The organism is Pseudoalteromonas sp. 5Ae-yellow, from assembly GCF_014077565.1.
Lineage (GTDB): Bacteria > Pseudomonadota > Gammaproteobacteria > Enterobacterales > Alteromonadaceae > Pseudoalteromonas.
The window spans coordinates 57,672-115,342 of sequence record NZ_JACGWD010000002.1; the positions used below are offsets into that span (position 1 = coordinate 57,672).

At 38.5% G+C, this 57,671-nt stretch carries 52 protein-coding genes (1 of these 52 only partly in view); 26 read left to right on the plus strand and 26 right to left on the minus strand.

Annotated features, from left to right (window positions below; translation table 11 throughout):
* Positions 1-55 precede the first annotated feature (55 nt).
* Complete coding sequence (locus H4J63_RS00820; protein ID WP_182193835.1) at positions 56-1,747, minus strand: alkaline phosphatase; 1,692 nt, start codon at positions 1,745-1,747, stop codon at positions 56-58.
* A gap of 298 nt (positions 1,748-2,045) precedes the next feature.
* On the opposite strand from H4J63_RS00820, the gene H4J63_RS00825 reads away from it, so the two are divergent.
* The 15 genes from H4J63_RS00825 (at position 2,046) to H4J63_RS00895 (ending at position 13,326) form a co-directional block, all read left to right on the plus strand.
* Positions 2,046-2,318 (plus strand): hypothetical protein, encoded by a 273-nt coding sequence (locus H4J63_RS00825; RefSeq protein WP_002962453.1) that lies wholly within the window; start codon positions 2,046-2,048, stop codon positions 2,316-2,318.
* Positions 2,319-2,553: 235 nt separating this feature from the next.
* Positions 2,554-3,132, plus strand: a complete 579-nt coding sequence (locus H4J63_RS00830; RefSeq protein ID WP_024596915.1) for an LON peptidase substrate-binding domain-containing protein — start codon at positions 2,554-2,556, stop codon at positions 3,130-3,132.
* 68 nt (positions 3,133-3,200) lie between these two features.
* Positions 3,201-3,824 (plus strand): sigma-70 family RNA polymerase sigma factor, encoded by a 624-nt coding sequence (locus tag H4J63_RS00835; protein WP_002962457.1) that lies wholly within the window; start codon positions 3,201-3,203, stop codon positions 3,822-3,824.
* Positions 3,817-4,497, plus strand: a complete 681-nt coding sequence (locus tag H4J63_RS00840; RefSeq protein ID WP_002962459.1) for a ChrR family anti-sigma-E factor — start codon at positions 3,817-3,819, stop codon at positions 4,495-4,497. Before H4J63_RS00835 ends, H4J63_RS00840 begins: the two co-directional genes overlap by 8 nt.
* An 8-nt stretch (positions 4,498-4,505) precedes the next feature.
* Positions 4,506-5,459 carry a DUF523 and DUF1722 domain-containing protein gene (locus H4J63_RS00845; protein ID WP_138490055.1) on the plus strand — a complete coding sequence of 318 codons (954 nt, stop codon included), beginning with the start codon at positions 4,506-4,508 and terminating at the stop codon, positions 5,457-5,459.
* Positions 5,459-6,853 (plus strand): deoxyribodipyrimidine photo-lyase, encoded by a 1,395-nt coding sequence (gene phrB / locus H4J63_RS00850; protein ID WP_002962463.1) that lies wholly within the window; start codon positions 5,459-5,461, stop codon positions 6,851-6,853. The genes H4J63_RS00845 and phrB overlap by 1 nt, the downstream gene beginning before the upstream one ends.
* A gap of 1 nt (position 6,854) precedes the next feature.
* Complete coding sequence (locus H4J63_RS00855) at positions 6,855-7,283, plus strand: nuclear transport factor 2 family protein (protein WP_002962464.1); 429 nt, start codon at positions 6,855-6,857, stop codon at positions 7,281-7,283.
* Positions 7,284-7,285: 2 nt separating this feature from the next.
* Positions 7,286-7,996 carry an SDR family NAD(P)-dependent oxidoreductase gene (locus H4J63_RS00860; protein WP_002962466.1) on the plus strand — a complete coding sequence of 237 codons (711 nt, stop codon included), beginning with the start codon at positions 7,286-7,288 and terminating at the stop codon, positions 7,994-7,996.
* Positions 7,993-9,249, plus strand: a complete 1,257-nt coding sequence (locus H4J63_RS00865; protein ID WP_002962467.1) for an NAD(P)/FAD-dependent oxidoreductase — start codon at positions 7,993-7,995, stop codon at positions 9,247-9,249. The genes H4J63_RS00860 and H4J63_RS00865 overlap by 4 nt, the downstream gene beginning before the upstream one ends.
* A complete protein-coding gene (locus H4J63_RS00870) occupies positions 9,242-9,979 on the plus strand; it encodes a DUF1365 domain-containing protein (RefSeq protein WP_149603676.1) in 738 nt (245 codons plus the stop codon). Before H4J63_RS00865 ends, H4J63_RS00870 begins: the two co-directional genes overlap by 8 nt.
* 37 nt (positions 9,980-10,016) lie before the next feature.
* Entirely contained in the window at positions 10,017-11,279 is a 1,263-nt protein-coding gene (locus H4J63_RS00875) for a cyclopropane-fatty-acyl-phospholipid synthase family protein (RefSeq protein ID WP_002962469.1), read from the plus strand.
* Positions 11,257-11,757, plus strand: coding sequence for a DUF2878 domain-containing protein (locus tag H4J63_RS00880; protein ID WP_149603678.1), 501 nt, complete (start codon positions 11,257-11,259; stop codon positions 11,755-11,757). Before H4J63_RS00875 ends, H4J63_RS00880 begins: the two co-directional genes overlap by 23 nt.
* Before the next feature lie 53 nt (positions 11,758-11,810).
* Positions 11,811-12,299, plus strand: a complete 489-nt coding sequence (locus H4J63_RS00885; RefSeq protein ID WP_182193837.1) for a chalcone isomerase family protein — start codon at positions 11,811-11,813, stop codon at positions 12,297-12,299.
* 1 nt (position 12,300) lies between these two features.
* Positions 12,301-12,840, plus strand: a complete 540-nt coding sequence (locus tag H4J63_RS00890) for a DUF3833 domain-containing protein (protein WP_182193839.1) — start codon at positions 12,301-12,303, stop codon at positions 12,838-12,840.
* A gap of 210 nt (positions 12,841-13,050) precedes the next feature.
* Positions 13,051-13,326, plus strand: coding sequence for an HU family DNA-binding protein (locus H4J63_RS00895; RefSeq protein WP_002962474.1), 276 nt, complete (start codon positions 13,051-13,053; stop codon positions 13,324-13,326).
* 92 nt (positions 13,327-13,418) lie between these two features.
* On the opposite strand, the gene ilvN is transcribed toward H4J63_RS00895, so the two are convergent.
* Positions 13,419-13,916, minus strand: a complete 498-nt coding sequence (ilvN, locus tag H4J63_RS00900) for an acetolactate synthase small subunit (RefSeq protein ID WP_002960314.1) — start codon at positions 13,914-13,916, stop codon at positions 13,419-13,421.
* On the minus strand, positions 13,916-15,640 hold the full coding sequence (locus tag H4J63_RS00905; RefSeq protein WP_024596926.1) for an acetolactate synthase 3 large subunit: 1,725 nt from the start codon (positions 15,638-15,640) through the stop codon (positions 13,916-13,918). Before H4J63_RS00905 ends, ilvN begins: the two co-directional genes overlap by 1 nt.
* A 489-nt stretch (positions 15,641-16,129) precedes the next feature.
* On the opposite strand from H4J63_RS00905, the gene H4J63_RS00910 reads away from it, so the two are divergent.
* On the plus strand, positions 16,130-19,144 hold the full coding sequence (locus H4J63_RS00910) for an immune inhibitor A domain-containing protein (RefSeq protein ID WP_182193841.1): 3,015 nt from the start codon (positions 16,130-16,132) through the stop codon (positions 19,142-19,144).
* Positions 19,145-19,214: 70 nt separating this feature from the next.
* Here H4J63_RS00910 and H4J63_RS00915 read toward each other — a convergent pair whose 3' ends face one another.
* The 6 genes from H4J63_RS00915 to H4J63_RS00940 form a co-directional block, all read right to left on the minus strand.
* A complete protein-coding gene (locus H4J63_RS00915; protein WP_002960311.1) occupies positions 19,215-20,222 on the minus strand; it encodes an isocitrate dehydrogenase in 1,008 nt (335 codons plus the stop codon).
* Positions 20,223-20,425: 203 nt separating this feature from the next.
* Complete coding sequence (locus H4J63_RS00920) at positions 20,426-22,114, minus strand: hypothetical protein (protein WP_182193843.1); 1,689 nt, start codon at positions 22,112-22,114, stop codon at positions 20,426-20,428.
* Positions 22,115-22,125: 11 nt separating this feature from the next.
* A complete protein-coding gene (locus H4J63_RS00925) occupies positions 22,126-22,509 on the minus strand; it encodes a DUF3192 domain-containing protein (protein ID WP_024596929.1) in 384 nt (127 codons plus the stop codon).
* 69 nt (positions 22,510-22,578) lie between these two features.
* Positions 22,579-23,352, minus strand: coding sequence for a flap endonuclease Xni (gene xni / locus H4J63_RS00930; RefSeq protein WP_182193845.1), 774 nt, complete (start codon positions 23,350-23,352; stop codon positions 22,579-22,581).
* Between the two features lie 10 nt (positions 23,353-23,362).
* Positions 23,363-24,706: a nucleotide 5'-monophosphate nucleosidase PpnN gene (ppnN, locus tag H4J63_RS00935; RefSeq protein ID WP_182193847.1), complete on the minus strand. Its 1,344-nt coding sequence runs from the start codon at positions 24,704-24,706 to the stop codon at positions 23,363-23,365.
* Between the two features lie 62 nt (positions 24,707-24,768).
* Positions 24,769-26,304, minus strand: a complete 1,536-nt coding sequence (locus tag H4J63_RS00940; protein WP_182193849.1) for a GGDEF domain-containing protein — start codon at positions 26,302-26,304, stop codon at positions 24,769-24,771.
* 204 nt (positions 26,305-26,508) lie between these two features.
* Here H4J63_RS00940 and H4J63_RS00945 point away from each other — a divergent pair, with 204 nt between their 5' ends.
* The 3 genes from H4J63_RS00945 (at position 26,509) to H4J63_RS00955 (ending at position 32,836) form a co-directional block, all read left to right on the plus strand.
* The gene (locus tag H4J63_RS00945; protein WP_182193851.1) at positions 26,509-28,296 is read left to right on the plus strand and encodes a M61 family metallopeptidase; all 1,788 of its coding nucleotides are present in this window, start codon (positions 26,509-26,511) and stop codon (positions 28,294-28,296) included.
* Between the two features lie 179 nt (positions 28,297-28,475).
* Positions 28,476-30,566, plus strand: a complete 2,091-nt coding sequence (locus H4J63_RS00950) for a bifunctional diguanylate cyclase/phosphodiesterase (RefSeq protein ID WP_182193853.1) — start codon at positions 28,476-28,478, stop codon at positions 30,564-30,566.
* 98 nt (positions 30,567-30,664) lie between these two features.
* The gene (locus tag H4J63_RS00955) at positions 30,665-32,836 is read left to right on the plus strand and encodes a S46 family peptidase (protein WP_182193855.1); all 2,172 of its coding nucleotides are present in this window, start codon (positions 30,665-30,667) and stop codon (positions 32,834-32,836) included.
* Positions 32,837-32,960: 124 nt separating this feature from the next.
* Here H4J63_RS00955 and H4J63_RS00960 read toward each other — a convergent pair whose 3' ends face one another.
* From H4J63_RS00960 to H4J63_RS00975, 4 genes are all read right to left on the minus strand, one after another.
* Complete coding sequence (locus H4J63_RS00960) at positions 32,961-33,137, minus strand: hypothetical protein (RefSeq protein ID WP_165722958.1); 177 nt, start codon at positions 33,135-33,137, stop codon at positions 32,961-32,963.
* A gap of 361 nt (positions 33,138-33,498) precedes the next feature.
* Positions 33,499-34,080 (minus strand): hypothetical protein, encoded by a 582-nt coding sequence (locus H4J63_RS00965; RefSeq protein WP_182193857.1) that lies wholly within the window; start codon positions 34,078-34,080, stop codon positions 33,499-33,501.
* Between the two features lie 36 nt (positions 34,081-34,116).
* Positions 34,117-36,393 carry an AAA family ATPase gene (locus H4J63_RS00970; protein WP_182193859.1) on the minus strand — a complete coding sequence of 759 codons (2,277 nt, stop codon included), beginning with the start codon at positions 36,391-36,393 and terminating at the stop codon, positions 34,117-34,119.
* Between the two features lie 161 nt (positions 36,394-36,554).
* Positions 36,555-37,568: a restriction endonuclease gene (locus tag H4J63_RS00975; protein WP_182193861.1), complete on the minus strand. Its 1,014-nt coding sequence runs from the start codon at positions 37,566-37,568 to the stop codon at positions 36,555-36,557.
* Positions 37,569-37,949: 381 nt separating this feature from the next.
* On the opposite strand from H4J63_RS00975, the gene H4J63_RS00980 reads away from it, so the two are divergent.
* From H4J63_RS00980 to gntR, 4 genes are all read left to right on the plus strand, one after another.
* Complete coding sequence (locus H4J63_RS00980; protein WP_182193863.1) at positions 37,950-39,221, plus strand: O-acetylhomoserine aminocarboxypropyltransferase/cysteine synthase family protein; 1,272 nt, start codon at positions 37,950-37,952, stop codon at positions 39,219-39,221.
* 256 nt (positions 39,222-39,477) lie between these two features.
* Positions 39,478-39,858, plus strand: coding sequence for a BlaI/MecI/CopY family transcriptional regulator (locus H4J63_RS00985; RefSeq protein ID WP_004586391.1), 381 nt, complete (start codon positions 39,478-39,480; stop codon positions 39,856-39,858).
* Positions 39,859-39,869: 11 nt separating this feature from the next.
* On the plus strand, positions 39,870-41,486 hold the full coding sequence (locus H4J63_RS00990) for a M56 family metallopeptidase (protein WP_182193865.1): 1,617 nt from the start codon (positions 39,870-39,872) through the stop codon (positions 41,484-41,486).
* Positions 41,487-41,678: 192 nt separating this feature from the next.
* Positions 41,679-42,689, plus strand: coding sequence for a gluconate operon transcriptional repressor GntR (gene gntR, locus H4J63_RS00995; protein ID WP_182193867.1), 1,011 nt, complete (start codon positions 41,679-41,681; stop codon positions 42,687-42,689).
* Between the two features lie 95 nt (positions 42,690-42,784).
* Here gntR and gntU read toward each other — a convergent pair whose 3' ends face one another.
* On the minus strand, positions 42,785-44,128 hold the full coding sequence (gene gntU, locus H4J63_RS01000; RefSeq protein WP_182193869.1) for a gluconate transporter: 1,344 nt from the start codon (positions 44,126-44,128) through the stop codon (positions 42,785-42,787).
* A 150-nt stretch (positions 44,129-44,278) separates the two neighbouring features.
* Between gntU and H4J63_RS01005 the strand changes: the two genes are divergently transcribed.
* Positions 44,279-44,824 (plus strand): gluconokinase, encoded by a 546-nt coding sequence (locus H4J63_RS01005; RefSeq protein WP_182193871.1) that lies wholly within the window; start codon positions 44,279-44,281, stop codon positions 44,822-44,824.
* Between the two features lie 40 nt (positions 44,825-44,864).
* On the opposite strand, the gene H4J63_RS01010 is transcribed toward H4J63_RS01005, so the two are convergent.
* From H4J63_RS01010 to hisG, 10 genes are all read right to left on the minus strand, one after another.
* The gene (locus tag H4J63_RS01010; RefSeq protein WP_165723885.1) at positions 44,865-45,053 is read right to left on the minus strand and encodes a DUF1289 domain-containing protein; all 189 of its coding nucleotides are present in this window, start codon (positions 45,051-45,053) and stop codon (positions 44,865-44,867) included.
* Position 45,054: 1 nt separating this feature from the next.
* Complete coding sequence (locus H4J63_RS01015; RefSeq protein WP_182193873.1) at positions 45,055-45,591, minus strand: hypothetical protein; 537 nt, start codon at positions 45,589-45,591, stop codon at positions 45,055-45,057.
* A gap of 108 nt (positions 45,592-45,699) precedes the next feature.
* Positions 45,700-46,314, minus strand: a complete 615-nt coding sequence (hisIE, locus tag H4J63_RS01020; RefSeq protein WP_002960271.1) for a bifunctional phosphoribosyl-AMP cyclohydrolase/phosphoribosyl-ATP diphosphatase HisIE — start codon at positions 46,312-46,314, stop codon at positions 45,700-45,702.
* On the minus strand, positions 46,305-47,084 hold the full coding sequence (hisF, locus tag H4J63_RS01025; RefSeq protein ID WP_002960269.1) for an imidazole glycerol phosphate synthase subunit HisF: 780 nt from the start codon (positions 47,082-47,084) through the stop codon (positions 46,305-46,307). Before hisF ends, hisIE begins: the two co-directional genes overlap by 10 nt.
* The gene (locus H4J63_RS01030) at positions 47,066-47,800 is read right to left on the minus strand and encodes a 1-(5-phosphoribosyl)-5-[(5-phosphoribosylamino)methylideneamino] imidazole-4-carboxamide isomerase (RefSeq protein WP_002960267.1); all 735 of its coding nucleotides are present in this window, start codon (positions 47,798-47,800) and stop codon (positions 47,066-47,068) included. Before H4J63_RS01030 ends, hisF begins: the two co-directional genes overlap by 19 nt.
* Positions 47,801-47,834: 34 nt before the next feature.
* Positions 47,835-48,425, minus strand: a complete 591-nt coding sequence (gene hisH / locus H4J63_RS01035; protein WP_002960265.1) for an imidazole glycerol phosphate synthase subunit HisH — start codon at positions 48,423-48,425, stop codon at positions 47,835-47,837.
* Positions 48,422-49,483 (minus strand): bifunctional histidinol-phosphatase/imidazoleglycerol-phosphate dehydratase HisB, encoded by a 1,062-nt coding sequence (gene hisB / locus H4J63_RS01040; RefSeq protein WP_008138596.1) that lies wholly within the window; start codon positions 49,481-49,483, stop codon positions 48,422-48,424. The genes hisH and hisB overlap by 4 nt, the downstream gene beginning before the upstream one ends.
* Entirely contained in the window at positions 49,480-50,589 is a 1,110-nt protein-coding gene (gene hisC, locus H4J63_RS01045; protein ID WP_182193875.1) for a histidinol-phosphate transaminase, read from the minus strand. The genes hisB and hisC overlap by 4 nt, the downstream gene beginning before the upstream one ends.
* A complete protein-coding gene (gene hisD / locus H4J63_RS01050) occupies positions 50,579-51,880 on the minus strand; it encodes a histidinol dehydrogenase (protein ID WP_024597350.1) in 1,302 nt (433 codons plus the stop codon). The genes hisC and hisD overlap by 11 nt, the downstream gene beginning before the upstream one ends.
* Before the next feature lie 5 nt (positions 51,881-51,885).
* On the minus strand, positions 51,886-52,785 hold the full coding sequence (hisG, locus tag H4J63_RS01055; RefSeq protein WP_002960257.1) for an ATP phosphoribosyltransferase: 900 nt from the start codon (positions 52,783-52,785) through the stop codon (positions 51,886-51,888).
* Between the two features lie 419 nt (positions 52,786-53,204).
* Here hisG and H4J63_RS01060 point away from each other — a divergent pair, with 419 nt between their 5' ends.
* Entirely contained in the window at positions 53,205-53,441 is a 237-nt protein-coding gene (locus tag H4J63_RS01060; protein WP_002960256.1) for a hypothetical protein, read from the plus strand.
* Positions 53,442-53,553: 112 nt separating this feature from the next.
* Here the strand turns inward: H4J63_RS01060 and H4J63_RS01065 are convergent, their stop codons facing one another.
* On the minus strand, positions 53,554-55,410 hold the full coding sequence (locus tag H4J63_RS01065) for a cytochrome c/FTR1 family iron permease (protein WP_182193894.1): 1,857 nt from the start codon (positions 55,408-55,410) through the stop codon (positions 53,554-53,556).
* Between the two features lie 283 nt (positions 55,411-55,693).
* Positions 55,694-56,977 carry a sodium:proton antiporter gene (locus H4J63_RS01070; RefSeq protein WP_024597348.1) on the minus strand — a complete coding sequence of 428 codons (1,284 nt, stop codon included), beginning with the start codon at positions 56,975-56,977 and terminating at the stop codon, positions 55,694-55,696.
* Positions 56,978-57,308: 331 nt separating this feature from the next.
* Between H4J63_RS01070 and H4J63_RS01075 the strand changes: the two genes are divergently transcribed.
* A protein-coding gene (locus H4J63_RS01075; RefSeq protein WP_002960248.1) for an ATP-dependent DNA helicase crosses the window boundary here: on the plus strand, positions 57,309-57,671 show its 5' end (the start). Its footprint extends 1,554 nt past the window's final position; only the first 363 of its 1,917 coding nucleotides appear in the window; it begins with the start codon at positions 57,309-57,311; its stop codon lies off the right edge, out of view.

Consider the following 57,671-nt stretch of genomic DNA (forward strand, 5'->3'; position numbering starts at 1 on the left):
TTAAATAAAATATGTGAAGAAGGTAAATAATACATTTACCTTCTTTTTAAAAGTATTAGCCTTTATAAACACTTTGGTGTTGATCAGTGATGTTGTAGCTAGGGGAGTTTATGTTATCTATATAGCGCCAATCGGTTGTGATTTGCTCTTTAGTAATAGTCAGTAACATATATCCACGGTGTGATAAGTCACAATAGTTTAAGTCGTTTATTAACAATGAAAGCGAGTCAGCCATTTGCTTTGCTTGTGCTGTATTAAGCGCTAAATAATGCTCCATACCCGGGGATGTAACACCAGGCGTTGCAAATTCTACTCCTACGCTTTCGCCTTTTGCATTTTTTAATGTGCCATGCCACGCATTGTGCGTATCACCTGCAACCACGACTAACTTTTTATTTAATGCGGTAACGCTTTTGTATAATGCTTCGCGCTCGCTTGGGTAACCATCCCACGCATCTAAATTATAAGGCATTAAAGTATTTACGCGTGCGAGTTGCTCAGCTGTTACCGCTTTATTTGCTAACACGGCTTTTTTAATGGCAACAAGCTCTTTTAACACCTGAGGTATTTTAGTGCGATCGGATTGCGAGAATATTTCAGTAGGTAGCCACATTTTAGTCATCAATACTTGCTGGCCCAATACTTGCCATTTTGCATTTGATTTAGTTATTGCACTGGTGAGCCAGTTTAGTTGTGTGTTACCTAGTAACTGCCTATTTGGATTATTTAAATCACTGGCAAAGCGCGCAACATCCATTTGTTTGGTCTCTAGGTTTTTATAGTCGCTGTAAGCGAGTTGTTTATCGCGTGCTATTACGCGAGTATCTAGCATGTGTAAGCTTATTAAATTACCAAAATCAAAGGTGCGGTATATTTGCGGGCTTTGTTCGCCCATAGGCGGTCTAATTGGTAGCCATTCGTAATAGGCTTGAATAGCTGCTGCACGGCGCTTAAAAAAGTCACCTTCATCAGGAGTATGATTTTCAGCACCACTTTTATAGGTATCGTTGGTAACTTCGTGATCATCCCATATTGCGATAAATGGCGCTGCAGCGTGAAGTGCTTGTAAGCCTTGGTCTGTTCTGTAAATGGCATAGCGCTTACGATAGTCGCTAAGGGTAATAATTTCACCGCTGTTATCGGCTGCTAATTGGCGGCCAATGTTTTCAGCATTTTCGGTAGCGTATCCTCCCATTGGGTATTCGTAAATGTAATCACCCAAATGCAGTACTACATCTAAATCTTTTTGTTTAGCGGCATCGGTGTAGGCATTAAAGTACCCAGCAGGGTAGTTTGAGCACGACACAACAGCCATTTTTATTTGTTCAACATTGTTTATTGGTAGTGTTTTAGCACGGCCAATTGGGCTTTGTGTATTTAAACCCACAAATCGATAAAAGTACTCTGTGTTTGGAGCAAGTTCTTGCACATCTATTTTTATTGTAAAGTCTCTGCTTTTATCTGTTTGTTCGCGCCCGCTGCGGATGATGTTTTTAAATTGAGAGTCACTTGCCAGTTCCCAAGCAACAGTAACTTCAAAATTTGATTGAGCAGTGGTTGCACGTGTCCAAATTATTAAAGCATTACTGAGCGGATCGCCACTGGCTACACCGTGTTTAAATTCAATAGCCGATAGAGGTTTGTTTATTAATGTTTGAGCACAACCTGTAATGGCACTCGATACTGCGACGGTAAATATACTTGCTGCTGAGGTTTTTAAAAAATTTCGACGTGATGAAAGGGTCATACTGCACTTTTTGAATTATTTATAGTGGTGTGCACTTTAGCGGGTAGATATGACGTTTTTATAAACGCTAAATGTATTTAGTGTGACGGTATTAATACATTTAAACCCTTTTATTTATTAACTAAAAAGTAGTCAAAAAATTAAATTAAATGGTTAAATTAACAAGGTATGAATTTTTTAAATTAAAGCGATGCATGTAAAACTGTTTAATTACAGTTGCTTATGATTTATTTTTATGTTGGCACAACCCTTGAGTATGTAACTACGTCTAAACAATACACAAACAAGGAATACCATTATGAAACATTCAATTAAAATCGCTATGGCAAGTTTATTAGTATTAGGTTCTGCGCAAGTACACGCAACAGAAGTGGACCTAGATGTAACTGATATATTAACTCAAAGTGTAGCAAGCTACGTAAAGCAAACTACAATCGAGCTTGAAAAATCACTAAAGGAAACGCTTTATTTTGATGCTAAAACTGTTTTAGAGGGTTTATTAGATGAGCCCGTTTTAACACATAGCACAACGCCTAAAAATACTGACACTAGTATTAAAAACGCAAAATAAATTATTTAAAGGATTAAAACGATGAGCAGTGAACTTGGATTATTTGCATTAATGTTAGCACCCGTAGTCAGTATGATTAGCGCTTATTACTCGGTTCAAGTGTTTAAAGCTATGGGAGGTTGGTTTAATCTTTAGCCAATTATATAGCTGGTAATTAATTCGATTCATACAAAGCTGATCGACTTAGCAAAAGCGCACGTAAATAAAGGCAGAGTGTTTGAAAGAAGTAGACTTTATGAAACGTGCGATTTTTCCATTACCCATTTTTATGTTACCAGAAGGCTATACGCGATTACGCATATTTGAGCCTCGCTATTTAAATATGGTTAAAACCGCATTGAAAAACAATACAGGGTTTGTGCTTTGTACATTTGAGCACGACACGCCATTTAATATAAGCGCGCAAGGTTGCCTTGTTGATATTATTGATTTTGACCAAGACGACAACGATGTATTATTAATCGATGTGTTTGCCTCTCAAAGCGTTCAAATAAATGATGTTTATCAAGACGAGGACGAACTGCGACATGGTTTGGTATCTTCTTGTAATACGCCATATTGGTATAAGGATTCTAACAACTCAGTTGGCGAACATGACTTATTGCATGATGCGCTTTTAAACGTGTTTAAAAGTAATCCGGAACTTAATTTACTGTACAAAAAAACTCACTTTGACAAACTTCCTTGGATTGCAGCTCGTTGGCTTGAGCTCCTACCTATTTCTATTGAGAAAAAACAGCAACTTGCGTTTGAAACGAACTTTGATAACTTACTGAATTTCCTCCATACTGTGATTAATAACGAATTTGCCTAAATTTTATGATCCTAAATTAATTATTGCCCGTATTACTTAATACAAAAGCAATAACGGGATAAATTATTATGGTAAGTCAACAACAATCACCACGTTGTGAACCTAATACAGGTAAGTACACTGCCATGCCAGAAACGCCGAGTAAAGAACTCATGCAAGCGCTTATAGATGTTGCACAGTCACGCGATAAAAAAGCATTTTCCTATTTATTTGAATACTTTGCGCCAAAAATTAAACGCTTTGGAATTAAGCAATTTGGTGTTGAAGCTCAAGCAATGGAGCTTGTGCAAGAGACGTTAACATCTGTTTGGCGTAAAGCACATTTGTATCACAGTGATAAAGGTGCGGCTACTACGTGGGTTTATACCGTTATGCGTAACGCTTCATTCGATATGCTTCGTAAAATGAAAAGCAATAAAGAAGAAAATATAAGCGAAGATATTTGGCCGTTATTAAACGAATCACAAGATACACATCACGAATACAGTGATCATTTAGAAGATAAACAAATTAAACGTTATTTAGATAAATTACCTATTGCTCAACGCGAAGTGGTAAGGGGCGTTTATTTTCAAGACATGTCGCAAGAGCAACTTGCACATCAACTTAATATTCCAGTAGGCACGGTAAAATCACGATTACGTTTGGCCTTGCAAAAATTACGTAATGAAATGGGAGATCAGCATGATTAAACATCACCCGAGTGAAACTTTACTGACACAGTATTGCGATGCATCACTTGCTACATCATTGAGTTTAGCCGTTTCTATACATGTAGATATGTGCCCTGTGTGCCAAGCGAAAGTAGCTAAAATTGAGGCAAGCAATGCAAACGCATTATTTAGCGAAGAGCCAGCGCAATATGAGAAACCTCAAGCTGAGCAACCTGAGTTACTTGAAGAATTTGAATTGAATGTGCTTGATATGATCACGTCTGATGATTCTATTGACGAAGTTTATGAAGTAGAGCCTGTTTCTATTAAAGTTAATGAGCATAACTATCAGCTTCCACGTGCGCTAACGCGTATTTCTCACAGTAAATTTACCCAAGTGGGTAAGCTTGCGAGATCGCGTATTGCACTTGATGATGGCCCATTACGCTCTAGCTTGTTACATATTGATGCTGGTGGTGAAATACCAGAACACACGCACACTGGCTTTGAAGTTACTTTACTCCTAGATGGCGAGTTTAGTGATGAAGAAGGAAAATATGTACCAGGTGACTTTATATGGCAAGATGGTAGCCACCAACATACTCCTTTAACAAAAGATGGTTGTTTGTGCTTTACAGTTGTCAGTAGTGCGCTACATTTTAATAAGGGCTTCAGCAAGTTACTAAATCCAATAGGTAATTTGATTTACTAAGAGAATTTATGCACACAGATATAATAAAAATAGGTATAAGCGCCTGCTTAGCAGGCGAAAAAGTTAGATTTGACACAGGTCATAAAAAGTCAAACTTCTGTATGGATGAGTTAGGTAAACACGTTGAATATACACGGTTTTGTCCGGAGGTAGCGGTAGGTTTACCAATACCTCGTCCAACTATTCGCCAAGTTAAAGTTGGCGATACTATTAAAGTATGTCGCCCAGATGGCACTGGAGATGTAGGTCAACAACTTACCGAGTATGGTAAAAAAGTTGCAACAGAACAAGCTAAAGAGTTGAGCGGGTTTGTATTTTGCGCAAAAAGTCCAAGCTGCGGCATGGAGCGCATTAAAATATACAACGAAGCAGGCACGGGTAATACCTCTGAAGGCGTTGGTTTTTTTGCTGAGCAAATAATGAAGCACAACCCATTATTGCCATGTGAAGAAAACGGTCGCTTAAACGACATGCATTTACGTGAAAACTTTGTAATGAGAATTTACGTATTTAAAAATTGGCAAAAGTTAGTACAAGAACCACTAACGGTTCATAAGCTTACTCAATTTCATTCTCAGTATAAGTACTTGTTAATGGCTCATAATTACCAAGCTTATAGAGATTTGGGTAATCTGCTTGGAACGTTCGTAGGTGACGATATAAATGCAGTTGCGGATGAATATATTTTAGGTTTGATGACGGGTCTGAAAAAGCCAGCTTCTCGCAGAAATAATTGCAACACCCTAATGCATTTACAAGGCTACTTTAAAAATGATTTATCGAAGGTTGAAAAACAAGAACTTCGTGATGCGATAGACGAATACCGCGAAGGATTGGTGCCATTGTATGTACCACTTACCTTGTTAAAACATCATTTGAAAGTTCATCCGAATGAGTACCTTGAAAAACAAGTGTTTTTTAACCCATACCCTCACGATTTAAAATTACGATTTGGTATTTAATGGATACATTATTTTGGTTTAGGCGCGATTTGCGCCTTTTTTCTAATGAAGCGTTAATTCAAGCGCTAAATAATGGCGCTAAACACGCCATTTTTTTTGTGTCTGAAAAGCAGTGGCAACAACACCAAGCTGCGCCTATTCAGATTGACTTACTCAAGCGCCGAGTTGCTTATCTTCAATCACAACTTGCTGATTACGGTATTACTTTACATATTATTGAAGCGCCTAGCTTTTGTGATTGTACGCGCGAGCTTATTAACTTTTGTAAAGCAAACGATGTAAAACACGTAATTGCTAATACAGAATATGAGCTTAATGAAGTAAACCGCGATAAAGCAATTTTGCATGAATGCGATGAGCTTTCTATTACTTTCACTTTGTACGAAGGTGATTTAATTGCACCTGTTGGAACGGTTAAAAATCAAAGTAATGAAATGTATAAAGTGTTTACTCCATTTAAACGTGCATGGTTAAAGCAGTATCAAGATACACACTTTAGTTTGCCACAATGGCCTTTAACATCTGACCCTATTGAGTTTGACGAGAGTGATTTACTAAAAAGTGATGGGTGCTCAGATAAGTGGCCGGTTGACGACGAAACACTCTCTACCGTAGTTGATAATTTTATATGCGACAAACTTACAAGTTACGACGACCAGCGTGATATTCCCAGTGTAAAAGGCACATCGGGTTTAAGCCCGTATTTAGCACTAGGTATTGTAAGCACAAAGCAACTGCTTATTAATATTCAGCAGCGTTATCCTGATATTTTAACTACATCAAAAAGTAAAACGTTTACGTGGATTAACGAGCTTGTTTGGCGCGAATTTTACAGACATTTAATTGCAGAATTTCCGAAGCTTTCGCGCGGCGATAACTTTAACGAAAAGTATAATGCTGTAGTGTGGCGTAAAAGCGAAAGCGATTTTAAAGCATGGTGCGAAGGGCGTACAGGTTACCCATTAGTGGATGCAGCAATGCTACAACTTAAGCAAACCGGTTGGATGCATAATCGTTTACGAATGGTTGTTGCAAGCTTTTTAACTAAGCATTTATTAATAGACTGGCGTGAAGGTGAACGCTTTTTTATGCAGCACTTAATTGATGGCGATTTAGCCTCAAATAATGGTGGTTGGCAGTGGGCTGCAAGTACGGGCTGTGATGCTCAGCCTTATTTTAGAGTTTTTAATCCAATCAGACAAAGCGAGCGCTTTGATCCAACGGGCAAGTTTATCCGTAAGTATTTGCCAGAGCTTGAAAACGTGCCAGATAAACACATTCATTTTCCACACACTTATTTAGCCGCAACAGGCAAAGATAAGGAATGTTACTGGCCAGCAATAGTTGATCATAAAGCGGCACGAGAACGTGCACTTGCTGCATTTAAGGTGTGATATGGATAACCAGTTACCAGTAGATAAATTTGTTGAAATATACCAACAGCTTGATAGTACTAATCTTGATTTATTGAGTGATATTTACTGTGACAACATACAGTTTATAGACCCGATGCATGAAATTAACGGCATTGTAGAATTGCGCAGGTACTTTGCTAACTTATACAGCAATGTTAAGCATTGCCAGTTTGATATTAGTGATTCGTTTAATAGCGGTAACAATGCTTTTATTTATTGGACTATGCATTATGCACATCCAAAGCTCTCATCAGGTAAAACTATCTCGGTAGACGGTCATAGCAAGCTTATTTTTAAAGATGGCAAAATTATTAAGCACAGAGACTACTTTAATGTGGGTGAGTTGTTATACAAACACATTCCTTTACTTGGTAGCGTTATAAAGCTAATTGATAAAAGGGCAGGTTAATTATGATCACACTTATAACGGGTGCTACATCAGGTATTGGCGAGCAGCTAGCAATTAAATATGCACAGCTAGGAGACACTGTTATAGCTTGCGGCCGTAATAGTGATAAGCTCGCCGAGCTTGCTAAATACGACAATATCCAAGCATGTAAGTTTGATGCAACTAACCTGCAAGATATAAAAGAGTCTACTATTGGCTTTCCTCATTTTGACCGTGTTATTTTAAACGCTGGTAATTGTGAATATATAGATGATGCGCGCAACTTTGATAGCGCGTTGTTTGAGCGTGTAATAAACGTTAACCTACTTTCTATGGGGTATTGCCTTGAGGCATTACTTCCTAAAATAAATCCAGGCGGCCAACTTGTTTTGGTCAGCTCAAGTGTTACTTACCTTGCGCTACCTCGTTCAGAAGCTTATGGCGCATCAAAAGCGGGTGTAAGTTACTTAGCAAAAAGCTTAGCGGTTGATTTAAATGATGTTGATGTGACTTTAGTTCATCCTGGGTTTGTAAAAACGCCACTTACTAATAAAAATGATTTCCCGATGCCTATGGCCGTTACGGCTGAAAAAGCAGCTGACTACATGATTAAGGGTATTCAAAAACGCCGCAAAGACGTTCATTTCCCTTATCGTTTTACACTTATATTAAAAGCTTTACGCATTTTACCACTGCCTATTTGGCTTAAAATCGCAAAAGGATTAGCCCGTTGAAAAAAATAGCAATAATAGGAACTGGTGTATCTGGTTTAACATGTGGGCATTTGCTTCACAAACATTACGATGTAACCGTATTTGAAAAAAATGATTACATAGGTGGCCACACAGCAACGGTTGATGTTGATGTGTGTGGCATCAAATACGCAATAGATACAGGCTTTATTGTATTTAATGACCGAACTTACCCATATTTTGAAAAGCTACTTTCGCGCATTGGTATTGATAAACAAACAACCCAGATGAGCTTTAGTGTGCACAACGAAGCCACTGGTTTTGAATACAATGGACATACGTTTACAAGCTTATTTGCACAGCGTCGTAATATTTTTAGACCTAAGTTTTGGCGATTACTGTACGACATTGTTAGGTTTAACAAACTGTGCAAAGCAATGCATGAAAAAGGTGATTACCAGTCTGACCAATCATTAGGGCAATTGCTTAACGATAACCAGTTTAATGACTTTTTTAAATACCATTATATTCTTCCTATGGGCGCGGCTATTTGGTCTACCAGTATTAAAGAAATGGAAAACGTAGGCGTTGAGTTTTTTGTTAAGTTTTTCTTTAATCATGGGCTTTTAGATGTAACCAATAGACCACAGTGGTATGTAGTACCAGGGGGGTCTCGTCAGTATATTAAGCCGCTGATCAGAGGTTTTGCCGACAAAATTAACCTCAATACAAATATTAAATCAGTTACGCGTCAAAATGATGAAGTAACAATAGAGTTTGCCAATGGTGAGCAAAGTAAATTTGATAAAGTAATATTTGCTTGTCATTCAGATCAGGCGCTTGCACTACTGGGTGATGCTACTGAGCAAGAAAAGTCAGTATTGGGTGCAATAGCTTACACTGAGAACTCAGTGGTGCTGCACACCGATACAAACCTTTTACCAGATAGAAAAGCGGCATGGGCAAGCTGGAACTACTTACTTAACAACAACACGGATAAAGCCGCTGTTGTTACTTACCAAATGAATATTTTGCAAGGTATACAATCAGATACACAGTTTTGTGTAACGCTTAACCATCTTGAAGGAATAAGCCAAAGTAAAATTTTGCGCGAGTTTACTTATCACCACCCTGTATTTAACCAAGAGTCTATTGCAGCTCAAAAACTTAAACACAGTATTGATGGACACAACAATAGTTATTTTTGCGGTGCTTATTGGTACAATGGTTTTCATGAAGATGGCGTACACAGTGGTGTAGATGTAGCCAAGCAACTTGGGGTCGAATTTGACTAGTGCAGTGTATTTAGGCGATGTTAAACATCGCCGTTTTGCTGTTAAAGAACATCGCTTTAGTTACCCTTTATATATGATGTGGGTAGATTTAAATAATCCTCAACAACTAAATGGTGTGCATAAACACATAGGTACGTCAGGCTTAAAGGCGTTAAAGTTTAATGAAGCTGATTATCTTACAGGCACCTCACAGCTTGCTAAACGTCCTCTTATTGAGCGTGCACACGAACAACTTGCCAATTTAGGTATTACTGAAACCTTTTCTCATATTTACATGCTTGGGCAACTTCGTTGTTTTGGTGTGTATTTTAGTCCTGTTAATTTTTACTTTTTTGGTCATAACGACACCCGTTTTAAATACATGATTGCTGAAGTAAGTAATACACCATGGAACGAACGTCATTATTATTTAGTACCTTTAGAAAAAAAAGTGAACTTTAAAAAGGTTTTTTCCGTATCACCTTTTATGAATCTAGATATGAACTATCATTGGCATGTTAAGCAATCGCTTGATAAAACATTGATACACATTGAAAATAAGCGAAATGAAGAGCTATTATTTGATGCTACACTTCGCTTAAAACGTAAAGAGCTTACTAAAGAAGAAGTTAATAAGTTATTTAAACGTTTTCCGGCCATGACATGGTCTATTTTCAAAGGTATTTATTATCAAGCGTTAAAGTTGTTTATAAAACGAGTTCCTTTTTTAGGTCACTCAGGCAAGCCATAAAGCACATAGATAGTCAGGACAATTAATAGGTATTTCAATGGATAAAGTGTCGAGCTTAAATTGCGAACAAAGCACAAACTGGTTAACTAACATATATAAAAAATTAGTGACTAAAGCCTTTTCGTCAATTGAAACAGGCCAAGTTGTTTTAGTAGATGCAAACGAGCGTACAGTTTTTGGTGACCCATCTTCAGTGCTAAAAGCAACGATTATAGTAAACGATAAAGCTATGTATAAGGCATTTGCATTATCTGGGAGCGTTGGCGCTGGTGAAGCCTATATTTTGGGGCATTGGTCTTGTGACAACTTAACCTCTTTCATTGAGATATTTGCTATAAATGAGAAGCAACTTGATGAGTTTGAGAAGAAATTCGCATTTTTTAGTAATATCGCGCACCGGTTTAATCACATAAAAAACAAAAATTCTGAATCGGGCTCTAAGAAAAATATCGTTGCTCATTACGACCTAGGTAATGATTTGTACGAATCATTTTTGAGTAAAGAAATGCTTTATTCAAGTGCTGTATATCCTACAAAAGAAGCCACACTTGAAGAGGCTCAACAATACAAGCTTAAACGCATTTGTGAGCAAGTTGAGCTTCAAAAAAATGATTCAGTAATTGAAATTGGTACAGGGTGGGGGGCTTTTGCTATATATGCAGCCACACATTACGATTGCCATGTAACAACAACAACCATATCTGATGAGCAACATGATTATGTCGCTAATAAAATTTCAGAGCTTGGTCTTGAAAGTAAAATTACATTACTTAAGCTTGATTACAGACAATTGAAAGGAAAATACGACAAGCTTGTTTCTATCGAAATGATAGAAGCGGTGGGCCATGAGTACTTACCTAGCTTTTTTACCCAATGTGGTGAATTGTTAAAAGACGACGGTGCAATGCTCATACAAGCTATAACTATTGGCGATCAGCGTTATAAGCACTACTTAAAAAACTCTGACTTTATCCAGCAGTATATTTTTCCAGGCGGGTGTTTGCCATCACTTAACGAAATGAGTGAGCAGATTAAAAATAATACCGACATGGTAATTCATACTGTTAATGATATTGGTGCTCACTACGCAAGAACATTAGCAGACTGGCGAAGCCGTTTTATAAAAAGCTGGCCTGATTTGGACCGCTCAAAATTTGATGAACGTTTTTATCGTTTATGGTTGTTTTATTTTGCTTACTGCGAAGGCGCGTTTAGAGCTAGAGCAACAAGTACGGTGCATTTAATGGCGCGTAAACCACGTTTTGTTAGCGATAACGATGATATTGCGCTCGGTTACTAATTTTGTTTTATTTCAAGCAGTGTGGTTTTTATCATTGCTGCTTGAAGCTGATTCGCTACTTTTTAGCGGATTGATTATTGTTTTAATGTTTTGGTTGTCAAAACAAAAAAAACAAGACACCTTACTTCTAATTAAAGCCCTACCTTTAGCACTATTGTTAGAATTTATAGCGGTAAAGTTAGGCTTGTTAGAATTTAAAGTTTATCCCTTCCCTCTATGGCTCGTCTTTTTATGGGCTGCGTTATTACTTTCTTTAAATACTTCTATGGTTTTTTTGAGTAAATTAAAGCTTTGGCAGGCCTTTTTAGTATGCATGGCTTTTGCGCCAGCAAGTTATTGGGCTGGGGCGCGCTTTGAAGTAATAAGCTTAGGCTTACCTTTATGGCAGTTTTGGCTCGTTTACGGTGCGCTTTGGTCTACAGTGTTTACTGTTATTCTTTTTATAAACCAAAAAATCAAGTTATTCATCAATCGCTGATCGCCCACAATTCCCATTTCGTAACATTACCCATTGACTCGAGGGAGCTTATTTTGAAATTTTTACTAAAGGCAGTTACTTTTTATTTGCTTACAACTTCAATTGTTTTAGCTGACACACAATTTAATAAAGTAGGCGAAGCACGAATGGAGTATTTATTTTGGGATGTATATGACGCGGTTTTATTTACCCCTTCAGGTAATTACAGCGCAGGAACGCATCCTATTAAATTTAAACTTACCTATTTACGTGACTTTGAAGCTAAAGAAATCGTAAAAGCAACAAATGAGCAGTGGGAGCATATTGGAAAAAAAGAGCTAGCAGACAAATACGACAGTAAATTATTGTCTATTTGGCCTGATATTAGACAAGGGGATTCGCTAACGTTAGTCACAAATGAGCAGGGTATGAGTACTTTTTATCATAATGATGAAAAAATTGGCGAAATAAATGAACCTCAATTTTCGAGTGATTTTTTAGCCATTTGGCTGGATGAAAAAACCTCTGAGCCGAAACTACGAAAGAAACTATTAGGGAATTAATATGAATGTATTTAACGTGTTTAAAACAGCTCTTGTATGCTTATCTGCTTTGTTGCTGATAAGCTGTTCGGCACCAAATGTAGAGCATTATAAAAATACATCGCCAAACTTTGACTTTAAAACATTTTTTAGTGGAGATTTGAAAGCCTACGGTGTTGTACAAGACTTTAAGGGTGAATTGACCCGCAAGCTTGTCGTAGATATGAATGCGAGCTGGGAAGGTAACCAGGGCGTTATTGAAGAAGACTTTGTTTATGACGACGGCGAAACTCAAAAGCGTATTTGGAAAATAACGTTAAATGAAGACAATAGTTTAACGGGTGTGGCAGATGATGTTATAGGTACAGCAAAAGGTAGAAGTGATGGCAGCGTATTTCATTGGAATTACGATGTAGAGCTTCCATACGATGGCAGTACTTTAAAAGTGAATTTTGATGATTGGATGTACCTGGTTACACAATCGCGCTTGATAAACCGCACATCTATTGTTAAGTTTGGAGTCGAGGTCGGGGAAGTGACCTTAGTGATCGAAAAAATATAGCTTATTTACCCAGTTGCTTAACTTGCGCCAAAATTGTACTCAAATTAAGTCTTTGTTAACCCAACACGCTGTATTTTACAGAGAATTATTTAAATTTTACTCATTTTTTAAGAATTTAAGCAAAAAATGCAATTTGCTGTTGCTAACTCTTTAAAAATGCATAAAGATAGGTTTTGCGAAGGCAAAATAATAACGAATAGGAATCTAACAATGAATAAAGCTCAATTAGTTGAAAAAATTGCTACTGATGCAGAAATCTCTAAAGCCGCTGCTACTCGTGCTCTTGACGCGTTTACAGGTGCTGTAACTTCTTCTTTAAAAGAAGGTGATTCAGTAGCATTAGTTGGTTTTGGTACTTTCTCAGTAAAAGAACGTGCAGCTCGCACTGGCCGTAACCCACAAACGGGTGCTGAGATCCAAATCGCAGCGGCAACTATCCCAAGCTTTAAAGCAGGTAAAGGTCTTAAAGACCAAGTAAACCCTTAATAGGTTTAACGAATTAAATTAAAAAAAGAGCTAATTAGCTCTTTTTTTTTATGTTTAATAAAGACATCAATTGATGCCTTTATATTATAAATTTATGCTTTTAAGGCTTTATCGCCTCGACCAATGCCAACAGCGCCAGAACGTACAACTTCAATAATATCGGTTTCATGACGAAGAGTGTCTAAAAACGACTCTATTTTGTCTGTACTGCTCACTAGTTGTAGACTATAGCTTTGTCGGCCCATATCTAAAATAGCACCTTGGAACACATCAACTACTCGCGTAACCGCTGCACGAGTCGTCTCGTCTTGAGCAAATACCTTAACAAGCAATAGCTCACGTTCAATGTGACTCATTTCTGTTAAATCGATAATTTTAAGCACGTCGACTAATTTGTTAACCTGCTTTGTAATTTGCTCTACAACTCTGTCATCACCCATTGTGGTAATGGTAATACGCGACAATGATTGATCGTCAGTTGTGCCAACAGTTAGGCTGTCGATGTTATATGCACGTTGTGAAAAAAGCCCAACAATACGTGATAGGGCACCTGGTTCGTTTTCTAATAAAATAGATAAAATACGACGCATTATGCTTTTACTCCTTTACGTAACCACATCTCATCAATGCCGCCTAACTTAATTTGCATTGGGTATACATGTTCTTTCTCATCAACGTTTATATCTAAAAAGACTAATCGGTCGTTAATTGACATTGCTTTATCGATAGCAGGTTGCAACTCATCTAGTGTGTTTACTTGTATGCCTACATGGCCGTAGCTTTCAACTAACTTAACAAAGTCAGGTAGTGAATCCATATAAGATGATGAATGACGTCCACCGTAAACCATGTCTTGCCATTGGCGTACCATACCTAAAGAGCGGTTATTAAGTGATACAACTTTTACCGCTAGGTTGTACTGTAAACAGGTTGATAGTTCTTGAATATTCATTTGAATAGAGCCATCACCCGTAATACACACAGACTCTTTATCAGGAAAGGCTAGCTTTACGCCCATCGCAGCAGGTAAACCAAAGCCCATGGTGCCTAGGCCGCCTGAGTTGATCCATTGACGAGGATGCTTAAATGGATAATATTGCGCTGCAAACATTTGATGCTGACCAACGTCAGAACTTACGTAAGCGTCGCCATTAGTAGCTTTATAAACCGCTTCTATCACGGCTTGTGGCTTAATTTTGTCGCCATCAGTGTTGTAGCTTAAGCACTTTTGTTCGCGCCAGCTGATAATTTGTCGCCACCAATCTTCTTGCGCGCTGCGGTCTATTTTAATTGGGCTTTTATCAATACCCGCTTGTAGTTGTTCAAGTACGGTTGCTAAACAACCTACAACTGGTATGTGTGCTTTAATTGTTTTAGAAATTGAAGTTGGGTCAACATCAACATGAACAATTGTGGCATTAGGGCAAAACTTTTGAACATTATTAGTTACCCTGTCATCAAATCGGGCACCAAGCGCTAAAATCACATCGGCGTTAGCCATTGCTTTGTTTGCCTCAAGCGTACCGTGCATGCCTAACATACCTACAAAGTTTGGATGCACACCTGAAATACCACCCAATCCCATTAGTGTATTTGTAATGGGGGCATTTAATGATTCAACTAAATGCGTTAATTGCTCTGATGTATTTGAAATGACAATACCACCACCAGAGTAGATAACCAGTTTTTTGGCCTCTAAAATAGCTGTTACGGCTTTGCGAATTTGTTTTGAGTGCCCTTTAGTATTAGGGCTGTACGTTCTCAGCTCGGTGGTTTTAGGAAATTCGTATTCAAACTTAATAGCAGGGTTAAGCATATCTTTTGGAAGCTCAACAACGACAGGACCTGGGCGACCAGTGCTAGCAATATAAAAAGCTTTAGCTAAGATTGTAGGGATGTCTTTAGCACTTCTACAGTTAAAACTGTGTTTAACTACAGGGCGAGAACAACCCACAATATCGGTTTCTTGGAATGCGTCGTCGCCAATCAAATTTGTAGGCACTTGGCCCGATAACACAACCATAGGAATTGAATCCATGTAGGCCGTTGCAATACCTGTAATACAGTTTGTAGCGCCAGGGCCTGAGGTTGCAAGTACAACACCAACATCTCCAGTAGCGCGGGCATAGCCGTCAGCCATATGTGTTGCAGCTTGTTCGTGACGTACTAATATATGTTCAATGTCATCTTGCTGAAAAAGTGCATCATATAAGTCTAAAACCGAACCACCGGGATAGCCAAATATGTATTTTACCTTTAACTCTTTTAATGCCTGAACTACTAGTTCAGAACCATTATATTCTTGTTTGCTCATCCTCATTCCTCTGTGCGCTTTTTTATGCATAAAAAAACCCCCGCGTAGTGCGAGGGTTTTTAAAAAGCAGTATCACCTTTTAATACATCCCCGCTGGGCTTATAACTAAGACCAGTACGAGTACGACTAAAAGATTAATGTGTGTGTTCATAGTTTTTACTCTACTTAGCAAAACACTGCTTTTAAATTAAAGATTTTGTATAGGTTTATTTTTAAGGGTTTTGAGCCTTCATGTCAACCTTGAAAGTTGTTTTTTGCATTTTAAATTCGTTTTGTGGCTTTTTTTAATTTAAACCTGCAGAAAATCTATGTTTAATTGAGTTTACTGGCAGAAATTATGCGTTTTAGGTCGTAAGTTCGATTTTAGATATAAAAGAGTGTGAGAGACCATTAGCTTTAATTGCATATGTTAACTATATGTTTTTATCGCATGTTTAAATTTCTATTATTAGGTATGATTGCTACATAATTATGTTTGAGGAAAACACAGTGAAAAAAGTGACGTTAATTGCGCTTTTAACTACGCTATTAAGCCCTATGGTGGCGGCTAATAACTTAAGTCCGCATGATATTGGTATAACTAACGAAGAGCGTATTTTATATTGGCTTAAAAAAAGAGACCAAATATCTTCAAGTGAGTTAGATAGTTCATTTAAGTCATATATGAGTAACAAAGACGTTGCCAATCACTCAATTAAAAATGGCTTTAGGCAATTTAAATCCTCCTTCAACGTTTTTTCAAATACAAATAAACAACAGGTCGCTTTTTCAACGTCGCCAGTGCCAGATCAAAGCGTTAATGATGTAAAAGTGTTAGCTATCTTAATTGATTTTCCTGATCTTAAACATGACGACAATAAACTCGTAGAGCAAGACACCGACATGTTTTACGCTGATTATTCAACTGAGCACTATCAGCAAATGCTTTTTAATACTCAAGGTTATACAGGCCCTGATGGACAAAGCTTAAAAACGGCTGCTGATTATTATAAAGTGGCTTCGGGGAACAGCTTAAACTTTAGCGGGCAGGTATATGGCTGGGTAACCGCTAATAGCAATGCAAAAATATATGGTGAGCGCCAAGGCAGTACACGGGATATAAATGCACCTGCTTTAATTAAAGAGGCAGTGGAGAAAGCAGTTGCAAAGTTTAATATTAATTTAGCGGATTATGACTTAACTGATTTAGATGATATTGATGGCGACGGTATCCTTAATGAACCTAATGGCATTATTGACCATGTAATGGTATTTCATTCAAGTATTGGCGAAGAAGCGGGTGGCGGTTACCTAAGCACCGATGCTATTTGGTCGCACCGCTACTATGTATTTGATGAAAATAGCGGGCCGAGCGAGATTGCAGGCAGTAACATTAAGCTATTTGGTTATACCATTAACCCTATTGATGCCGGGATTGGTGTGGTTGTGCATGAGTTTGGGCATGATTTAGGATTATTAGATGAATACGACTTACAATCTAACACGGTAGGTGAGCCTGTCGCGTCTTGGTCAGTTATGTCGACAGGAAGTTGGGCTGGTTCGCCAAGAGGCTCAGAGCCAGTTATGTTTAGCCCTTATGCGCTTGAATATTTACAAAAGCGGTACCAGGGTAACTGGGTTAACCAGCTTACGCTTGATATGGATGAGATAGAGGCTAATTCACAGCAAACATTAATTAATACTGCGAGTACTTCACAACAGCAAAATCAAATAAAAATAACACTACCACCAAGGCTCGAAAAATTTAGGGCTCCAGTTGAAGGTGATTTTCAATACTATTCAAATACGGGCGACAATATTAGCAACAGCTTAGCTAATACAATAGCGCTACCAAGCACAACTGAGACACTTACTTTAAGCTTTATTGCTTATTACAGTATTGAGCGTGATTACGATTTAGTTCAAGTAAAAGTAAATGGCGAGCCAATCGCGAGTAATTATACGCAAGCGCTTAATCCATACTACGGTGATATTGGTCCGTATATCTCAGGTGATTCATTTCTTAATAGTGATGCTAAGCAACCTAACGGCTATTTGACCCATAAGTTTGATTTATCAGCTTATGCTGGGCAAACAATTGATTTAAAAATTGAATACATAACAGATGCGAACACACATTATTATGGTTTTGTTGTTGATGATATGCGCATTGAGCAAAGTGATACTTTAATTTGGCAAAATAATGCACAAGATCAAGTTAACACTGAGTTTAATGGCTTTGAAAAAGTAGGTAGTTACACATATGCATCGCCATCACATTACTATTTACAACTGCGTTCATACACAGGCGTTGACAGTAGTTTGCAAGCAGAGCAGTACTCACCGGGGTTATTATTGTGGTACAGCAATGAATCTCAAGCAGATAATAACACTACCGAGCATCCAGGCAGTGGTTTTGCGTTAGTGGTAGATGCTGATCAGCGCTCGATAAATAAAGGCAGTACGCAAACTCCGGCTGCTTCAGCAATTCAAATACGTGATGCTGCTTTTAGTCTATACCAACAAAGGGCAGGGTTAGGTGATGATGATTTATCAGCTATCACCGGGTTTACTGATAAAACCGATTATAGCTTTGAAGCGCAAAAACCATCGGGTGTTGTGCTTCCACAGGTTGGTTTTGGGTTTAGTATTATAAGCCAGTCAGCAGACAGTGAAGATATAGAAGTAGAGCTTACTTACGATGTTACTAAGGGTATTAATTTTACTAAAAACGGCTTAACCGTTAATTTTAATGTAGAAGGCTTTGCACTTACTCCTGCGGACAAATTTACGTGGAGTTTTGACGATGGAAGCTCCAGCACAGAGTTAACGCCTACTCATGAATACCAAGACTATGGCACTTATAACGTTGAGTTTATGGCAGATAATGGCACTTCACAGCAAGTAGCTGTAGCACAAGTTACATTAGTTGAACCATTAACTGTAAATGAAATTGAATATGAGATAAACCAAGGAACTTTAACAGCTGAGGCATCGCTTACAGGTGGAGTAGCTCCGTATACTTATAATTGGCAGCTAGGGGATGGAAGTACTTTAGCGACTCAATCGCTTACTTATAATTATTTGTACTCTGGTGATTACCAAGTAACGCTTACAGTGACAGATAACGAAGGCACTGAGCAATCAAAAGCGATTGATGTAACTGCTAATGTTCCGCTTAACATAAACGCAAACGCTACAGTTAGTGATTTAAGCGCACAATTTAATGCCCAAGTAACCGGCGGCTTTAATAGTTACACTTATAGTTGGGATTTTGGTGATGGCAGTGTGTTATCAAATTTACAAAACCCAAGGCATACTTATCAAGCTGACGGGACTTATAACGTAACGTTGAATGTTACTGATACTCAAACCAGTGATACTTTTACTCAAGAGTTATCTGCTACTGTACAAAAGCAACAAAGTAGTTCGGGTTCAAGTGGCGGATCACTGGCGGGGTTATTAGGATTACTACTTTTGGGCTTAATTAGGTTTAATACTAACCTGCATAAATACATTAGGTAGTAAACGCAGTTAGCAAACACAAAAAAGCCCGCTAAATTAGCGGGCTATTTAAATTAATAACAAATATTAATTATAAACGGTCAATTACTGATTGAGTGAAATCAGTTGTACCGTGGCTGCCACCTAAATCGCGAGTTGTACGGTCGCCTGATTTAATTACATCAGCAACAGCACTACGAATACGCTCTGCAGTATCGCCCATATTTAAATGCTCAAGCATTTGAATAGACGCTAAAATTACAGATGTTGGGTTAGCTAGGTTTTTGCCAGCAATATCTGGTGCACTACCGTGTACAGCTTCAAAAATTGCAGCGTCTTCACCAATGTTAGCACCTGGAGCCATACCTAAACCGCCAACTAAACCAGCACAAAGGTCAGATAAAATATCACCAAATAAGTTAGTCGTAACAATTACGTCAAACTCTTCAGGTGTCATTACCAGCTTCATACATGTTGCATCAACAATCATTTCATTTGATTCAATTTGTGGGTAACGCTCAGCTACTTCACGTGCTACTTTTAAAAACAAACCAGATGTTGATTTTAAAATGTTAGCTTTATGAACTGCAGTTACTTTTTTACGACCTTCGCGTACCGCTAGCTCGTATGCAAAAGTTACGATTTTTTCTGCGCCTTCACGCGTAATGATCGATTTTGCTTGTGCTTCATTACCGTCTTCACTTACTACTTGGCCAGCACCTGAGTACATGCCTTGCGTGTTTTCACGAATAGTAATGATATCAATATCGTCGTAACGCGCTTTAGTACCAACAAATGATTTAACTGGACGTACGTTAGCGTATAAACCAAATTGCTTACGAAGTGTTACGTTAATAGATGTAAAACCTTCACCTACAGGCGTAGTTAATGGGCCTTTAAGAGTGATTTTATTTTTAGCAATTGTATCAACTGTTTCTTGCGGTAATAACTCACCTGTTTTTTCAAGTGCAGCTAGGCCAGCATCAACAAATTCATAATCAAAGTCGCAACCTGCGGCTTTTAATATTTCAAGTGCTGAGTCGATAATGCTCGGACCGATGCCGTCGCCTTTGATCACTGTGATGGTTTGTTTGGCCATTGACTTTCCTTTAAAGAGTTTGATTTGCACATAAATTATTACTCTGAGAGTAACCGCTTGTTAGAACATTTATGTGAACGTGCTTGAAAATTTAAGGGCGCATTTATACCAACTTATCACCCATTTTGCTAGTTTATACAAAAAATACTGGGTATACACGAAAGCTATAATGGGTATAAAGACATAAAATAGCTTCTAATAAACTAAATACTATTAAACAACTCGAGAGATTCTAATTGTTGATAAAAATCAGCTTTGTTATGCCACTTGAATATTTTTAGCTGTTCATTTAACGTTTGCTGCTGCCACGGAGTTAGCGAAAGTTCTGGTTTAAACACATTTTGAGCAACAATCTTCAGTGTAATCCAAAGTTTATGGGCCTCAGTTAAGTGCTTTTTAGGTGTTTGCTCTGCCTCTAAGAGTGCTGCAGTCCATGGGTTATCACTCAATAAATGAGTAAGCTGTTGTGTTAGTTGTTCAGTGTTAATTGAATTTACCCCAAAATAGGAGCAGATAGGGGCACTCAATGTTTTATTTGGTGTGTCGTCAATCAGCGTTTTACGAGAAAGCTGTGTACTGCATTGCGTTAATAAAAAATGGGCGTAAGCGTATAAAGGTAAAGTGATGTGCTCAAACTGGTCGTGATCATTTTTACTAACCAATAAAGCCATTATTTTTACTAATCCATTTAATCTGTTAGTCACGTAGGCTTGCAATGGGTGTGGGGTAACATTAACTAATTGTTCAAAAACAACCCGTTGAATTATTGCAGGTGCATTATAATAACCGACCATCGATAAACTATGTTTTAAGTCTTTTGCGGGCTGGTGTTCTTTATTATATGGTTTTACAGCCTCGCATAAATTAGCAATTACGAGAGGGTGAGGCGCCATCAGCAGGCTTAATCCTTTATAGCTGTATTCGTGCTGTAACTTAATATTACTTATTAGCTCAAGTAAAGATTGTGCCTTATCAACCTCAAGCTCACTTTGTGGTTTTACATGTTCACTGTTAAATACTTTGAAGCTAATGGTTTTATCAGTGCAATGCCATTGTTTTGGATTATCGTTAAGCGTTGCTTTTACTCTGTACCAGGTTAATTTATTTTGATTTGCTGTACTAATTAAAACATGCCGTTGTTGTGCATCAGTTGCTAAATAAATCATGGTTTGCTCAGCGTATAAAACGCGGCTTCCCGGTAATAATGGCCCTAAATGCGCTATTAGTGATTTAATTAATTGCAGTGCGAACAAGTTAGGTGTGCGAATGTACAAATCGGTAAGTGCTTTATATAAGCTAATATGTTTATTAGCCGTATTGCTCGTAATGTTCATGCTAATAATATTTGCTAGAGCAATCAGCGTTATGCCCCCATCGTAAAGCATTATTTTAGGAGCACTTACCAATGCTTGTTTATATTTATTTAATTTAGCTAGTAACTGCGTAACAGGTTTGGCTGAATCGCCACTAGCTAACATTACTTTTGCTGCTAACTGATGACGCATTTTCCAAATTTTTTTATCAGAATCTTGAAAAGGTGTTTGCTCGCAAAGCTTGTTTAATTGCGCTCCAACACATAAATGTTCAATGAGAGTAGCTGCTATGTATAGCTCACTTAAGGCACTATTATAATTTTGAGATTTACACAGGGCAGCAGTTATGACGCTCTGACTAACAACTAAATTTGTTGCATAAGAATAACTTGGGTTATAAAGCGTCAATCGGGATTGTAATGCGAATGGCTGTTTGCTGTAGAGCACTCTATATTGCTCAGCTAGCTTACTTGCCATTGGATATAGAGCTGTCCATTTTTGTTTATTGTTATAATAGCTTAAAAACAGCTGCGTATTATTAAGCAGCTGCTCTAAGGTAGTTGAAACAGCTTCATCCATTAAACCTTCACCTAATTTTGTTCTTGGTATTTATTGTATGCACTCGGGCCCCACAAAAACAACTGCCCATTTTTAAATAATAGGCCAGTACATTCATCCATAGTGGTAATACCGTCAGATGTTTTATGTTGTGTACGATAAAAAACTATCTGAAATACTTGTTCACCATCTCGTTTGGCATAAGTAAGATCGGGGCTGCCTAAGTAATCAAGAACACTATTTAGTGTTGTTGGCTGCTCAAGTGATAGTTTTTCGATGTAACGTTTATTGAAAGCCTCTCGGTCTTGCCAAATCATAGCTTGAGGATCGTCTTTATAAAAGGTAATCACCAATGCAGCTATCAGTGCATATAGCCCTAAACCTAAAATTAAATATCGGATAAATTTTTTCAATATGGCTTACTCTGACTCCGGTAACTAATATCAGTATACGTTTTGTAATGTTTAGAGGCTATTAACTTGCGACTAATTAAGTCTTAACTGCTTTAAACTAAAACCTAAATTTATATCGGTGCGTAAACTAACCAAGTGCTTTGAAATTACGTACATATCCATATTAGCGGCTAACTTTGCTTTAATACTCGGGCTTAGAGACTCATCTTCGGCTGCTTGTTCAATTGAATTATAGTTATTAACTATTTGCTGCGCAGACTTAGTACCTATTCCTTTAACTCCCGGAATATCATTTGTTTTATCGCCCGCTAATGCCCAAAAATCAACGAGTTTATTTTGCTCAACACCAAAACGCTCTTTTATACTTGTCTCATCTAGATAGAGCTTTTTAAAGTAATCGTAAACTGTAATGTAAGGGCCAATATAAGGTAAAAAGCCTTTATCAGTAGAAACAATAGTGCTCGTTATTTGATTATTTGATGCCTTAAAGGCAAGCGTTGCAATAATATCATCAGCTTCATCGTTAATAGGCTCAAATACTACAATACCGGTTTCTTCAATTGCGGCTTTAAAATGCAATAGAGCATCTTTTAATACTTGGGGCATTGGCGCGCGTGAATGTTTGTAGTCTTTATAAAAATGATAACGCCAGCTTTTGTCACCATCGAACACAGCAATGGCATGGGTTGCATTACTCGTATCTAAAAGCTTTTTACAGGCGTGGGCTACACGTGCACAGCACGTTTGTATCATTTGCTCGTCGCTATGATGTTTTTGATTTGCGTCAACGGCGTAAATGCGCCTAATTAAATTAAGCGCATCAATAAGAAGTAAATGGGGTTTCAAACTATAAAACTCATGCTTTTATTTTGTAACATGGAACATATTTACTACCAGGGAGCTTCATGCGACCTTGAAGAACAAATGCCTGTAATAATTTATCCATATTTGTCATAAGGGCAGGTTCGCCACTTAAAATGTATGGACCGTTTTGTTTAATGGCTCTAACGCCTTCGTCTTTTACATTACCAGCAACAATACCAGAGAAAGCTCTACGTAAATTAGCCGCGAGTAGCTGTTTAGGCTGATCAAGGTGTAAATCTAAACTTGCCATATTTTCATGTGTTGGTGCAAAAGGTTGTTGAAAGTCGTTATCTATTTTTAATGTCCAATTAAAGTAATAAGCATCACCTTCACTTTTACGGTAATCACGAACATTAGCCATCGATGACTTTAGTTTTTGACCGACTAATTCAGGATTATCAATAATTACTTCAAACTTATCCAACGCTTCATTACCAAGTGTCATTTCAACGAACTCGCATAGCTCTTTAAAGTACGCCTCGCTTTGTTTGGGGCCAGTTAAAATAACAGGTAAACATTGTTTAGTATTATCTGGGTGCAACAATATGCCTAATAAATATAACAACTCTTCAGCAGTACCTGCGCCACCAGGAAAAATGATAATTGCGTGAGCTGTTCTAATAAAAGCTTCAAGGCGTTTTTCAATATCAGGTAAAATAACGAGTTCGTTTACAATAGGATTTGGTGGCTCGGCAGCAATAATGCTTGGCTCTGTTAAACCTAAGTAGCGATTATCGGTGTTACGTTGCTTTGCGTGGCCAATAGTTGCGCCTTTCATTGGGCCTTTCATGGCACCAGGACCACAACCGGTACAAATATTTAATCCACGTAAACCAAGTTCGTAACCTACTTGTTTTGTGTACTTATATTCAACCTCGTTTATTGAATGTCCGCCCCAGCAAACAACCATGTTAGGCTCGCTTTTAACACGCAGTGCACCTGCATTTCTGAGCATATCGAACACCATATGGGTTATGGCTTTTTGCTCTTTTAAATCTTTTTCGTATTTTTGACAAATAAACAAAATATCACGAATAACAGAAAATATATGTTCGTGAATACCGGTAATTATTTCGCCATCAACAAATGCGGTTTCGGGTGGGTTTTCAAGCTCAATTTTAATACCTCGTTCGCGGCTTACTAAACGAATATCAAAATCTTTATATTTGTCGTATATATCGTTACTGTCGTCGGTATGGCTACCTACATTGAGGACTGCAAGTACGCAGTTTCTAAATAATTTATAACGCTCACTAGCAGACGATTGCTCTAATAAATCAACTTCTAATTGCGACAGTAAATCTAAAACCCCAGTTGGGTTTAACTGTATTAACATAGACGTGCTCCTACTACTAAATCGTAAAACTACTTGTCATAAAAGTTATAATAGCTATGACATTATTTACTGGTACAAAGTCTATCTCGCCCTGAATTTTTGGCTTCGTAAAGTGCATCATCAGCTCTATCAAATGCTTTTAATAGGGTATCGCCTTTTTTAAATTGAGTTGCACCTACCGAAATAGTGATCTCAATTTGTTTTTCTCTAAATTTAAAAGGTATATTTTTAATTACCTTTCTTACTTTATCCAGGGGTAATGTTGCGTTTTCTAGCGACACACCTGGCATTAATAGTACAAATTCTTCACCGCCATAACGCGCTATAAAATCAGACTTTCTTACCGATTTTTGCAACGCTTTTGATATAACTTGTAAGGTAATATCACCTGCGGTGTGGCCAAATCTATCATTGATAGATTTAAAGTGGTCAACATCAATAACTGCAAGCGTAACATCTGATGGCTGCACATTAAACAAATGCATTTCGTGATTGTAACGTTCGTCAAATGCAGCCCGGTTAGGCAGTTTTGTAAGTCCATCTAGTAAGCTTTTAAAGCGCTGTTCGTTTAAGCGTTTTTTATACGTTGTTAACTTATCTTCTAAAGTAACAATTCGAGTCTTTATTTCATTAAAGCTAGCGCTAAGCATTTCTCTGTCTATTCGTTCTAACTTTTCTTTTGCTATAAAATCTTCGCTTATTGATTTTAATTCGTTATCTACGAGTTCCTTTAAAGATGAGATTGATGTAGCTTTTTGCGTTTGCTCATTAAGATTTTTTATTTTTAGTTCAATGCTTTTATTAAGTGAGTCAAACTCAACTTCCATAGACTCAGAGTGCTTGCTAGTTGAGACGATAGAGTTATGAAGATCTTCGAGGGTTTGGTTTAATGAAACTAAAAAGCTTTGCGCGGATTTACGCTCTTTACTTATATTTTTTACGACTACATCAATAATACTAATTGCAACATCGAGTAATGAGTCGATTGAGTCACTTTCTGTAATATTATTTTTTATATTATTAATTCGTAGCGTAGCTTCTTCTTCAAGTATAAGTTCATTAGCGAGCTCAAGTAGTTTTTTTGCACGCGCCTGTTTTATTGGGCGCTGCTGATCAACTTGAGGGTCTTGTTTGGTAAGCAACGCTTCATGATAAAAGCTAATAAGTTGATCAAGTAGCGGAATGTAACCATGAGTTGAATGAACGTTATTAATCTCGTGATCGAGTAAATTTCTTAGAGTCCTACGAGTATCGTCAGGTAAACCTTTGGTTTTTTGTAATTGTTTACCGGCACTTTGCACACTGTTGTATAAATTACGTTGCTGAGCTTGTTGAATCGATTCTTGGTTTTTAAGTAGGATTAAAGTTTCACTAATAAGGGGAGCAAGGTTTTCAAAACTCATGCCTTTATTAAGCGCACTTCTAAATTTGGCGAGGCGATTATCTAACTCGATATCTAGTCCTTTACAGCTCAACGATAGTTTAGCTGTAAAGTCACATAGAACATCTACTTGATGTTTACGAGCACTCTCAACAGCCATACGCGCATCAATTGCTTGTTTTAGCTTTTTATCTGTTGCGTTAGATCTTTGTGACACCTAAGCATACCGCCATCAAATTAATTTCATTATCTTCAGTTTACAACAAATTTTTATTATGTGTAGTTATCTAGTAAAAAACTTAGAAATTTTAATAAGCTACTACTTATAAACTCGTATATAGGGTCATTTATCGTATTTAATTCACTTTTAAATAGGGGCTTGTTAGTCTTGTAAGCAATTAAGTTTCCACTAAGAGTCTCTATGAAAAAGTTATTAGCCCTTTCAATTTTAGCTGCATGTTCAGCGCCTGTATTTGCCGATGTAAATTATTCTTTAGAAATCTCGCAACCACAGCATCATTTAGGTGATGTAAGTGTTGAGTTTCCAAAAACAGCGCAAGCACACCTTGATATAAAACTTCCTGCGTGGCGCACGGGTCGCTACGAAATGTTAAACCTTGCAAATGGTATTCGCTACTTCAAAGCCAAAGATGAAGATGGCAAAGAACTAAAATGGGAAAAAATAGATCACAGTACATGGCGTGTACATCTTAATGAACCTACAGAAGTAAATGTTGACTACCAAGTGTATGCAAATGAGCTTGGTAAACGTGCTCGCCACATTGACGACAGCCATGCATTTATAGATGCGTCAGGCTTTTTTATGTTTAGTGACTCGTTTCGCCAAGAGCCTGTAACCGTTAATTTAGACGTGCCTAAAAAGTGGCGTTCTGTATCGGGTATGGATAATTTAAAAGGCAAAAATTCATTTAAAGCAGCCGATTACGACGTACTTGTTGATTCACCAATCGAAACGGGTATTAACCAACTACACACATTTGAAGTAGAAGGGCGTGAATACGAGTTAGTTATATGGGGCGATGGTAACTACGATGTAGAGCAAATGCTTACCGATCTTAAAAAATTAGTTGCCACGGGTAATGTAATTTGGGATGGCTATCCGTATGAGCGTTATGTATTTATGGTGCATGCAACATCAGGTGCGGGTGGTGCAACAGAGCATTTAAACTCAACAATTATTCAACGTCCACGCGATAGATTTGGTAGCCGCGAAGATTACCTAGGTTTTATTAGCACCGCTGCGCATGAGTTTGTTCATACGTGGAATGTAAAAGCATACCGCCCTCAAGGTTTAGTGCCATACGATTACACTAATATGAATTACTCTAAACTGCTGTGGATTGCAGAGGGTTCAACAAGTTACTTTGAAGATCATTTATTAGTGCGCTCAGGCATTCAAACAACGGATGAATTTTTTAAAGTGATGAGTAAAACCATTAATCGTCATTTACAAACACCGGGCCGTGAAGTGCAAAGCGCAAGCGAAACAAGCTTTGATAAATGGATTAATCAAGGTGGCGATCATGCACGTAACTACAGCACCAATATTTATTCAGAAGGTTCGTTACTTTCACTTGCTTTAGATATCGACTTACTAGAAAAAAGCCAAGGTAAAATAAGCTACCGAGACGTACACAAAGCACTTTATAACAATCATAAAATGCCCGCTGGATTTACAGATACAGATGTACTTAATATCTTAAAAGATTTAACAGGACGTGATTATTCAAGCTGGTGGCAAGAAAATGTAGAGTCGCCTGCAAGTATTAACTTTGACGACTTACTTACTAAAGTAGGTTTAAAGTTTGAGCGTCCTGAAAAAGCAAAAGCACTTGCAAGTATTGATGCTACCGCTAAAAATACGGGTGAATTACTGACGTTAAGTTATGTACGCCGTGGTGGCAGTGCGTGGAAAGCGGGTTTAACTACCGATGATAAAATTGTCGCTATAAACAAACATCACGTAGGTAAAGATTTAAAAACCAGCCTAGAAACGTTTAAGGCAGGCGATAAGGTAACCGTTGACTATCTTCGTCGCGATGCTCTTGAAAGCTTAACATTAGTATTATCAGAAGATTTTGATAAGCCTAAAAAAGTAGTTGCTGATAAAGAGGCAACGCCACAGCAAAAAGCATTATTCAAAGCATGGATTGGCGTGGAACATCCAAATGATGTGACAAAAAAATAAATTCAGTTTTTATAGAGTTTAAATACAGTTAACAATTATTAAAAAAGAGCTTCGGCTCTTTTTTTGTTTTGTATAATGGCGTATATAATGTACATGGAAATTTAATATTAAAATTAAATTTAATTATTATTTGGTGTTTTTTATTACTAAATAAAATTACTTATGGATATAGCCTCAAAATGAAATTAGACGACGTTGCTTCAGACTTAACCAACCAATTTGTAATTAACGACTATTTGCACCAGTTATTTGATGCGGTAAATGTAATTTCTGTTCAAGGTTATGACAATGAGCGTCGTGTTATTTATTGGAATGAAGGCAGTGAGCGACTTTACGGATACACAAAAGAAGAAGCCATAGGGCAAAAAATAGAAGACCTTATAATTCCAGAGCCGATGTGTGAATTTGTAATTGACGCACACAGTGATTGGGTAGAAAAAGACATAGAAATTCCAGCATCCGAAATTACCCTAAAAGGTAAAGATGGCGAAAGTGTATCTGTTTTTTCTAGCCATGTTATGTTTACAAATCAATATAATACAAAACAAATGTACTGCATTGATATTGACTTATCTGAGGTTAAAAAGGCACAAGCAGATGCATCATTTAATGAGGATATGCTAAAAACTATTTTTGAGGCAATTCCTGACTTATTTTTCTTGATGGAAAATGATGGAACTATTATTGAGTATCATGCCAGTAATGAAACAGATCTCTATACCAAGCCCAAGCAATTTATTGGTAAAAAAATGGGAGATGTACTCCCGCGCGATGTAGCCGAAAAATTTGAAACCTATATCAGCCTTGTATTAGAAAAAGAGCAGATGATGAGCTTTAAATACGAGCTAGCTTTGCCCCATGGGCTCGTTTTTTTTGAAGCAAGAATAAATAAAATAACAGAACATAACCAGTTAATGGTTATTATTCGAGATATTACAGAACAGCATAAATCAGATGAACTAATTAGACATCAAGCGTATTACGATAGTCTAACTTTACTTCCAAATCGTTTTTTAGCACTTGATCGTTTGTCGCAATTACTTATTGAAGCACAAAGAAATAACGAAAAAGCAGCGGTACTGTTTTTGGATTTAGATGATTTTAAAAAAATAAATGATTCGTTAGGCCATGAAACAGGAGACAAACTTTTAATTGAATCAGCGCAAAGGCTGCAAGAGGCATTACGTAAAGACGACACGGTAGGGCGCCTAGGTGGAGATGAGTTTATCGTATTACTGCGAGGTATAACTGATCACCATGCAGCGCTAAAAATTACTGAAAAACTGGTCAATAACTTTAGAGCCCCTTTTAAAATTGAGGGCCGAGAACACATACTTACAGCGAGTATTGGTGTAGCCATATACCCAGAAAATGGTACAACCGTTGCTGATTTATTACGAAATGCTGACACCGCAATGTATCAAGCAAAATCATATGGTCGTAATACTTATTCATTTTTTACTAAAAAAATGAATGTAATTATTCAGCGCCGACTAGTAATAGAAGAGCAGATGCGTGGCGCCCTTGAACGTAATGAATTCGAGTTATTCTACCAGCCCCAATTTGACGCCAAAAATAAACACATCATTGGTGCAGAAGCGTTATTACGCTGGCATAACCCTGTGCTAGGTAATGTAACACCCGATGAGTTTATACCTATTGCCGAAAATACAGGATTAATTGTACCCATTGGCAAGTTTGTAATTAGCCAAGCATTAGATTTTTTAAACACATGGCAAAGTACTTGTAAACGCACACAGCAATACACCATGGCTGTTAACTTATCTCCTCGCCAATTTAGGGACGTAGGGCTGCTCAGTTTTATTCAAAACTCATTGAGTGAAGCAAACGTAAATCCCGAAAATTTAGAGCTTGAAATAACTGAGGGAGTGCTGATGAGTTGCCACACTAATGTTGTTGATATACTGACTGAAATAACAGCATTAGGCATTAACTTATCAATGGATGACTTTGGTACAGGTTATTCATCGTTAAGTTATTTGAGAGAATACCCTTTTAATGTGCTCAAAATAGATAGAAGTTTTATTGACGGTATTGTACTAAACAATGAAGATTGTAATCTCGTAAAGGCAATTATTGCCATGTCACACAGTTTAGGGCTGACAGTGGTAGCCGAAGGCGTAGAAACAAAAGAGCAGCTTACTTTATTGAACAAATTAGGCTGTGATTTTATGCAAGGTTTTTACTTTAGCAAACCAATACCAGCAAAACAGTTTCTTGATTTTTCGATGAATTTTGATAAAAAGTAAGATTAAACACTTGATTGTAACAAATCATTGCACGGCTATTGACCTCATTAGCTACTGACGAGTAACCTGTTATAGAAACAAATAAAAAGGATTCTATAATGCGTTTAAAACCTCTTGTAGCTACATTAGCAGCCACATTTTCTTTATCACTTGCGAGTAGCGCCATAGCCGACGAAGGCATGTGGCAACCACACCAACTTCCAGAGTTAGAATCAATTTTAAAAGCCAAAGGGCTTGAAATTGATGTTGAATCTATTTCTAAATTAACCGAATTCCCAATGAATGCGGTAATTAGCCTAGGTGGCTGTACAGCATCGTTTGTATCGCCTAAGGGTTTAGTTGTGTCAAACCATCACTGTGTTTATGGCTCGGTGCAATACAATTCAACACCTGAAAACAACATATTAGAAAATGGCTTTTTAGCTAAAAGCCCTGCTGAGGACTTACCAGTAGCGCCGGGTTCACGCGTATACGTCACAGAAACAGTTACTAATGTGACTGACAAAGTTAGTAAAGGTATTGAAGAACTAAGCGGTAAAGCACGCTACGACGCAATAGTAAAAAACGAAAAAGCGCTAGTAGCCCAGTGTGAAGCCGACGAAAGCTACCGTTGTAACGTGTATTCGTTTCATGGTGGTTTAGAGTTTTACCTAATTAAGTCACTTGAAATTAAAGACGTACGTTTATCTTACGCACCAGCTATGGGCGTAGGTAAATACGGTGGCGATATAGATAACTGGATGTGGCCGCGCCACACAGGCGACTTTGGTTTTTACCGCGCTTATGTAGGCAAAGATGGAAAACCAGCAGAATACAGCGAAGACAACGTACCTTACGTACCTGACTCTTACCTAAAAGTAAGTGCTAAAGGCGTGCAAGAAGGCGACTTTGTAATGGTTACAGGCTACCCAGGGCGTACTAACCGATACCGCATTGCAACAGAGGTAGATAACGTATTTAACGACAGTTACCCTAAAGCACGCGTTCATAACTCAAAATACGTGTCGCTTATTGAAGAAAACTCAGAAGACGGCAGTAAAGCGCGTATTGCTTACGAAAGCACCATTGCAGGTTATAACAACTATATTAAAAACTATGGTTCGATGATCGAAAGCTTCAAAAAAGGCACTATGCTTGAGCGCAAAAAACAGTTTGAGCAAGAGTTAACACAATGGATCAATAGCGATAGTGAGCGTAAAGAGCAATACGGAAGCGTATTAGGTGAGCTATCTGATCTAATTGCGCAATCACAAGAGCACAGTGAACGCGACCGAATGTTAGGTTATGTACATCGCTCACAAATGATCAGCACAGCACGACGTTTATACCGCCTAGCTTATGAAAAGCAAAAGCCAAATAGCGAACGTGAATCTGGTTATCAAGAACGTGACTTACCTCGCATTAAAGCAGGGCTTGAGCGCATGACGCGCCGTTATGATAGCAAAGTAGACAAAGCTATTTTACTGCACTTTTTAGAACTGTATGCAGCACTTCCAAAAGAAGAGCGTTTTAGCGACGTTGATAACGTATTTAAAGTACAAAATGGGTTTGATAAAGCAACCCAAAGCGCGTTACTTGATAGCATGTATGAGCAGTCAAGACTCGATAATGCCACTGTTCGCAATTCATTATTTGAACAATCGTTTAGCCAGCTAAATCAAAGCCAAGACCCATTTGTGCAGTACGCTAAAGCAATCTTTAAAGTAATGAAAGCACAGGAAGATAAATCAAAAGCACTTGCAGGTAAATTACAAGCAGCTCGCCCTGAGCTAATGAGCGCAATAATTGCGTTTAACAAAGCTAAAAACAAACCTGTATACGCCGATGCCAACAGTACACTACGAGTAACCTATGGTACCGTAGGCGGCTACTCACCTCAAGACGGCTTGGTAGCAACACCCTTTACCTCGCTTGAAGGGTTACTAGCTAAAAACACTGATGTTGACCCATTTAATGCACCCAAAAAGTTACAAGAGCAAATTAAAGCCAAGCTTTATGGTGATTACACGGGCGGCATGAATACAGTACCAGTAAACTTTTTATCAAATGTAGACACTACCGGTGGTAACTCAGGTTCGCCAACACTTAACGGCAAAGCAGAGCTTGTTGGCTTACTGTTCGACGGTGTTTACGAAAGTATTATTGGTGACTGGGATTACAACCCTGAGCTTAATCGCTCAATCCACGTTGATTCACGCTACATGCTGTGGGTAATGGATAAAGTAGATAATGCACAAAACTTGTTAGACGAAATGACAATCGTAAAATAAGTAATTAGTGAGATAACAGAAGGGCGCTTACTGTAAAGGAAGCGCCTTTTTTGTTGGTATTTGATTCGTTTATGACTGCTAAGTGCCATGATCGGATAATCGAAACCTTAGTCGCTTGTTATATTTAAATTTTACGCTCAAAGGCTAGATATAAAGTTGCAAATAAAAAACCACTAAAGCCTTTTTCCATTTTTGATAACACCCACCCATCTCTTGCCAACTCGTTTGCTTTAGCGTTTGCTCTATTTAACATACCACCAGTAGCCCAGATTTGAGAAACTGCAATAAACTTATACTCCATGTAACACTCCTTTAAATATAAATGCTTTATCAGAGGACTCTTTCTCTATTTTTAAGCGAAAACGTCCTTATTTTATGAGCTTCTATTAATAGCAAAAAGCATAAGTTATTGCTAGCTATATATATTATGCATATGATGGGTTATTTGAACATATAAAAAAGGGGGGAAGTAGTCATTAATTAATTACTCACTCAATGACTAATTCTCGCTCACAGCACGCTTAAGCAAAGTACCACTTGCTGTCATATAAATAGAAATTAGCAAAGACGACCTCATTTTCTTACCTTTTTTGTTGGTGTTTGATTCGTATATTTATGACTGCTAAGTGCCAATAGCGGACTGTCGTAACCTTAGTCTTTTGTTATGGCAACAAACGCTTAATGTAGGCATATAAATCAACACTTTTGGTCAGTAACTTCCATTTTAATCTATCATCCTGATGAAAGCTTAGAGCTGAATATAAACCTGGTGGGTTCTTAAGGTTTTCTTTTTTTATCAGCGATAAAGCGTTACAAGAAAACTCTAACTGCTCTTTGATTGAACTATATGCAGTATCTTGACTTGAGTTATCAAGCTTTAATTCAATTTTCAGGAATTCACCTTTGATTTCAGTGAATAGCAACAACATTGGGATATTTTTCGTATCTTCGATTTCAAATAGTTCTATTAACTTTTTATTCTCAGCTGGTTCTTTCCACATTTGAACCATCATTCCAGTTTGACCTGGAGAGAAAGTTGGAAATTCATACTTTCCTTTTGCTGGCTTCACCGAGAATACACAAAATCGTTCGCCTGTTAGTTCATTAAAAGAAAGCCAATAATCGTCATCTCTTAATACTTTTTTTATATTAGGGTGTTGATCAGTATAAAGTAAAACACCGAACAACTGGGCTACCCCCTCTTTGCCTTTATACTCTTCGATCAATGTGCGAAATGAATCCAAAGCAAACTCCTTGTTATGTGCTAATTACTAATGTGTTTATCCAGCATAAATCACAGCTAGCGACCTTTCTACAAAGCTTAAAAGCTCACCATCTGTAATTTGAACTTGGTCTGCCGCTGGATTAGTATCGTGATGAAACTGTCCGGCGTAACGATTTATCTCATTTAGTTCGTTAGTAATGTTTTGAGCATTAACTAAAGGACTTGGTGGTTGCGCATTACTTATCAAGTCAATAACTTGCCCAAACAAAACGCCGCCATTTATCAAGTTGGGAAAACGTCTATGTAGATACCCTTCAAGCATTGGCCGAATTGACCTAGCTATTTCCATACTGCTCTGAGCATTCCCAACTAAATATTCATCAAGCATGCGGTGGCATTTGAAATATGCACTTTCACATTCTTGATCAAGATTTATGACATCAAAGTCACTATAGCGATTAATTACTGATTTTAACTTTAAACATTTAATTTCGTTCGGGTTTCCTGTTCGCAACACATCATCACGAAGATTACGAAGAAAATGAACATCATGAGCAAGAACAATTATTTGCTTGCAGCTGTCATGCAACCTCTTCAAAACAGTACGTGTTTGCTGCTTTCTATTAAGGTCTAAGCTACACATTGGGTCATCTATTACAATAACCTTGTTGGCTAAATCAGGATCAGATTCAGCAGAGGCTATGAAGAAAGCAAAAGCTAATGTGCGCTTATCACCCTCACTCAGGGAAGTCTTAAAATCTGGTACACCACCGCTTAAAGCAATGTTCGCCCCGCGCATTTGCAATACATAATCACTTCTCAATCCACCCCGATAATTAAAATCAATATTCGGAATCAGAAATTGAGCACCAAAACCGCGCAAAAGCTCATTAATACGATCTTTATAGCTTTCTAGAGTTGCCTGCATGATTTGATTCAAAGCATCTTTTTTTGTTTGTTTTTCAGATTTTGCAGTTCCGTCCTGACTTTTTTCCAAAGTGAGTTGTGAAAATAAATCTACAACATCTTGCCTGTAACGTATTTTAGCCCACTCTAAATCACTGATTTGGTTTTGCAAATTCTCAATACTTAGAGCTGCCAAACTGTTTTTGTAGTTTGTTATAACAGCTGTAGCATTTGAAATTGAGTTGTTACATGCAACAACAATCTCTATAACTTCCTGCCAGTTTCTAGTAACTTCATTTTTATTATCTTCAGAGCCAACAGCGTCGAGCAAGTTAACTTCTTTGCTCTCTCTCAAAGCGTTTAACAGAGTTTCAATATTAGAAAGAGCATCTCTTGCGGAATTTTCATCGAATGTTGGAGGTATTACCTCAACATGCTCCTGCCAGCCATCAATGACTGCACTGGCAGTTTCAAACCGTGACTTTAATCTGTCAATGATCTCATTAGAGCAGCTCGCGTTAATGAGGCCTGTCAACCGAGAAACATCCGACTTAAGCTGTTTATAATCTTGATTAAAATAACTGCGATATGCTTGTATTAATTCGACACCATCGAGAGGTTGGTTGCAATACAAGCAATTACCTTCTTCACCGTATGCATGCCCATCACTTATCCATTTCTCTAAACGATTTTTGTTGTGAGTATTTAAGTGTTCTTTAACTTGCTTCTCTGCTGCTAGATCAATATTTTCGAGGGACGTACCCAAAACAATAAAAATATTATTCACATTAAGTGTCGGCAATGCTAACTGCTGAGGCAATACTTTAGCTTGAATAAGACCTATATTTTGGGCTTCAACGATTTTGCCGTTAAGAGCGGATATTTGATCATCTGCATCTACAACTTCGGCGATTCTTTGAAATTGAGTTTGCGTCAAACCTCTATGCAGCATTTCTAATTGATTACCTGTTTCTCGTATAGAATTGGCTGCTGTTCTCGCATTATCATCTGCGAGATCATATTCTTTTTGCGCCACAATAGCATTTTCGCCAAGTGCAAATTGTAATAAGTTTTTTCGTTGGTCGGCTGTAACTTGTCCACCTGCATAAACATTTTGTTCAACGAAATCGGCATCAAATACTAAAAGCTCTGGGCGCTCAACATCCCAACTACCGTTTTGAAAGGAAGAACGCTGCCCATTAGAAAATTGAAGAATTGCTTCTGGTTCGTTATTACCATCAATAGTTCGGCGGTTTAAGAGGAGTTCAGGTTTATTCGTCGAACAAGAACGTAATAATGAAGCTAGTGTTGATTTACCTCGTCCATTATCTGCATAGATAAAGCTAGCTTTCTGTAGTCCATGAGATCTTGCATCTGCATCATGTAAAAGCCCTATACCTTTTATTCTATGTATTCTTTCTAACATATAAATCCCTTTCGCCATTCGTCAATTAAAGATGCCAGTGTTCCGAAGCACATAACGCTCAGTTCAGGCGCTCATCTTATGTAGCGTTTTTGTGCTAAAATTGGAGCTTGCGACACATGCACAAAAACGGCGTAATAAAATGTGTCGCTTGCAACTGCTTGTTATACCCTGACTACCCCTGTACCTGGCGTTCTCAAAGCTTTTAACCACTCAGTAACCTTTTGCCCATTAACTTCCTTAATGGGGTAATTTCGAGCCGAGATAGTAGTCCTAGCACCTGGGCTAAATTCTGACGTGGTAATAAGCAAGCCTGTAGTTGCTTGTGCTTCTAAAACATCAGCATATAAACCTTTTATCGTTACTTTATCGATCTTCGATTTATAACGCTTACATTGAATAATGAATTCAGGATGTGCTTGAGCCGAGTCATTCCACACACGAACATCAACACCGTCATCATTTGTCCCAGGCCCAAGTTCAACCTTGAATCCTGACTTACTAAAGCATTCACTAATTAACTCTTCGAATTTTCGCCAATGAATTTCACCTAATTTTGCTACATTATTCGATAGGTAATTGATGAACCTTTGATCCAAAAAAGTACCATGAGAAACTACAGGTTGATATTTATCAAACAAGTCATTGAGATCAACTATATCTTTCCATTCTTCCCATCGACCTGAGGTATGGGGACTGTTCTGAAAGTTAGTGTCATACATTTTGATCAATTCAATGAGATCATTTGCACCTTCTTTTCCATATTTTTCCATTGCTTCTGCAAACATTGGCATAGGATCTATGGAACTTTGACCATTTTTTACTGCCTGTTCCGCACCCAATTTATAATGCTTGCTGTAAATGTTTTGAATGTCAGAGATGTAATCAAAACCTTTGTCTTTCAATACTCTTGAGAAAAATTGTGATTGAGTAAACAATCCCTGCACTGGGGTGTCAGTAACACCAACTTTATATAAAAGTTGGTAATACAAGTCCTCGTAATCTTCAGAGCGAATAGCAAGCCCATTGCTTTCAGAACTCAATATATCATCAGCATATCCCGTATCAGGTAGTAAATCGCACATCTGTTCAATTGAGCTAGCTAAACCTGCTTTGTAGCCAATTATCTCATGGAGGTGATCTGCAAAATCACCAGGAGCAAACCAAATTCTTGCCATAAATCCTCTTGATTCACTGAAGAGTATAAAAATTTAATAGCGAACTTATCGCACATATTTCTGCCGACCTAACGCTCATTTGTCTACTTTATATAGTTTTAACAAATAACCTAAGGTATTACTATCACTAAGTTTTCTACAACATTTGAGTAAAGTTAAATAGAACAATATACGCGCGTCGCTTATTTTCATGAATATACGCACAAAGAGCAGTTTGACCAATCAAGTAACTACGATATTTAGTCAACCTCAACGTCTGCTGATCGCTCCGAGCTGCCTTTAACTTAAATCAAATCACCTTAACATCTTTTAATATATTTCATGTGCATTTTATAACCAAGAAGTGCTAGGTTAGTGGTAAATTAATTGAAGGAAATAATTATGAAATTAGAGTCATTAGCACTGCACTACGGTTACGAATCTGAGGCTACGACCAAATCGGCAGCCGTGCCTATTTATCACACTTCTTCTTATACATTTGATAATACGCAGCATGGCGCTGATTTATTCGATTTAAAAGTGCCTGGTAATATTTACACTCGCATAATGAACCCAACTAATGCCGTACTTGAGCAACGTATTGCTGCAATGGAAGGGGGTATTGGTGGGCTAGCTGTTGCCTCTGGGATGGCCGCTATTACGTATGCTATTCAATGCTTGTGTGAAGTCGGTACTAATATTGTAAGCACCAGCCAAGTATATGGTGGTACGTATAACTTATTTGCTCATACACTACCTAGGCAAGGTATTGAAGCACGCATGATTAAAGCCGATGACTTTACCGCGTTCGAGAATGCAATTGACGACAACACTCGCGCTGTTTTTTGTGAATCTATTGGTAATCCGGCAGGTAATATTGTTGATATTGAACGTTTAGCACATATTGCACATAGCAAAGGTGTGCCGCTTATTGTTGATAATACCGTGGCTACGCCGTATCTATGCCGCCCATTTGAGCTAGGCGCCGATATAGTGGTTCATTCACTTACAAAGTATATAAACGGGCACGGTACTGCCATTGGCGGCATGATTGTTGACTCAGGAAAATTTGATTGGAAAGCGAATGCTACACGTTTTGCAATGATGAACGAGCCCGATCCGTCGTATCACAATGTGGTTTATACCGAAGCTTTTGCTGAAGCTGCATTTATCGGTCGCTGCAGAGTAGTGCCACTTAGAAATACTGGCGCAGCGCTTGCGCCTAAAAACGCATCTGACATTTTAATTGGCCTTGAAACGTTAGGCTTAAGAATGGATCGCCACTGCGAAAATGCACAGCAGCTAGCTGAGTATTTAGAAAATCATCCAAAAGTGCTTTGGGTTAATTACGCAGGGCTTAAATCAAGCCCGTATAACGAAATGAGCCAAAAAATTACCAGTGGTAAAGCATCGGGTATTTTAAGCTTTGGTATTGCTGGTGGCCTAGAAGCAGGTACTCGTTTTATTGATGCGCTAAACATGATTTTACGCTTAGTTAATATTGGCGATGCCAAGTCGCTTGCGTGTCATCCTGCGTCAACTACACACCGCCAATTAAATGATGAAGAGCTTGCTAATGCGGGTGTAAGTCGCGATTTAATCCGTTTGTCAGTCGGTATTGAAAACATTGCTGACATAATTGCCGATGTAAGCCAAGCGCTCGATAAAGCATAGTTACCTCACTACCTTTCATAAAAACTTTAAAGCATAAAAAGCGTTAGTTGAAAATAAACTATCGTTTTTTATGTTTTTCTAAAACCAATTAACAAGTATACACCCTTATTTTATATACCTTTTTATAAAACCTCCCTAAGACTTTTTTATTTCTATCGTTTGTTTTTTATTCAGATGTCAATTTTGTATTGACACTAAGATTACTTACTACTACATTTGTAACAGTACCACTACAAGTGTAGTAATAGGAGCGACAATGAAACTTAGTGATTTTGAAATGGATATTATGCAGCTGCTCTGGCAGGAAGAACCCTGTACTGCGAGTCAACTACATAAAGTGCTTTTAGCTGATAAGCAAAAAGATAAAAAAGTAGCCTATACAACAGTTAAAACTATTGTAGATAGGTTAGAACACAAAGGGGCGATTGAGCGCTGTGGACATGAAGGGCGAGCTATTGTTTTTAGAACAATCGTGACTCAAGACACATTATCGGGGCAAGCTATGCCTAGTTTTATGCAACGATTTTTTAAAGGTAATTCTCGTAGTTTAATTGCCCACTTTATCAAAGAAGAAAAGCTAAATGATGAAGATATAGAATATTTACAAACGCTTTTAAAAAATAAGAAGTTAGATTAAAGGAGAGGGTAATGACGGATTATTTACTAACTTGCACACTTATTAGCTTATGTATTTTGCTTACAGTAAAAGGGCTAAAAAATGCCCCAGCACGATTAAACTTTTACATTTTAATGACTGCCTTGGCATGTTGGTTTGTCCCTTGGCAATATTTTTCCCAGTTATCCTTATTTGAAGGGGCAAATCGTTACACATTCAACGTGGCGCAATTGATTCCCGATGTTAAAGCATTAATACCAAATGCTGAACAAGTAGCAACTAAGGACGAATTACAAAGCGATATTGGTATATGGGACTTATTGCCATCACTTAGTAATGTTTTTATGGTTTTAGTTTTAGCTGGTTTTGGATTGTTTTCATTACGCATGAGCCTTTATGTAAAGCTTATAAAAAACTTATACATTAACTCAAAGCCAAGTCCTGAACTTAAACACATTAACAATCAGTATCCAATTAGACTAACAACCCATACAGAGCCTGCTTTTGCTACCGGGTTAATAAAGCCTGTTATTTGGCTAGAGTCGACGATGGTAAATCGTGAAGAATTAGATTCAGTCATTCAACACGAAGTAACTCATTTACAACAAGGCGATATTTATTGGACGTGGCTTATTTGTTTTATAGAAAGCGTTTTTTGGTGGAATCCTATTTGCCTAAAGTTAACTGGTTTAGCAAAAGAGCAACTAGAACTTAGCTGTGATGAGTTGTGTATGCAAAAGCTAAAAGGTAAATACCAATTGGATTTAGCCAGTTTATTGCTACAAGAGCAAAGTGCTAAAAGCTCGCCTAACTTTTTTACCCCCCCACTTTTGAATATTGCTCATTCAAAGAGCTTTAATATTCAGAGGATCAAAATGTTAAACAAGGAAAAAACAATGAAAAGTAAATATTTGGTTATGGTTGCGGCGGCAATGTCTTTTAGTGCTTTAGCTGCAGCGCAAATTGTAGATGGTAGTTCAGATAACAAGCAGCAAAGTAATAATACGTCTCAGGCTCCTATTAAAAGTGAAGAATATAAACAACAACTTGCACAGCTTCTAAAAAGTGCTGCAGGGGCAAAAAGTGATACCCCTGAACTGTTAAACCAAGCTGCGCAAGGCATTCAAGATTGGCACTTGAATAGAGACAAACTTACGGGGTTTGAAGAAGCTGAAATCAAACTACAAAGCTTTAGGCTGCTAAATCACGTTTACTCTAAACTTGAGCAATATGAAGACATACTGAGTGCTTACGAAAAATGGTACGAGCCGGGCAGTAACCCACCTTACTTCTTAAAAAATTCACTAGCAACGGCCTATATACAGCTAGGGCGTTATGAGCTTGCTGTTGCAGAGCTTGAAGATTTATCAAAACAGCTTGAAGGTAAGCTACATGTTGGCTCTGCTGATAATTTAGCACTGGCATACATTTACCTTGATGATTACGATAAAGCATTAAAAACCTTAGAGCAGGTTGATGCAAAAGACGATGTATACGGCAATATCCTTAAATATTATGTTTATGATAAACAAAATAACCGTAAAAAGATGGATGAAATCAAAAGTAAAATACCAGAAGCATTTGCAGTTACCCCCGCGTTATTACCACAAAGCGGCCTACCTGGTTCGCAATTGTTGAGATTGCTATAAGTTTTTAATTACGATGAGGCTCGGAGTATCTGAGCCTCTGTTTAATGTTATTGGTACAAATACATAAAAGAGGATAGGTTATTTAAATCTCTGGGTAATCGCTTAGCGATAACCTAAATAAAAATGGCTAAAAGTAGTGATTTTTTACAATAGTTGGTATGTTACAAGTAACATTTTATTTAATTGTGTGTGATGAAAAAAAACAAACGTTCTTCTCTTCAAGATATTGCCGATGCGGTTGGTGTAACCAAAATGACGGTGAGTCGTTATTTACGTAATCCTGAAAAAGTATCAGAGTCTACTCGCACTAAAATTAGTGCAGCTATTGATACGCTAGGTTACATTGCAAATAAAGCCCCTGATTTACTCTCTAATGCTAAAAGCTACTCTATTGGTGTACTAGTTCCATCGTTAACGAATCACGTGTTTGCTCAAGTTATAAGAGGTATTGAAGATGTAACAGGGCCTGCAGGATATCAAACAATGTTGGCCCATTATGGTTACAACCCTGAAATTGAAGAAAAACGGGTTGAGTATTTATTGTCGTACCACGTTGATGGTTTAATTTTATCAGAAACCACACACACGGACAGAACGCTAAAAATGATTGAAATGTCAGGTGTACCTGTGATTGAAATAATGGATACTCATCACTCTCCTATGCAGCAAGCGGTTGGTTTTGATAACGTTAAAGCCGCTTTTGATATGACGACGGCACTTTTAAATAAAGGCTATCGCAATATTGTTTATATAGGTGCAAGGCTCGATGTACGAACACGCCTAAAATTTCAAGGTTATTCAGATGCTATGTTAGCTAAAGGCTATACGCCTAAAAGTGTGATGACTGATCAAGCTTCATCTTATAGTTTAGGCGCTGAACTTTTACAAAAAGCGCGTACTGACTACCCAAACACTGACTGTTTGTTTTGTACTAATGATGATTTAGCAATTGGGGCTATTTTTGAGTGCCAGCGAAATAATATTTTAGTGCCTAGCCAAATGGGGGTTGTGGGTTTTCATGGTCATGATATTGGCCAAGCAATGGTGCCTCAATTAGCAAGTGTGATCACCCCTCGTTATCAGATAGGTAATGTTGCGGGAAGAGAGTTGTTGAGCCGGATTAATTCCGATTTGGATACTAGCATTAATTATAAGCAAGTAATTGATACTGGTTATATAGTTCATCTAGGTGAGAGTGTTTAAATACTTAAATTACCTGAGCCTAATTACCTGAGCCTAAATAACAAAAGGCTCAGGTAATTTTTATATGTGTGATGATAACTCTACATACTGTAATTTTACAAAAACAGAGAAATAATCATAGCGACAAGTGCGCCAACAGTACCAATAATGGTTTCCATAATTGTCCATGTTTTAAGAGTTTGCATTTCGCTCAAACCGAGATAGCGACTCGCTAACCAAAATCCTGAGTCGTTTACATGAGAGAGCACAATAGAGCCCCCACCAATAGCGATGGTAACAGCGGCAAGCTGCGCTCCATCAAGGCCTAAAGGCTGAAGCATTGGAATAATTAAGCCACACGCTGTAAGCATAGCTACTGTCGCAGAGCCTTGAATGACCCGCACAGCGGCTGATAATACAAAAGCGAGTATTACAATCGGTAAGCCTGAGCCAGCTAAGTAATTACCCAGTGCCGTACCTACTCCTGAATCAACTAATACTTGTTTAAATACCCCACCGGCACCAGTGACAAGAATAATAATTCCCGCAGGTTGTAAGGCACTACCACAAATTTCCATGATTCTAGCATTAGGGACACCGCGCCTTGCGCCGAGCAAATAAAATGCCATTAGGCAGGCAACTAAAATTGCAGTAAATGGATGACCTATAAAGGCTAACCAATTATATAAATCAGAGTCTTTTTCAACAAAGCGACTACCAATAGTATTCAAACTAATCATAATTAATGGCAAAGCAATCAAACCTAATGCTAATCCAAAACTAGGTGTGCCTTTACCAACTCTTTGGTTATCGTCGATTTGTTCGTGCTGTGGGAGTTCTACATGAATAGATTTAGAAATAATAGAGCCCCAAATTGGACCTCCTATAATCATTGCCGGTATGGCAGCAATAAGGCCAAATAAAATCATATAACCATAGTCAGCGCCTAATTGAGAGGCAACCAAAATCGGCCCTGGCGCAGGAATAAGAAACGCCTGACAAGACGCTATACCAGCAAGTAGCCCAATACCAATTTTAACAACGCTACCACCGCCTTTTCGTACCACAGCAAAAACAATACCGATTAAAAGTACAACGGCTACATCAAAAAAGAGGGGGAGGGCACAAATAAAGCCCGTAAAGGTAAGCGCCCAATTAGCGTTTTTTTCTCCAAAACGGTGTAAAAGTGTGTGGGCAATGCGATCCAGCGCGCCGGTTTCTTCCATTACTTTGCCAAACATGGCGCCTAAAGCGACCACCACCGCTACAAAGCCTAGTGTTCCGGCCATTCCTTTTTGAATTGTAGCGGCAATTATTTCTGGGCTCATTCCTGAGAATAATCCTGCAATCATAGAAACAAGGATCAAAGAGACGACAGCATGTAGTCGTACTTTCATTACTAAAAAAAGCAATAAAAATATGGAGCCTACCGCTGTTAGTATTAATGATAAATCTGACATTTTTCCCTACTTATATTCAGTGTGAATTATGATGTTTAGTGTGTGTTTAACTTCACTTTCGTATTTGTTACGCGTAACATGTTACCCGTAACTCAATATAATATATACATTGAAAATAATTAATTATTAAATTAAGGCGAGGGTAAATACATGAGTAACACAAATGTAGGTCGTATTTATATTGTAATGGGGGTTTCAAGCACAGGAAAGTCAAGTGTGGGTGATGCATTAGCAAAGCGCATTGGCGCTAAATTTATCGACGGAGACGACTTACATCCCAAGGCTAATATATTAAAGATGTCATCTGGGCAGCCTTTAAATGATGCTGATCGTGTGCCTTGGCTAGAAAGAATACGTGATGCTGCATTTAGCATTGAAAAGAAAAATGAAGTTGCGGTAATAGTCTGCTCAGCATTAAAAAAGAAATACCGAGAACAAATATGTGATGGAAATACAGGCATTACCTTTTTACATCTTTTTGGTGATTTTGAGCTGGTTAAAAGCCGTATGCAGGACAGAAAAGGGCATTTTATGCCTGTTGATTTACTCAAAAGCCAATTTGAAGCGCTAGAAGTTCCAAAAGAAGATGAGCCCAATGTTATAAATATAGATATTAATAACTCATTTGAGCAAGTAGTAGAAAGCTGTATTAGCGCAACTAAAATGAATAGCAACAAGCAAAAAGTTTTTAGTTAATCAGTTAACTGTTACTTTTAACATTTAGGGGCTTTATTTGTTATGAGTTAGCGTCTGCTCGCGGTGTTTCTAAAATCGCTTTTTTTTCATCTTCAGATAATATTATCCAATCAAAAATTTCTTCGTTAGTACGCCCACACCCGGTGCAGTAACCGCTGCGCCTTTCGCATATTCCTAGGCAATCAGTTTTAAATTTAGATTGTTTTTTGTTTTGATTTAATTGGCGCATATTAAAGTCCTAACGGTGGTGCAATTTCAAAGCGAGTAGAAAACCCAATACCTTCTTGATTAGTAGCAAGTGTAATGACTGGGGTTTTAGTATCAAGGACAAAGGTGCTGTAAATTGAACTTGCTGTTTCTTTTTGGCTTTCAAACCAGCCTGCTTTGGTTAAGCATTGGCGTAATTGCTTAGCCAGTTTTTGATGAGACTTTATTGTTTGCGTTTGTGTTTTAACAGGTGTTTGGCATTGGTAGCTTGCTTGCTCTGACTTATTTAAAGTAACCGTACAGTTTGCTCCAATCATATGAGTATTAGTACGCCATTGGTTAGTAAACTGGTTATTTACTTTATCTGTTTTGATTGAATTAAAACCAGACTCATAACCATTTATTAGGTTATTTATGGTGCTGCATTCATCGGGTGTTACTGTGGTTTTTACAGACTGATTCGTTGTAGTAGTGGTTGTTGTAGTTGTAGTCTGATCAGTTTTGCTGGTACAGCCCGCTAAAATAAACGCGACAATAGAAGGAATAATATAGTTTTTCATAGTTCACAGTAACCGATTAATTTAGCCACGCACTATATCACACGTGATTTACTGTAAAAATAAAAAGGCCCATATAAATATGAGCCTCTTTGTTAGTCGCAACTAATGCTATTTATGGCGACCTTGCAAGCATTTAACTACGTCTTCTAAGCCTAAGCCTTGGCGTTGTAGTAATACTGTCAGGTGATAAATTAAATCAGCAGATTCGTTTGTTAGCTCATCGTTATCGTGTTTCATAGCGGCAAGGGCAACTTCTACGCCTTCTTCACCTACTTTTTGACAGCTACGGCTTAAGTCTTTTGCAAATAATGACGCTGTGTAGCTTTTTTCAGGGTCGTCATTTTTACGCGCAACAATCACATCTTCTAACTGTGCTAAAAAGCTTAAACTTGGTTTTGCTTCATCACCAAAACAGCTTTGTGTGCCTAAGTGGCACGTTGGGCCTTCTGGGTTGGCAAGTACTAAAATTGAATCGTAGTCACAATCGGTATGCACAGATACTACGTTTAAGTAGTTCTCTGATGACTCGCCTTTAGTCCATAAACGCGATTTTGAACGCGAGTAAAACGTTACCTTATTGGTATCAAGCGTAACAGCGAGTGCTTCGCTGTTCATAAAGCCTTGCATTAAAATAACGCCAGAGCGGGCATCTTGAATAATAGCAGGGATCATGTCACTTTTAGCGAAATCGACCTGAGCTTGGTTTTGTTGTGTTACTTGCATAATCTTGCTGCCACTTGGTTATCGGTTAAAAATTGTTTTAGTTCGCCAATGTTAATCACATTTTTATGAAAAACGCTGGCGGCTAATGCACCATCTACTTTGCTTTGTTTAAATACATCAACAAAATCTTGCATACTACCCGCACCGCCAGAGGCGATTAAAGGAATGTCACACAGCTCGCGAATTTTACTTAGTTGCTCGTTGTCGTAACCGTTACGAACGCCATCTTGGTTCATACAGTTTAATACAATTTCGCCTGCGCCTAGGTCTTGTACGCGTTTAACCCATTCTTGTGTTTTATAGCGCGTACGGCTTGATGCGTTAGGATCGCCGGTTAATTGATACACTAAATACTCGCCGGTAATTTCATCAAAAAAGCTATCAATGCCGACTACAACACATTGCTTACCAAACTCATCGTGTAATTCTTTAATAAGTTCAGGACGCGCAATAGCAGGGCTGTTAATGCTTATTTTATCAGCACCGCGCTCAAGTACACGCGCTGCATCAGCCACTGATTTAATACCGCCCGCTACACAAAATGGAATATCGATATTACGTGCAATGCTCTCTACCCAATTCACATCGAGTAGGCGTTTTTCAACGCTTGCGCTGATTTCGTAAAAAACTAGTTCATCGGCACCGGCTTCGCTGTAGGCTTTAGCCATTGTTAAAATATCGCCAACTATTTCATGGCCTTTAAACTTAACGCCTTTAACTACTTGGCCGTCTTTAACGTCTAAACACGGGATTATGCGTTTTGATAACATGCCAGTGCCTCCTCAACGCTAAATGCGCCATCAAGCAATGACTTACCTAAAATAACGCCGCCCACACCAAGCTCTTTAAGCTTTTTAATGTCATCTAGTGAGCTTACGCCACCTGAGGCTTGCACTTTAATTGTGCTGTTGTGGCGAGTTAGGTCTTCGTAAAGCTCAAATGATGGGCCCGTCATGGTGCCATCTTTACTGATGTCCGTGCATAAAAAATCAATAACACCTAAGCTCACATAAAAATCTACCAGCTCAAGTAAACCAAATTCAGATTCACTTAACCAACCGTGCGTAGCAGGTGCCCAGCCCGTGGCTGTTTTATTTACATCAAGAGCAATTACAAAATGCTCTGCGCCAAATTGCTCAATCCAGGCTTTTACTTGTTCGCGTTTTTCTACTGCCATTGAACCAATAACAACTTGGTTTGCACCGGCTTTTAGCCAATCACTTACATCTTGCTCTGAGCGAATACCGCCGCCCACTTGGTACGGTACGTTAAGTGCTTTGGTTGCAGCTTGAATATGTTTCCACTGTTTTTTACTTGGATCGCGTGCACCTTCTAAATCAACAAGGTGTAGTTTACCTGCGCCACTGTCGGCGTATTCTTTTAAACGCGCGCCAAGTTCGAAAGGGTAAAACTGTGCTGTGTCGTATTTACCTTGGTACAAGCGCACAATTTGATTTTGTAATACGTCTAATGCTGGAATAATCACAAATAATCTCTTTTTTGTTAGTTAATGGGCAGCCTTATAACTGCCAATCAACAAAATTTTGTAATAAACGTGCGCCAACTTTTGCGCTGCGCTCTGGGTGAAATTGCATGCCTGCATAATTGTCTTTAGCAACAATGGCTGAAAAGGTTTGACCATATTCGCCGCTCACTAGTGTGGCGTCGTTTACGGTGTGCGCAAAGCTGTGAACAAAATACACTTGCTCATCAAGCGTTAGCCCTTTAGTTAATGCATGCTCTTTGTTAACGCTTAAGTTATTCCAACCCATATGCGGCGACGTTAAATTGCCTACATCAAGCGCTTTTACTTGCCCTGGTATTTTACCTAGGCACTGTACGTTACCTTCTTCGGTGCTTTCGCACAGTAACTGCATACCTAAACAAATACCCATAAGCGGGCGCTGGTATTCATTTATGGCTTGTTGCCAGCCGTTATCTACTAGGCGTTTCATAGCAACCGACGCGTGACCTACACCTGGCAATATAGCGCGCTCAAAACCCGCTAATTGCTCTGGTGAAGTAATTACTGTTGGCGTTTGGCCTAAGCGTTCAAACGCAAAGCGTACTGAATTTATATTGGCACAACCGGTATTAATTATGGCAATCATAAACATCCCTTAGAGCTGGCTGTTTGTTGGGTCGTGTCTTGTGCAACTGCCATACGAAGAGCACGTGAAAACGCTTTAAATAAGCCTTCTACTTGGTGATGACAGTTACCGTCGCTTACCGATAAAATAAGGCTAATAGCGGCGTTATCACTCAAGCTTTTGAAAAAGTGCTCAACCATTTGCACGTCTAAGTCGCCTGCTTTTTCGCGGCTAAAGTTAGCGTTTAATACAAATGATGCACGACCTGATAAATCAATTTGTGCTTCGGCTTTACACTCGTCCATAGGAAGCGCAAAACCATAGCGTGCAATTTGCGATTTAGTGCCAAGTGCTTGTTTAAGTGCGACACCAAGAGCAATACCAATGTCTTCAACAAGGTGGTGCTCGTCTATGTGTAAATCGCCTTTGGCTTTAATGTTTAAACCAATGTTTGCGTGGGTGCGAATTTGATCAAGCATGTGATCAAAAAAGCCAAGTCCGGTGTCTATGCTGCCATTTTTAGTTTGATCTAAGTTTATGGCTACATCAATTTGGGTTTCTTTAGTGTTGCGTGTAACACGACCTTCGCGGTTTGCGGTGGTCAATTTAGTTACTATGGCACTCCAATCGCCGTCGTATAAAATACCTTCACAACATAAGTTTTGAGCAAGGCCAATATCGGTCTGGCGATCGCCAATAACAAAAGAGCGCGCTAAGTCTACTTTGCCTGAGCGCATAAGCTCGGTAAGTAAGCCCGTTTTAGGTTTACGGCAATCACAGTTTTGCTCATCAAAGTGTGGGCAAATTAATACTTCGTCAAAGCTAATGCCTTGGCTTTGCATTATGTCCATCATTTTGTCTTGTGCTATATCAAAATCAGCAGTAGGAAAGCTATCTGTGCCTAAACCATCTTGGTTAGACACCATTACTAAACGGTAACCTGCGGCTTGTAATTGTAATAACGCAGGAATAACACCAGGTAAAAATGCTAGCTTTTCAAGGCTATCCACCTGTTTGTCGGTAATTGGCTCTTCAATAATAGTGCCGTCGCGGTCTATAAATAAATAGGGGTTACTCATGATACTTCGTTTCCTGCTAAAGATGCTGCGGTAGCCGGCGTTTGTAAGCCATCTAACCAAATTTTTACTTGTTCAAGTTCTTGTTCACTGCCAATTGAAATTCGTAGCCAGTCGTCTTCACCGTATAGTGTAAAAGCGCGCATAACCAAACCTTGCTCAAGTGCAATTCTAAAGTAGTTTTTATCGGCTAATTTTAAAGTAACAAAGTTACCTTCACCAGTGAGAATTTTTAATGCAGCAGGGGAGGCGTTTAGCCAATCTACCAACTTAGCTTTTAAGCTATTTAAAATAGTAACTTGGCGGCGCATTGATGTAATTGCATCGGGTGCAATTGCTTGCGCTGCAATACTTGCTACAACACCTGATACCGGATATGGCGCAATGACTTTACGAATTGGCGCTAGTGTTGCTGCTTGTGCAAGCGTAAAGCCCGTTCTGAGCCCTGCTAGCGCAAAGGCTTTAGAAAGCGTGCGCAGAACCACTACATTACTAAACTCATTAATAAGTTTTGTGGCGCTTTGCTCTGGGCAAAACTCTATATAGGCTTCGTCAACAATAACCAGTGCTTTACCCATAAGTGCTGTTGCAATCGCTTTTACTTTATCAAGTGGTGTTAGGCTGCCCGTTGGATTATTTGGGTTACAAATAAATACCAGTTTTGAGCTGCCAACAGCTGCAACTATTTCGTCAGCACTGCCACTTAATAATAATTCTTGGGTAAGCGCGTTAATACCAACGTTGTGTGTATCGGCGGTAACTTTGTACATACCGTAGGTTGGTAAAAATAGCGCAATACTATCTTTTGCTGGCTCACAGTATGTGCGCACTAAAAGCTCAATGCCTTCATCTGCGCCGCGCGTCATTAATACATTTTCGCTTTCAAGTTCTGTATAAGCGGCGTAACGGTCAATAACCAGTTGCGGTTGTGGGTCGGGGTAGCGATTTAAATCCTCAATACTCAGTTCAAGATTTTTAGCATACGGGCTTTCGTTAGCATTTAGCCACGTAGTACCGGTTAGCTTTTCACTTTTTGCAGAGCTGTATGCAGCAAGGGCTGCAATATTCTTAGGTAATAAGCTAGACGCTTGTGCGCTCTCATTGCTCATTTTTAATTGCCTCTAAACGAATTGAAACCGCATTAGCGTGGGCATCAAGGCCTTCTGCATCTGCAAGTGGTAAAATTGCTTTTGAAAGCTGCGTTAAACCACTTTTAGTAATTGTTTGCACTGTGTATGTACGGAAAAAATCAAGCAAGTTTAAGCTCGAGTAAGTTGCACTGTAACCATATGTTGGTAACACGTGGTTAGTACCCGATGCGTAATCGCCTGCAGATTCTGGTGTGTAGTCACCTACAAATACTGAGCCTGCATTTTTAACTTTATCTAGGTAAGGTGTTGCATCGCCTAGTTGTAAAATTAAGTGCTCTGGTCCATATTGCGCCGATACATCAAATGCTTGCTCAACTGAATCAACCAAAATAAGTGAAGAATTAGCGAGCGCTTGCTCGGCTGTTTCTTTGCGGCTCAAATTAGCTAACTGGCGTGTAAGTGCCTGCTGAGTTTGTTCTATAATACTTTCGCTGTTACATAGTAAAATAACTTGCGAGTCTGCGCCGTGCTCTGCTTGTGAGAGTAAATCGGCGGCTATAAATTCTGGGTTTGCACGTTCATCTGCAATAACTAATACTTCAGAAGGACCTGCTGGCATATCAATTGCCATACCTGGGATAGTTTGCGCAACGAGCTGTTTAGCCATTGTTACGAAGCTATTACCTGGGCCAAAAATTTTGTTTACTTTAGGAACCGATTCGGTGCCATAAGCCATTGCTGCAATTGCGCCTGCGCCACCACTTTCTATCAAAGTAGTAATGCCACATAACTTAGCTGCATATAAAATAGCAGGGTTAATTGCTTTATCACCTTGTACCGGCGTAGCAAGTACAACGGTTTTAGCGCCGCTTAACTGCGCTAATACACCTTGCATAATAACCGACGATGGCAGTGGTGCACTGCCACCGGGTACATAAATACCGACTGCTTCGATGGCTTGATATTTCAGTTCACATACAACGCCTGGTTGGGTTGATAATTTAATATCTTTTGGCAACTGCGCTTCGTGAAAACGTTTAACATTTGCATAAGCGGTGTCAATTGCGTATTTAAGCTCAGCACTTAGTGCTTGCTCAGATGCGTTAATTTCATCTAGCGGTACGCGCAAACGTGGGTTAGCTCTATTATCAAACTCTTTGGCCATGCTAAGTAAGGCCTCATCGCCTTGCTCTTTTACATTAGCTAAAATAGTTTTGCATATTGCTTCAACCTTTGCGCTTACAGAAACTGCAGGGCGCATTAGCGCCGCTGCTTGTACTTGTGAAGATTCCTCATTCCAACGAAGCATGGTACTTACTCCATCATTTTTTCAATTGGCATAACTAAAATAGAGTTAGCGCCTAGGGCTTTTAACTGCTCCATTGTTTCCCAAAATAATGTTTCGCTGCTTACCATGTGCAGTGCTACGTATTCTTCATTACCCGCAAGGGCAAGTAGAGTCGGTTGACCAGAACCAGGTAAAATTTCACAAATTTCATCAAGTTTGTTTTTTGGTGCGTGTAGCATGATGTATTTGCTTTCTTTAGCTTGTCTAACACCACGTAGGCGCGGCATAAGCTTATTGATTAGTGCTAGTTTGTCAGCGTCTTGCAGATCTTTATTTTGAATTAAACATGCGTTTGATTCTAAAATTGTATCACCTTGAATTAAGCCGTTAGCTTCAAGTGTTGCGCCAGTAGATACTAAATCACAAATTGCATCAGATAAACCTGCACGTGGTGCTACTTCAACAGAGCCTGTAAGCATTACTGTACTTGCGTTGATGCCTTCGCGCTTTAACCACTGAGTTAAAATTTCTGGGTAGGTAGTTGCAATACGTTTGCCTTCAAACCAGCTCTTATCGCGAGCGCCTAGCTCTTGTGGCCATGCAAGTGCAAGACGACAGTAACCAAAATCTAGTTTTGAAAGTTTGTTTACTTCGCTTGGAACACCTTGGCGTTCACGCTCTGCTTGAACTTCTACTAGTACGTTTTCGCCAACAATACCTAAATCACATACACCGTCCATTACTAAACCAGGAATATCGTCATCGCGCACACGTAGTACGTCAATTGGCATATTAGTTGAGTGTGCAATTAAGCGTTGTTCACGAAGGTTAAGTTTAACACCTAACTGTTTTAACAGATCTTGACAATCTTTAGATAGGCGGCCGCCTTTTTGGATGGCGATACGTAGACGATTTGTGTTACTCATTATTCATTTTCCTTTAATTTAAAAACTAAAAACCCCGAGGGGAACCTCAGGGCGAAAATGAATCAATGTTTTTTGAATCGCCAGAGGTTCCTTTTAGGAATAACCTCTCAGCGAAAGACCTGACAGGTTATTCCGGTGAATGGTGGTGATGATGTACTGTTGTCAGGTTTAAGCGCATTTTTTATCCTATTTAACTGCTCGTTGTTATAGTAACGTTCAGTTGTTATCTGTTTAAATAAATTTCGCATTCATAAAAACATAAACAGCCATATTATGGCAAGTTTTTTTTAGCTTAATTAAAGCATATCTTATAACTGTCGATAATATTAAGAAGGGAAGTGCATTTTTTGCATATATTTGTTTGTTTATTAGCCAAACCAAGCGTTTAGATAATTTAACAGTAAACTAAGGAAGTGTGTATGGATATCATGATTCCTTATTTAGGAAGAATAACCAGACTAGAAGTTGAGTCAAAAAGTGCTTTTCATATTGCGGGTGTGCAAAGTGGATCGGCCGCTGAAAAAGTTGAGCTAGAGAATAAAAAAAGGCGTGAGTTACAAAAAAAGAAAAAGCTCAATATGCTTGACGACCAAAATAGTAAAAAAAAGTCTAACGTAGACGATGACGAAAATCCCCATTTAGATACATGGGCTTGATAATACCAACTTTACTAAATACATAAGCAATTAACGCAAAAAGGCCCTTGCGGGCCTTTTTACTATGTATTTTGCCTATGCCAATTAGCTTAAACTCTTAAGCAGATAGGCATTACTCTTGGTTTTTGCCTTTAAATATATAAAAGCTAAATATAGCGAACACACATACTTGAGCCACAATACCTTGCCATGTCGATTTTATACCAAGCCATGCTATATCAAAGCTCATCGGCAGCGACGCAATACCTATTATATCGGCCTCTTGTAATGCAATAACGGCTTTGCCCATAAGCACAAACGAGAGTGCAAATAGTAGGTAAGTGGTAATGGCAAAAAACTTAGCCACCGGTAATTTAATTGAGTATTTAATTAATACCCACGTAATAATAGCCAGTATTGCTATAGCTATCGCAAAACCCGATGCAATAGATGAATATTGAGCAGGTGAGCTTTGCGTTAATAAAGACTGATAAAACAATACGGTTTCGAATACTTCACGGTATACGGCAATAAAAGAAAGCCCCGCTAATCCCCATAATGTACCCGACTCAAGGCGCTTATCTATATTGTCTTTTATGTATTTTTGCCATTGCTGCGCACTTGTTTTACTGTGCATCCATACGCCAACATACAGTAAAATTACAGCGGCAAACAATGCGCCAACACCTTCCATAACTTCGCGGCTCGCACCACTTATTTCTATTAATGTTTGCGCAGCAGCCCACGTTAAACCACCTGCAATAAGTGCTGTTATCCAACCAATATGTACATATTTTAGCGCATCTTTGCGTTTAGTTTTAATTAGCACAGTCATAAGGGCAATAATAACTAAGAGTGCTTCTAAGCCTTCTCGCAGTAATATTATTAAACTCGCTGAAAGTAGAGCGCCATCAGTTAGCTTGGTTTCGTTTAGCATGCTATCTGCTTTAGCGAGTTGTGTTAGTGCTGCACTTACTTTTTCGGCAACGACGGCTGTATCTTTTTCGTTTTTGAATGTTTGGCGCAGGTTCATCAGTTGTACTTCGATGTTTTTACGCAGTGTTTCGTCGTAGGCATTTAAGTTGTTTTCAACAAGCTCAAAGCCATCTAAGTATGCGCTAATTGCTAAATCACTTGCTTGTGAGTAATTGCCTTTAGCATGCGCGGCTTGCGCTGCAAGTAATTGCGTGCGAGTAACTGTTATCGGATTTTTGTTAGCGCTAAATAATTGCTCTGGATTACCACGAAGCCATTTAACGTAATGTGCTTGTGCTTCACTTTGACCTGCCGATAATTGTGCAGGGTTTAGGTTTACAATCTGTGAAGCGGTAATATTTTGTTCTACATTTTGTGGTTTTTGAACATCCTTAAATGCCAAGCTACCTACATAAAAAGCTAAAGACCATCGTTGTTGTTCATTAAATTGGGTAAAAGCAACCATAGGTGTGTCGTCAATGCCGTTACTTACAGCGTCAAATAACCCCATTAATGAGCGGTTAGTTGCGCGTTCTTCATCGGTAAAGTTGGTAGGCTCTGGCGATAAGTTTTTTGCAAGCGGGCCGTCGCCTTGACCACTAGGGCCGTGACACATTGAACAGTTAGCAGAAAAAAGCGCTTTGGTTTGCTCAACAGGAAGTAGTGATGTAGGTAACGATAGTTGCGGCATAAAGGTAAGTAGCGACTCACGAAGCGCTGAGCTTGCTGCACGTACATCGGCAACACTCGCTTTATTGGCAATCGCTGTATGCAGGGCTTTAGCTTGTGCCTTTACTGTATCAAACTCATTGGTTTGGCTTGATAGCTGTCCAGCTTGCTCAATAATAACGTGCGAAAATTCAGTCATTTCTTGATATTCGTCGGGGTCTAGTATTTCACCATTCCCAACAGCTGCCACGTAATCAACACCTACATACTCTGCAAGCTGTGCAATTTGTTTTATTTTTGTTTGCTCATTAGGCGAGGCTGAAACACTAAAGCTTGCCATGACCATTATAAAAAGCATAAAAAAACATTGAAATTGTCGTTTGCTCAGAGACACAAAATTTAAAAACATGTGAGAATTATTTATGGACATCGAAAAGCCCTACAGAGGAAAAGCCAAAATTATAATTGTTTTCATTTGCATTTCAAGCGGATTAATTTAAACAAAGAAGATAAATAAAAAGGATAACAATTTATAGAACTTTAAAGTGTTTTTGTAACACGTGAGTAACAGTAACCAAGTGATTTGTATAATAACTTGGTTACTGAGTTGATTGCTCACAAAGCATTTATTACTTTGCTTGCTCAGCTGACTTAATGCTGCTTTGAATAAGCGGCGAAATAGTTAAGCCTTGTACAATAATAGAAAATATAACCACAACGTAGGTAACAATAACGATTAGGTTATGTAGGTCAGAGCCGCCTACAAAAACTTGCTCGCGCGGGATTGCTGCCGCCATTGCCAGTGCAAGACCACCGCGTAGCCCACCCCAGGTTAAAATTTTAACGCTGTGTTTATCGTAACTTCTAAAGCGTTTAAAGATAACAAAGGGTGCGCCTACGCTAATAAAGCGTGCTAGTAATACTGCAGGTACCATTAGTAAGCCTAAGCCAATTTCACCAAGCGTGATTGGCATCGTCACTATTAGCATACCTATTATTAAAAACAGTAGGGCATTTAAAAAGCTATCGGTTGCATGCCAAAAATCTTTTACGTAACGAGTGTCTTCAGGCCCCGTGCGCTCAGTTGCTTTAGTACGAGTAATGTTACCCATTAATATGCCACTCGTAACCATGGCAAGTGCGCCTGATATTTCCCAAATATTTGCAGCAGCAAAACCTGCGGTAGGAATAGTTAAGGTTATCAATAAGCGAATGTTTACATCGCGGCTGTTAATAATTAAAAAGTGGCCAACCAAAGCGATAACCAAACCAAACGCAATGCCGCCTAGGGCGTCTACAAAAAAGAGTTCTGCTATATCGCCAAATTGTGCATCGGTGCCATAAAAAGCAACCGAAAAAATGGTCGTAAATATTACTAAACCAATACCGTCGTTAAATAGCGACTCACCTTCTACTTGAACTGAGATTCCTTCTGGCGCTCGCATTTGTTTAATAATAGCAAGTACAGCAATAGGGTCGGTTGGGCTAATAAGCGCGCCAAATAATAAACAGTATATAAACGGTACATCAAAGCCAAATAAGGCAAATAGATAAAAACTTAAATAACCGACTATAAAAGTGGAAGCAATAGTAGAAAATAGCACTAGTGCGGTTATTTCCCAGCGCTGTTTACGAAGCGCCATAAGGTTAATTTCCAATGCGCCAGCATAAAGTAAAAATCCGAGCATACCTTTGAGTAATAACTCGTTAAAGTTAATACTGGAAACAATTTGGGTCATGGCTAACGCATTTTGATCGCCTAATAATTTAACGGCAATAATTAATAATAAAGAAATAACAACTGAGCCTGTAGTAATGGCAATTGTAGTTTGCATTTTGAGGATATATTGGTTTGCAAAAGCAATAAAAATTGCAATGGCAGAGAGAAAACAAATGAGATACCAAGCATTCATTGGCTAACCTTACTATTTTTTTAACGACACACGAAAAAGAGGATTATAAACCCGCGTATGGTACTCCTGTAATATTTCAGAGTCACAGTTTTTATGCCTAAATATAGCTTTTAATACGGATTATTTTTAGTAAGAGTTAATAGAAAATTAGGCTTTGTAAATATTGTCATTATTAAATTAAATGCACGTTATAAATACACAGTGTATTGTAAAATCGAATGATTAATCTCACTATTAAAGTGCGTATTAATTCGTAAAGTAAAAGTGGGTTTTGTAATTACTTGCCCTTAATGCTTTGCTTACGTAAAATCCCGCTATTATTTATTTTAAAGTGATTGGTATTATCAAACAGCTGTTTAGTGCAACCGGGCCTTTAGCGTTATCTTTAGATGGGTATACGCCTCGCCAACCACAAATTGATATGGCAGTAGCTGTTGCGGATGCATTAAAAAACAGTTCGCAATTAGTTGTTGAAGCAGGCACGGGTACGGGTAAAACATTTGCATATTTAGCCCCTGCACTTAAGTCAAAAGGGCGCACGATAATATCAACAGGTTCTAAAGCTCTACAAGAGCAGCTTTATCACCGAGATTTACCGCAACTAGTTAAAGCTTTAAGTGCTTCAAAAAAAACCGCCTTATTAAAAGGGCGCGCCAATTACCTATGCACCTACCGACTTAATCAACATGTTGCA

Coding starts and splice junctions, on each gene's coding strand:
- H4J63_RS00840 (WP_002962459.1), top strand. CDS start 3,817: ATGATTAAACATCACCCGAGTGAAACTTTACTGACACAGTATTGCGAT.
- H4J63_RS00855 (WP_002962464.1), top strand. CDS start 6,855: ATGGATAACCAGTTACCAGTAGATAAATTTGTTGAAATATACCAACAG.
- H4J63_RS00845 (WP_138490055.1), top strand. CDS start 4,506: ATGCACACAGATATAATAAAAATAGGTATAAGCGCCTGCTTAGCAGGC.
- ilvN (WP_002960314.1), bottom strand. CDS start 13,916: ATGCGTCGTATTTTATCTATTTTATTAGAAAACGAACCAGGTGCCCTA.
- gntU (WP_182193869.1), bottom strand. CDS start 44,128: ATGTCAGATTTATCATTAATACTAACAGCGGTAGGCTCCATATTTTTA.
- H4J63_RS00915 (WP_002960311.1), bottom strand. CDS start 20,222: ATGGCCAAACAAACCATCACAGTGATCAAAGGCGACGGCATCGGTCCG.
- H4J63_RS00985 (WP_004586391.1), top strand. CDS start 39,478: ATGAAACTTAGTGATTTTGAAATGGATATTATGCAGCTGCTCTGGCAG.
- phrB (WP_002962463.1), top strand. CDS start 5,459: ATGGATACATTATTTTGGTTTAGGCGCGATTTGCGCCTTTTTTCTAAT.
- H4J63_RS00860 (WP_002962466.1), top strand. CDS start 7,286: ATGATCACACTTATAACGGGTGCTACATCAGGTATTGGCGAGCAGCTA.
- hisB (WP_008138596.1), bottom strand. CDS start 49,483: ATGAGTAACCCCTATTTATTTATAGACCGCGACGGCACTATTATTGAA.
- H4J63_RS00975 (WP_182193861.1), bottom strand. CDS start 37,568: ATGGCAAGAATTTGGTTTGCTCCTGGTGATTTTGCAGATCACCTCCAT.
- H4J63_RS00950 (WP_182193853.1), top strand. CDS start 28,476: ATGAAATTAGACGACGTTGCTTCAGACTTAACCAACCAATTTGTAATT.
- H4J63_RS00895 (WP_002962474.1), top strand. CDS start 13,051: ATGAATAAAGCTCAATTAGTTGAAAAAATTGCTACTGATGCAGAAATC.
- H4J63_RS00835 (WP_002962457.1), top strand. CDS start 3,201: ATGGTAAGTCAACAACAATCACCACGTTGTGAACCTAATACAGGTAAG.
- gntR (WP_182193867.1), top strand. CDS start 41,679: ATGAAAAAAAACAAACGTTCTTCTCTTCAAGATATTGCCGATGCGGTT.
- H4J63_RS01010 (WP_165723885.1), bottom strand. CDS start 45,053: ATGCGCCAATTAAATCAAAACAAAAAACAATCTAAATTTAAAACTGAT.
- H4J63_RS00905 (WP_024596926.1), bottom strand. CDS start 15,640: ATGAGCAAACAAGAATATAATGGTTCTGAACTAGTAGTTCAGGCATTA.
- H4J63_RS01005 (WP_182193871.1), top strand. CDS start 44,279: ATGAGTAACACAAATGTAGGTCGTATTTATATTGTAATGGGGGTTTCA.
- H4J63_RS00825 (WP_002962453.1), top strand. CDS start 2,046: ATGAAACATTCAATTAAAATCGCTATGGCAAGTTTATTAGTATTAGGT.
- H4J63_RS00820 (WP_182193835.1), bottom strand. CDS start 1,747: ATGACCCTTTCATCACGTCGAAATTTTTTAAAAACCTCAGCAGCAAGT.
- H4J63_RS01070 (WP_024597348.1), bottom strand. CDS start 56,977: ATGAATGCTTGGTATCTCATTTGTTTTCTCTCTGCCATTGCAATTTTT.
- H4J63_RS00890 (WP_182193839.1), top strand. CDS start 12,301: ATGAATGTATTTAACGTGTTTAAAACAGCTCTTGTATGCTTATCTGCT.
- H4J63_RS01015 (WP_182193873.1), bottom strand. CDS start 45,591: ATGAAAAACTATATTATTCCTTCTATTGTCGCGTTTATTTTAGCGGGC.
- hisD (WP_024597350.1), bottom strand. CDS start 51,880: ATGCTTCGTTGGAATGAGGAATCTTCACAAGTACAAGCAGCGGCGCTA.
- hisC (WP_182193875.1), bottom strand. CDS start 50,589: ATGAGCAATGAGAGCGCACAAGCGTCTAGCTTATTACCTAAGAATATT.
- H4J63_RS01065 (WP_182193894.1), bottom strand. CDS start 55,410: ATGGTCATGGCAAGCTTTAGTGTTTCAGCCTCGCCTAATGAGCAAACA.
- H4J63_RS00955 (WP_182193855.1), top strand. CDS start 30,665: ATGCGTTTAAAACCTCTTGTAGCTACATTAGCAGCCACATTTTCTTTA.
- H4J63_RS00920 (WP_182193843.1), bottom strand. CDS start 22,114: ATGGATGAAGCTGTTTCAACTACCTTAGAGCAGCTGCTTAATAATACG.
- H4J63_RS00830 (WP_024596915.1), top strand. CDS start 2,554: ATGAAACGTGCGATTTTTCCATTACCCATTTTTATGTTACCAGAAGGC.
- hisH (WP_002960265.1), bottom strand. CDS start 48,425: ATGATTGCCATAATTAATACCGGTTGTGCCAATATAAATTCAGTACGC.
- hisF (WP_002960269.1), bottom strand. CDS start 47,084: ATGTTATCAAAACGCATAATCCCGTGTTTAGACGTTAAAGACGGCCAA.
- H4J63_RS00960 (WP_165722958.1), bottom strand. CDS start 33,137: ATGGAGTATAAGTTTATTGCAGTTTCTCAAATCTGGGCTACTGGTGGT.
- H4J63_RS00980 (WP_182193863.1), top strand. CDS start 37,950: ATGAAATTAGAGTCATTAGCACTGCACTACGGTTACGAATCTGAGGCT.
- hisIE (WP_002960271.1), bottom strand. CDS start 46,314: ATGCAAGTAACACAACAAAACCAAGCTCAGGTCGATTTCGCTAAAAGT.
- ppnN (WP_182193847.1), bottom strand. CDS start 24,706: ATGTTAATACAGTTAAACCCAACTGGGGTTTTAGATTTACTGTCGCAA.
- H4J63_RS01060 (WP_002960256.1), top strand. CDS start 53,205: ATGGATATCATGATTCCTTATTTAGGAAGAATAACCAGACTAGAAGTT.
- H4J63_RS00880 (WP_149603678.1), top strand. CDS start 11,257: ATGATATTGCGCTCGGTTACTAATTTTGTTTTATTTCAAGCAGTGTGG.
- H4J63_RS00875 (WP_002962469.1), top strand. CDS start 10,017: ATGGATAAAGTGTCGAGCTTAAATTGCGAACAAAGCACAAACTGGTTA.
- H4J63_RS00970 (WP_182193859.1), bottom strand. CDS start 36,393: ATGTTAGAAAGAATACATAGAATAAAAGGTATAGGGCTTTTACATGAT.
- H4J63_RS00945 (WP_182193851.1), top strand. CDS start 26,509: ATGAAAAAGTTATTAGCCCTTTCAATTTTAGCTGCATGTTCAGCGCCT.
- H4J63_RS00990 (WP_182193865.1), top strand. CDS start 39,870: ATGACGGATTATTTACTAACTTGCACACTTATTAGCTTATGTATTTTG.
- hisG (WP_002960257.1), bottom strand. CDS start 52,785: ATGAGTAACACAAATCGTCTACGTATCGCCATCCAAAAAGGCGGCCGC.